Origin of the sequence: Streptomyces sp. NPDC005811, assembly GCF_040630405.1 — a bacterium.
In the GTDB taxonomy this organism is placed as follows: Bacteria; Actinomycetota; Actinomycetes; order Streptomycetales; family Streptomycetaceae; genus Streptomyces.
In genome coordinates this window covers 113,922-169,719 of the sequence record NZ_JBEXXK010000019.1, presented here as the reverse complement: position 1 = coordinate 169,719, position 55,798 = coordinate 113,922, and the positions used below count along the sequence as shown (strand labels likewise).

Annotated in this window: 54 protein-coding genes and 2 pseudogenes (2 of these 56 only partly in view); 35 read left to right on the top strand and 21 right to left on the bottom strand. The window is 71.8% G+C overall.

All coding sequences use genetic code 11. The features are described from left to right. A protein-coding gene (gene hemC, locus ABZ490_RS22020; protein ID WP_358992484.1) for a hydroxymethylbilane synthase crosses the window boundary here: on the top strand, positions 1-655 show its 3' portion. The gene continues 305 nt to the left of window position 1, outside the view; 655 of the gene's 960 nt are visible here — the last part of the coding sequence; its start codon lies off the left edge, out of view; it ends in the stop codon at positions 653-655. Further along, the gene (locus ABZ490_RS22015; RefSeq protein ID WP_358992482.1) at positions 652-2,361 is read left to right on the top strand and encodes a bifunctional uroporphyrinogen-III C-methyltransferase/uroporphyrinogen-III synthase; all 1,710 of its coding nucleotides are present in this window, start codon (positions 652-654) and stop codon (positions 2,359-2,361) included. The genes hemC and ABZ490_RS22015 overlap by 4 nt, the downstream gene beginning before the upstream one ends. Before the next feature lie 64 nt (positions 2,362-2,425). On the opposite strand, the gene ABZ490_RS22010 is transcribed toward ABZ490_RS22015, so the two are convergent. Continuing rightward, complete coding sequence (locus ABZ490_RS22010; RefSeq protein ID WP_358992480.1) at positions 2,426-4,633, bottom strand: peptidoglycan recognition protein; 2,208 nt, start codon at positions 4,631-4,633, stop codon at positions 2,426-2,428. Positions 4,634-4,852: 219 nt separating this feature from the next. Between ABZ490_RS22010 and hemB the strand changes: the two genes are divergently transcribed. Then, a complete protein-coding gene (gene hemB, locus ABZ490_RS22005) occupies positions 4,853-5,848 on the top strand; it encodes a porphobilinogen synthase (RefSeq protein ID WP_358992478.1) in 996 nt (331 codons plus the stop codon). A 361-nt stretch (positions 5,849-6,209) separates the two neighbouring features. Continuing rightward, positions 6,210-7,403 (top strand): PLP-dependent aminotransferase family protein, encoded by a 1,194-nt coding sequence (locus ABZ490_RS22000; protein WP_358992476.1) that lies wholly within the window; start codon positions 6,210-6,212, stop codon positions 7,401-7,403. Between the two features lie 12 nt (positions 7,404-7,415). Here ABZ490_RS22000 and ABZ490_RS21995 read toward each other — a convergent pair whose 3' ends face one another. Genes ABZ490_RS21995 through ABZ490_RS21985 form a run of 3 tightly spaced genes read right to left on the bottom strand, consistent with a single transcriptional unit; the run spans position 7,416 to position 9,216 of the window. Continuing rightward, positions 7,416-8,192 carry a DUF4253 domain-containing protein gene (locus ABZ490_RS21995; protein WP_358992474.1) on the bottom strand — a complete coding sequence of 259 codons (777 nt, stop codon included), beginning with the start codon at positions 8,190-8,192 and terminating at the stop codon, positions 7,416-7,418. A gap of 35 nt (positions 8,193-8,227) precedes the next feature. After that, entirely contained in the window at positions 8,228-8,413 is a 186-nt protein-coding gene (locus ABZ490_RS21990; RefSeq protein WP_358992472.1) for a DUF397 domain-containing protein, read from the bottom strand. Next, entirely contained in the window at positions 8,410-9,216 is an 807-nt protein-coding gene (locus tag ABZ490_RS21985; protein WP_358992470.1) for a helix-turn-helix transcriptional regulator, read from the bottom strand. Before ABZ490_RS21985 ends, ABZ490_RS21990 begins: the two co-directional genes overlap by 4 nt. A gap of 112 nt (positions 9,217-9,328) precedes the next feature. Between ABZ490_RS21985 and ABZ490_RS21980 the strand changes: the two genes are divergently transcribed. Further along, the gene (locus tag ABZ490_RS21980) at positions 9,329-9,745 is read left to right on the top strand and encodes an ATP-binding protein (RefSeq protein ID WP_358992468.1); all 417 of its coding nucleotides are present in this window, start codon (positions 9,329-9,331) and stop codon (positions 9,743-9,745) included. On the opposite strand, the gene ABZ490_RS21975 is transcribed toward ABZ490_RS21980, so the two are convergent. Together ABZ490_RS21975 and ABZ490_RS21970 are read right to left on the bottom strand one after the other, a co-directional pair. Then, entirely contained in the window at positions 9,742-10,527 is a 786-nt protein-coding gene (locus ABZ490_RS21975; protein WP_358992466.1) for a DUF2690 domain-containing protein, read from the bottom strand. The genes ABZ490_RS21980 and ABZ490_RS21975 overlap by 4 nt on opposite strands. Continuing rightward, a complete protein-coding gene (locus ABZ490_RS21970) occupies positions 10,524-11,291 on the bottom strand; it encodes a peptidoglycan-binding protein (RefSeq protein WP_358992463.1) in 768 nt (255 codons plus the stop codon). Before ABZ490_RS21970 ends, ABZ490_RS21975 begins: the two co-directional genes overlap by 4 nt. Before the next feature lie 284 nt (positions 11,292-11,575). Between ABZ490_RS21970 and ABZ490_RS21965 the strand changes: the two genes are divergently transcribed. After that, positions 11,576-12,016 carry a peptidoglycan-binding domain-containing protein gene (locus tag ABZ490_RS21965; RefSeq protein ID WP_358992461.1) on the top strand — a complete coding sequence of 147 codons (441 nt, stop codon included), beginning with the start codon at positions 11,576-11,578 and terminating at the stop codon, positions 12,014-12,016. Positions 12,017-12,098: 82 nt separating this feature from the next. Here the strand turns inward: ABZ490_RS21965 and argS are convergent, their stop codons facing one another. After that, complete coding sequence (gene argS, locus ABZ490_RS21960) at positions 12,099-13,862, bottom strand: arginine--tRNA ligase (protein WP_358992459.1); 1,764 nt, start codon at positions 13,860-13,862, stop codon at positions 12,099-12,101. A gap of 140 nt (positions 13,863-14,002) precedes the next feature. Here argS and lysS point away from each other — a divergent pair, with 140 nt between their 5' ends. Continuing rightward, on the top strand, positions 14,003-15,748 hold the full coding sequence (gene lysS / locus ABZ490_RS21955) for a lysine--tRNA ligase (protein ID WP_358992457.1): 1,746 nt from the start codon (positions 14,003-14,005) through the stop codon (positions 15,746-15,748). Between the two features lie 57 nt (positions 15,749-15,805). On the opposite strand, the gene ABZ490_RS21950 is transcribed toward lysS, so the two are convergent. The 3 genes from ABZ490_RS21950 to ABZ490_RS21940 form a co-directional block, all read right to left on the bottom strand. Next, positions 15,806-17,098 carry a DUF2637 domain-containing protein gene (locus tag ABZ490_RS21950; RefSeq protein ID WP_358992455.1) on the bottom strand — a complete coding sequence of 431 codons (1,293 nt, stop codon included), beginning with the start codon at positions 17,096-17,098 and terminating at the stop codon, positions 15,806-15,808. 74 nt (positions 17,099-17,172) lie between these two features. Continuing rightward, positions 17,173-18,150 (bottom strand): DUF3558 domain-containing protein, encoded by a 978-nt coding sequence (locus tag ABZ490_RS21945; RefSeq protein ID WP_358992453.1) that lies wholly within the window; start codon positions 18,148-18,150, stop codon positions 17,173-17,175. 118 nt (positions 18,151-18,268) lie between these two features. Beyond that, on the bottom strand, positions 18,269-19,120 hold the full coding sequence (locus ABZ490_RS21940) for a DUF3558 domain-containing protein (RefSeq protein ID WP_358992451.1): 852 nt from the start codon (positions 19,118-19,120) through the stop codon (positions 18,269-18,271). A gap of 225 nt (positions 19,121-19,345) precedes the next feature. Here ABZ490_RS21940 and ABZ490_RS21935 point away from each other — a divergent pair, with 225 nt between their 5' ends. Beyond that, positions 19,346-20,539, top strand: a complete 1,194-nt coding sequence (locus ABZ490_RS21935) for an RtcB family protein (RefSeq protein WP_358992449.1) — start codon at positions 19,346-19,348, stop codon at positions 20,537-20,539. Between the two features lie 6 nt (positions 20,540-20,545). Here the strand turns inward: ABZ490_RS21935 and ABZ490_RS21930 are convergent, their stop codons facing one another. Continuing rightward, positions 20,546-21,802 (bottom strand): tyrosine-protein phosphatase, encoded by a 1,257-nt coding sequence (locus ABZ490_RS21930; protein WP_358992447.1) that lies wholly within the window; start codon positions 21,800-21,802, stop codon positions 20,546-20,548. Positions 21,803-21,891: 89 nt separating this feature from the next. Between ABZ490_RS21930 and ABZ490_RS21925 the strand changes: the two genes are divergently transcribed. Together ABZ490_RS21925 and ABZ490_RS21920 are read left to right on the top strand one after the other, a co-directional pair. Continuing rightward, positions 21,892-22,176 carry a hypothetical protein gene (locus tag ABZ490_RS21925; RefSeq protein WP_358992445.1) on the top strand — a complete coding sequence of 95 codons (285 nt, stop codon included), beginning with the start codon at positions 21,892-21,894 and terminating at the stop codon, positions 22,174-22,176. Then, entirely contained in the window at positions 22,164-22,469 is a 306-nt protein-coding gene (locus ABZ490_RS21920; RefSeq protein WP_358992443.1) for a hypothetical protein, read from the top strand. The genes ABZ490_RS21925 and ABZ490_RS21920 overlap by 13 nt, the downstream gene beginning before the upstream one ends. A gap of 4 nt (positions 22,470-22,473) precedes the next feature. Here the strand turns inward: ABZ490_RS21920 and ABZ490_RS21915 are convergent, their stop codons facing one another. Continuing rightward, positions 22,474-22,599, bottom strand: a complete 126-nt coding sequence (locus ABZ490_RS21915; RefSeq protein ID WP_358992441.1) for a hypothetical protein — start codon at positions 22,597-22,599, stop codon at positions 22,474-22,476. After that, entirely contained in the window at positions 22,599-23,375 is a 777-nt protein-coding gene (locus ABZ490_RS21910; protein WP_358992439.1) for an SDR family NAD(P)-dependent oxidoreductase, read from the bottom strand. The genes ABZ490_RS21915 and ABZ490_RS21910 overlap by 1 nt, the downstream gene beginning before the upstream one ends. A gap of 89 nt (positions 23,376-23,464) precedes the next feature. Between ABZ490_RS21910 and ABZ490_RS21905 the strand changes: the two genes are divergently transcribed. Then, positions 23,465-23,902, top strand: a complete 438-nt coding sequence (locus ABZ490_RS21905; protein WP_358992437.1) for a nuclear transport factor 2 family protein — start codon at positions 23,465-23,467, stop codon at positions 23,900-23,902. A 36-nt stretch (positions 23,903-23,938) separates the two neighbouring features. On the opposite strand, the gene ABZ490_RS21900 is transcribed toward ABZ490_RS21905, so the two are convergent. Beyond that, the gene (locus tag ABZ490_RS21900; protein ID WP_358992435.1) at positions 23,939-24,274 is read right to left on the bottom strand and encodes a YnfA family protein; all 336 of its coding nucleotides are present in this window, start codon (positions 24,272-24,274) and stop codon (positions 23,939-23,941) included. Between the two features lie 111 nt (positions 24,275-24,385). Between ABZ490_RS21900 and ABZ490_RS21895 the strand changes: the two genes are divergently transcribed. From ABZ490_RS21895 to argG, 14 genes are all read left to right on the top strand, one after another. Then, positions 24,386-24,850, top strand: coding sequence for a hypothetical protein (locus ABZ490_RS21895; protein ID WP_358992433.1), 465 nt, complete (start codon positions 24,386-24,388; stop codon positions 24,848-24,850). Positions 24,851-24,925: 75 nt separating this feature from the next. Next, positions 24,926-25,399: a MarR family winged helix-turn-helix transcriptional regulator gene (locus tag ABZ490_RS21890; protein ID WP_358992431.1), complete on the top strand. Its 474-nt coding sequence runs from the start codon at positions 24,926-24,928 to the stop codon at positions 25,397-25,399. Between the two features lie 6 nt (positions 25,400-25,405). Next, the gene (locus tag ABZ490_RS21885; protein ID WP_358992429.1) at positions 25,406-26,506 is read left to right on the top strand and encodes a permease; all 1,101 of its coding nucleotides are present in this window, start codon (positions 25,406-25,408) and stop codon (positions 26,504-26,506) included. Further along, on the top strand, positions 26,503-27,249 hold the full coding sequence (locus tag ABZ490_RS21880) for a TIGR03943 family protein (protein WP_358992427.1): 747 nt from the start codon (positions 26,503-26,505) through the stop codon (positions 27,247-27,249). Before ABZ490_RS21885 ends, ABZ490_RS21880 begins: the two co-directional genes overlap by 4 nt. Before the next feature lie 129 nt (positions 27,250-27,378). Further along, the gene (locus ABZ490_RS21875; protein WP_358992425.1) at positions 27,379-28,467 is read left to right on the top strand and encodes an LLM class flavin-dependent oxidoreductase; all 1,089 of its coding nucleotides are present in this window, start codon (positions 27,379-27,381) and stop codon (positions 28,465-28,467) included. Then, positions 28,464-29,063 carry an FMN reductase gene (locus ABZ490_RS21870; RefSeq protein ID WP_358992423.1) on the top strand — a complete coding sequence of 200 codons (600 nt, stop codon included), beginning with the start codon at positions 28,464-28,466 and terminating at the stop codon, positions 29,061-29,063. The genes ABZ490_RS21875 and ABZ490_RS21870 overlap by 4 nt, the downstream gene beginning before the upstream one ends. A 105-nt stretch (positions 29,064-29,168) precedes the next feature. Next, the gene (locus ABZ490_RS21865) at positions 29,169-29,882 is read left to right on the top strand and encodes a response regulator transcription factor (RefSeq protein WP_358992529.1); all 714 of its coding nucleotides are present in this window, start codon (positions 29,169-29,171) and stop codon (positions 29,880-29,882) included. Next, positions 29,883-31,298, top strand: a complete 1,416-nt coding sequence (locus tag ABZ490_RS21860) for a HAMP domain-containing sensor histidine kinase (RefSeq protein WP_358992422.1) — start codon at positions 29,883-29,885, stop codon at positions 31,296-31,298. It begins immediately after the preceding gene. A 62-nt stretch (positions 31,299-31,360) separates the two neighbouring features. Beyond that, a complete protein-coding gene (locus tag ABZ490_RS21855; protein WP_358992420.1) occupies positions 31,361-32,626 on the top strand; it encodes an ArgE/DapE family deacylase in 1,266 nt (421 codons plus the stop codon). A gap of 48 nt (positions 32,627-32,674) precedes the next feature. Then, positions 32,675-33,898: an MFS transporter gene (locus ABZ490_RS21850; RefSeq protein WP_358992418.1), complete on the top strand. Its 1,224-nt coding sequence runs from the start codon at positions 32,675-32,677 to the stop codon at positions 33,896-33,898. Positions 33,899-34,024: 126 nt separating this feature from the next. Continuing rightward, positions 34,025-34,699 carry a hypothetical protein gene (locus ABZ490_RS21845; RefSeq protein ID WP_358992416.1) on the top strand — a complete coding sequence of 225 codons (675 nt, stop codon included), beginning with the start codon at positions 34,025-34,027 and terminating at the stop codon, positions 34,697-34,699. A gap of 141 nt (positions 34,700-34,840) precedes the next feature. Further along, positions 34,841-35,464, top strand: coding sequence for a sigma-70 family RNA polymerase sigma factor (locus ABZ490_RS21840; RefSeq protein ID WP_358992527.1), 624 nt, complete (start codon positions 34,841-34,843; stop codon positions 35,462-35,464). Positions 35,465-35,549: 85 nt separating this feature from the next. Then, positions 35,550-37,961, top strand: coding sequence for a SpoIIE family protein phosphatase (locus ABZ490_RS21835; protein ID WP_358992414.1), 2,412 nt, complete (start codon positions 35,550-35,552; stop codon positions 37,959-37,961). 90 nt (positions 37,962-38,051) lie between these two features. Beyond that, complete coding sequence (gene argG, locus ABZ490_RS21830) at positions 38,052-39,500, top strand: argininosuccinate synthase (RefSeq protein ID WP_358992412.1); 1,449 nt, start codon at positions 38,052-38,054, stop codon at positions 39,498-39,500. Positions 39,501-39,751: 251 nt separating this feature from the next. Here the strand turns inward: argG and ABZ490_RS21825 are convergent, their stop codons facing one another. After that, positions 39,752-40,549, bottom strand: a complete 798-nt coding sequence (locus tag ABZ490_RS21825) for an SAM-dependent methyltransferase (protein WP_358992410.1) — start codon at positions 40,547-40,549, stop codon at positions 39,752-39,754. A 78-nt stretch (positions 40,550-40,627) separates the two neighbouring features. Beyond that, complete coding sequence (locus tag ABZ490_RS21820) at positions 40,628-42,139, bottom strand: MFS transporter (RefSeq protein WP_358992408.1); 1,512 nt, start codon at positions 42,137-42,139, stop codon at positions 40,628-40,630. 237 nt (positions 42,140-42,376) lie between these two features. Between ABZ490_RS21820 and ABZ490_RS21815 the strand changes: the two genes are divergently transcribed. After that, on the top strand, positions 42,377-42,988 hold the full coding sequence (locus ABZ490_RS21815) for a TetR/AcrR family transcriptional regulator (RefSeq protein WP_358992525.1): 612 nt from the start codon (positions 42,377-42,379) through the stop codon (positions 42,986-42,988). A 188-nt stretch (positions 42,989-43,176) separates the two neighbouring features. Beyond that, positions 43,177-44,541 (top strand): NADP-specific glutamate dehydrogenase, encoded by a 1,365-nt coding sequence (gene gdhA / locus ABZ490_RS21810; protein ID WP_358992406.1) that lies wholly within the window; start codon positions 43,177-43,179, stop codon positions 44,539-44,541. 21 nt (positions 44,542-44,562) lie between these two features. Here gdhA and ABZ490_RS21805 read toward each other — a convergent pair whose 3' ends face one another. Next, positions 44,563-44,928 carry a DoxX family protein gene (locus ABZ490_RS21805; RefSeq protein WP_358992523.1) on the bottom strand — a complete coding sequence of 122 codons (366 nt, stop codon included), beginning with the start codon at positions 44,926-44,928 and terminating at the stop codon, positions 44,563-44,565. Positions 44,929-45,074: 146 nt separating this feature from the next. Here ABZ490_RS21805 and ABZ490_RS21800 point away from each other — a divergent pair, with 146 nt between their 5' ends. Further along, the gene (locus ABZ490_RS21800) at positions 45,075-45,965 is read left to right on the top strand and encodes a LysR substrate-binding domain-containing protein (protein WP_358992404.1); all 891 of its coding nucleotides are present in this window, start codon (positions 45,075-45,077) and stop codon (positions 45,963-45,965) included. Here ABZ490_RS21800 and ABZ490_RS21795 read toward each other — a convergent pair. After that, positions 45,962-46,732, bottom strand: a pseudogene (locus tag ABZ490_RS21795) (hypothetical protein); the annotation flags it as partial. The gene ABZ490_RS21800 and the pseudogene ABZ490_RS21795 overlap by 4 nt on opposite strands. Positions 46,733-46,903: 171 nt before the next feature. Continuing rightward, a pseudogene (locus ABZ490_RS21790) lies at positions 46,904-47,221 on the bottom strand (cellulose binding domain-containing protein); the annotation flags it as partial. A gap of 780 nt (positions 47,222-48,001) precedes the next feature. Here ABZ490_RS21790 and ABZ490_RS21785 point away from each other — a divergent pair. Next, positions 48,002-48,577 (top strand): CAP domain-containing protein, encoded by a 576-nt coding sequence (locus ABZ490_RS21785; RefSeq protein ID WP_358992402.1) that lies wholly within the window; start codon positions 48,002-48,004, stop codon positions 48,575-48,577. A gap of 29 nt (positions 48,578-48,606) precedes the next feature. On the opposite strand, the gene ABZ490_RS21780 is transcribed toward ABZ490_RS21785, so the two are convergent. Continuing rightward, positions 48,607-49,443 (bottom strand): oxidoreductase, encoded by an 837-nt coding sequence (locus ABZ490_RS21780; RefSeq protein ID WP_358992400.1) that lies wholly within the window; start codon positions 49,441-49,443, stop codon positions 48,607-48,609. 111 nt (positions 49,444-49,554) lie between these two features. Between ABZ490_RS21780 and ABZ490_RS21775 the strand changes: the two genes are divergently transcribed. Further along, entirely contained in the window at positions 49,555-50,229 is a 675-nt protein-coding gene (locus tag ABZ490_RS21775; protein ID WP_358992398.1) for a TetR family transcriptional regulator, read from the top strand. 101 nt (positions 50,230-50,330) lie between these two features. Here the strand turns inward: ABZ490_RS21775 and ABZ490_RS21770 are convergent, their stop codons facing one another. After that, the gene (locus tag ABZ490_RS21770) at positions 50,331-50,957 is read right to left on the bottom strand and encodes a hypothetical protein (protein WP_358992397.1); all 627 of its coding nucleotides are present in this window, start codon (positions 50,955-50,957) and stop codon (positions 50,331-50,333) included. A gap of 339 nt (positions 50,958-51,296) precedes the next feature. On the opposite strand from ABZ490_RS21770, the gene hemL reads away from it, so the two are divergent. From hemL to ABZ490_RS21745, 5 genes are all read left to right on the top strand, one after another. Beyond that, positions 51,297-52,616 (top strand): glutamate-1-semialdehyde 2,1-aminomutase, encoded by a 1,320-nt coding sequence (gene hemL / locus ABZ490_RS21765; RefSeq protein WP_358992395.1) that lies wholly within the window; start codon positions 51,297-51,299, stop codon positions 52,614-52,616. Continuing rightward, on the top strand, positions 52,613-53,323 hold the full coding sequence (locus tag ABZ490_RS21760; protein WP_358992393.1) for a histidine phosphatase family protein: 711 nt from the start codon (positions 52,613-52,615) through the stop codon (positions 53,321-53,323). The genes hemL and ABZ490_RS21760 overlap by 4 nt, the downstream gene beginning before the upstream one ends. Positions 53,324-53,469: 146 nt before the next feature. Then, a complete protein-coding gene (locus ABZ490_RS21755; RefSeq protein ID WP_358992391.1) occupies positions 53,470-54,759 on the top strand; it encodes a hypothetical protein in 1,290 nt (429 codons plus the stop codon). Between the two features lie 66 nt (positions 54,760-54,825). After that, positions 54,826-55,413, top strand: a complete 588-nt coding sequence (locus tag ABZ490_RS21750) for a TlpA disulfide reductase family protein (protein ID WP_358992389.1) — start codon at positions 54,826-54,828, stop codon at positions 55,411-55,413. A 1-nt stretch (position 55,414) separates the two neighbouring features. Continuing rightward, positions 55,415-55,798, top strand: partial view of a cytochrome c biogenesis protein CcdA gene (locus ABZ490_RS21745; RefSeq protein ID WP_358992387.1) — the 5' portion only. 390 nt of this gene lie beyond the right edge of the window; 384 of the gene's 774 nt are visible here — the first part of the coding sequence; its start codon is at positions 55,415-55,417; the stop codon falls past the right edge of the window.

Sequence of the window (55,798 nt, the reverse complement as noted above, 5' to 3'; positions counted from 1 at the left end):
CCGCGACGTGATCGTCGCCCGGGACGCGCTGAAGTTCACCGACCTGCCGCGCGGCTCGCGCATCGGCACGGGTTCGCCCCGCCGCATGGCGCAGCTCAACGCGTACGCCCGCACCCACGGGCTGGACATCGAGACGGTCCCGATCCGCGGCAACGTGGACACGCGGATCGGATACGTCAAGGGCGGCGAGCTGGACGCGGTGGTGCTGGCCGCGGCCGGCCTGAGCCGCATGGGCCGGATCGACGAGGTCACCGACTTCCTGTCGATAGACACCGTCCTGCCCGCCCCCGGCCAGGGAGCCCTGGCCATCGAATGTGCCGCGCACGACGCGGACCTGATCGCCGCGCTCGGCGCGCTCGACGACCCGTTCACCCGGGTCGCCGTGACGGCCGAACGGTCACTGCTCGCCGCCCTGGAGGCCGGTTGCAGCGCCCCTGTGGGCGCGCTGGCCGACCTTCTGGCCGACGGGCAGATTGTCAAGCAAATGCGCCTGCGGGCTGTCGTCGGGACCACCGACGGCACCCGTACGGTGCAGCTGTCCACCACCGGTCCCGTGCCCGAGACGCACGACGGGGCAATGGCGCTCGGTCGCGAACTCGCCGCCGAGATGCTCGCCCAGGGCGCGGCCGGTCTGATGGGGGAGCGAGCACAGTGAGCCCCACCGCCCTTCCTGCCGCCGCCGTTCCTGAGCACGGGCACGTCACCTTCCTGGGTGCCGGACCCGGGGATCCGGGACTGCTGACTCTGCGCGCCGTGGAGGCGCTGGCGAACGCGGACGTCCTCGTCGCCGAGCACGAGGTGCTCGACGTCGTACGGACGCACGCGCGGCCCGGCGTGTCCGTCGTGAACGCGGAAACCGGTCCCTCTTCGGACCCGCTTCCGGGCACGGGCACGCCTGTACCCACGCTTGTTGACGGCACGTCAGCAAGCATCGAGGTACCCGCTGTGCGGGATGCCTCACATCTTGTCATGGAGGCCGCACGGGGCGGCAGGCGGGTCGTCCGTGCGGTGTCCGGGGACCCCGGACTGGATACGTACGCGGCCGAGGAAATGCTCGCCTGCGCCGCCGCCGGGGTCCCGTTCGAGGTGGTCCCGGGCGTGGCGGCGGCCGTCGGCGTGCCCGCGTACGCCGGGGTGCCGCTGCGCGACGCGCAGGGCGCCGACGTCCGGTTCGTCGACGCGCGCACGGCCTCCGACCGCTGCTGGACGGAGGTCGGCGCCTCCGACGGGACGGTGGTCGTCTCGACGACGCTGGACTCGGTGGCGGCCGCGGCGGGCGAGCTGGTGTCCGCCGGCCGCAAGCCCGACACCCCGCTGACGGTCACGGTCGCCGGTACGACGACCCGCCAGCGCACCTGGTCGGCGACGCTCGGCACGATCGCGCAGACGCTGAAGCAGGCGAAGGTGCTGCCCTCGCCGGACGGCGGCCGCCCGGTGATAGCCGTGGTCGGTGAGCGTTCCGCCCCCGCCCAGCGCGCCCAGCTGGCCTGGTTCGAGTCCAAGCCGCTGTTCGGCTGGAAGGTCCTCGTGCCGCGCACGAAGGAGCAGGCGGCCTCGCTCTCCGACCAGCTGCGCTCCTACGGTGCGGTGCCGCACGAGGTCCCGACGATCGCCGTGGAGCCGCCGCGCACGCCGCAGCAGATGGAGCGGGCCGTCAAGGGCCTGGTCACCGGCCGCTACGAGTGGATCGCCTTCACCTCGGTCAACGCGGTCAAGGCCGTCCGGGAGAAGTTCGAGGAGTACGGCCTCGACGCCCGGGCCTTCGCGGGCATCAAGGTGGCCGCGGTGGGCGAGCAGACCGCCAAGGCGCTGATCGCCTTCGGGGTGAAGCCGGACCTGGTGCCGAGCGGTGAGCAGTCGGCGGCGGGCCTGCTGGAGGACTGGCCTCCCTACGACCCGGTCTTCGACCCGATCGACCGCGTGTTCCTGCCGCGTGCCGACATCGCCACGGAGACCCTGGTCGCCGGGCTGATCGAGCTGGGCTGGGAGGTCGACGACGTCACGGCCTACCGGACCGTGCGGGCCTCGCCGCCGCCGGCGGAGACCCGTGAGGCGATCAAGGGCGGCGGCTTCGACGCCGTGCTCTTCACGTCGTCCTCGACGGTACGGAACCTGGTGGGCATCGCCGGGAAGCCGCACAACGTGACGGTGATCGCCTGTATCGGCCCGGCGACGGCCAAGACGGCCGAGGAGCACGGGCTGCGGGTGGATGTCATGGCCCCGGAGCCCTCCGTGCACAAGCTCGCGGAAGCGCTGGCCGACTTCGGCCTGCGCCGCCGGACCGCGGCCCTGGAGGCCGGCGACCCGGTGACGCGACCGAGTGAGCGGCGCCCGGGCTCGCGGCGGCGACGGGCCACCTGAGCCCACAACGGCCGATGGCCTCACGATCATCTGTGATCGTGAGGCCATCGGCCGTTGTACGGGACTACTTGAGGTAGACCAGCCCGTCCGTGGTGACGGTCGGGCGGCCGCTCGTGCCCACCACCACGATCCTGACCGTGTGCTTGGCACTGCTCGACCAGGTCTTCGTCCAGATCGCCTGGCGGTAGAGGGTGGTGGCGGACTTCAGGTCGACCGTCGCGGTCCTCGTGCCGTCGACGTAGACGTACGCCTGCCCGGAGGTGGCCGCGCGGGAGACCACCCAGGCGGCGGAGCGGCCGGTGAAGGTCCAGGTCAGGGACGCGCCCTTGGAGCCGCTGGAGTACGACTTCCCACCGAGGTAGCTGGTGGACGAACGGCTGCTCCAGCTGCCGGACTTGGCCGCGGAGGTCTCCTGGAGGATCAGCGGGGTGACCGATGTCGACGCCGTGCGGTAGTTGCCGGCGTAGTCGTAGGCGCGCAGGGACCAGGTGGTCGCGGTGCCGGGCTTCGCCGTACGGCTGGAGCCGGTGACGGTCGGGCCGAAGGTCGCCGTGGCGGGCGCGAGGAGCCGCACCGAGCGCAGCGCCTTGTCGTCGGCGGCCTTCCAGCCCAGGGTGACCGGGACGGCGGTCGTGGTGACGGTGCCGGTGCGCAGGGAGAGCTTCGGGGCGGTGGTGAAGGTGGGTGCCGTGGTCTCGGCCACGACGGTCGGTGCGGCGGTCGTCGTCACCTTGCCGGACTGGTGCACCGCGCGTACGGCGAGCGTGTGGCTGCCCACCGGGAGGGTGGCGCTCGCGGAGGTGGCGGTGCCCGCGACGGTGGCCACGGCCTTGCCGTCGGCCAGCAGTTCGACCTTCGAGATCAGCGCGCCGGGCGTGGCCGTCGTCCACTGCACGGTGACGGCGCCCTTGGTGTAGTACGTCGAGCCCGACAGGGTCGCGCCGCCCGCCACCGAGGTGATCTTCAGGCCCTGCACCGGACCGGCCGCCCAGGCGCGGACGGTCGGCAGCTGGTCGTAGAGCAGACCGCCGGGGCACTGGGTGTTGTAGCCGTCACGGTGACCGGAGATCCGGTTGAAGGTGTACGGGCTGCCCGAGGTGAAGCTCTTGCCGAAGAAGTTCGTCTGGGTGGCGCCCGCCGTGAGCTGGACGGTCCCGGCCGGGTCGGCGCCGTACTGGCCGAGCTTCCAGGCCGCGAGGCGGGAGATCGACGTCAGCGCGGCGTCGGTGGCGGAGGTCTGGGTGTAGTCGCCGATGACGGCGACGGCCGCGGACTCACGGTTCCAGCCGTAGGTGTGGGCGCCGAGCACCGGCAGGTCCACCCCGCCCTTGCGGCCCTCGTACAGGGTGCCGCACTTGTCCACGAGGAAGTTGTAGCCGATGTCCTTCCAGCCGCTGACCTGCACGTGGTACGCGTAGATGCTGCGGATGATCGCCGGCGTCTGGTCGCAGGTGTAGTCGTTGGTGCCGTCCGTGTGGTGTACGAACATCACCTTGACGTCGTCGTTGTACTCCGGCGCGTCCGGGCTGATCGATTCGTCGGCGCCCCAGTCGGCACGGGAGAGGATCTTCGGTTCGGGGGCCGTGGACTTCGGGGCGGTGGGGGTCGTGGGGGTCGTGGTGGGGGTCGGGGAGGCGGATTCCGACGGGCTCGTGGACTCCGACGGACTCGCGGTTTCCGACGGGCTCGTGGACGTGGTGTCCGTGGGAGAGGCCGAGGCCGTCTCGGAGGCGCTCTCGCCGGGGCTCGGGTCCAGGACGTACCCGGCGGGTTCCGTGCCGGTCTCCGTCTCGGCGTCGGTCGCGATCCCGGGGTCGACCAGGTCGACCCGCAGCCCCTTGGGCAGCGCGGCCGTGCCGCCGTCCTTGCCGACGACCTGGACCTGGACGCCGTCGGACGGGCCGACCCAGACCGGCTCCGAGGTGCCGCGCACCTTCGGGCCGGGCCGGTCCAGCGGGTCCGCGTCCAGCTCCAGGTCGTGCCAGGCGCTCCACTCGCCGGTGGCGACGGCGCGGGTGCGTACCTGCGCGGTGCCGGCCAGCCGCCGGCTGCCGCCGGTCCAGGTGACGCCGAGCAGGGAGAACTCCTCGGTGTCCGTGCGCGGCAGTTCCCGGCGCCCGGCCGAGGCCCCCTCGAGCGCGAGGCCGTAGACCTTCACCGGCCGCTTGTGCCGGGTGCCGTGGCCGTCGGGCGGGCCGGCGACGGCGTACGTCACCACACCCCCGCTGCCCAGCAGCACCGCACCGAGCGTCAGCCACGCTCTCCTGCGCATGCTCAGCGGTCTGTACGCACGAGTCCCACCCCGGCGTCCACGTCGACTCACGACGAAACCCCACCCCTATGTCACAAAAACGGTCACTTAAGGCGCAACCACTTGACAGTTGGCCCATACACTGAGCGTCGGGTGGCCGAAAAACGTCACACCTGGGACCGCGCCGGGTCCGACTCGGCGTCGGCAAAGGCAGGGCCGGGACGGGCGTAGCGTGGACGCATGACGACGTACGGATCCTTCCCCGGTTCGCGGCCGCGGCGGCTGCGGACCACCCCCGTCATGCGGCGCATGGTCGCCGAGACCCGGCTGCACCCGGCCGACTTCATCCTTCCCGCGTTCGTGCGGGAGGGCGTGAGTGAGCCGGTGCCGATCCAGGCGATGCCGGGCGTGGTCCAGCACACCCGGGACAGCCTGAAGAAGGCCGCGCTGGAGGCCGTGGAGGCCGGGGTCTCGGGGATCATGCTCTTCGGTGTGCCGGAGGAGTCGAAGAAGGACGCCCTGGGGACGCCGGGGACCGACCCGGACGGGATCCTCCAGGTCGCCCTGCGGGACGTGCGGGCCGAGGTCGGCGACGACCTGCTCGTGATGTCCGACCTGTGCCTGGACGAGACCACCGACCACGGGCACTGCGGGGTGCTCGACGACCAGGGGCGCGTCGACAACGACGCCACGCTGGAGCGGTACGCGGAGATGGCCCAGGTGCAGGCCGACGCGGGGGCGCACGTGGTGGGGCCGAGCGGGATGATGGACGGCCAGATCGGGGTCGTCCGTGACGCGCTCGACCAGATCGGGCGGGAGGACGTCGCGATCCTCGCCTACACCGCCAAGTATTCGTCCGCGTTCTACGGGCCGTTCCGCGAGGCCGTCGGCTCGTCGCTGAAGGGCGACCGCAAGACCTACCAGCAGGACCCGGCGAACTTCCGTGAGTCGATGCGGGAACTGGCGCTCGACCTGGAGGAGGGCGCGGACATGGTGATGGTCAAGCCGGCCGGTCCCTACCTCGACATCCTGGCGCGGGTCGCGGACGCGGTGGACGTGCCGGTGGCGGCCTATCAGATCTCCGGCGAGTACTCGATGATCGAGGCCGCCGCGGAGAAGGGGTGGGTCGATCGGGACCGGGCGATCTTCGAGACGCTGACCGGGATCAAGCGGGCGGGGGCGCGGAACATCCTCACGTATTGGGCCACTGAGGCGGCGCAGAAGCTTCGCGGGTAGTGCCGGTCGGGTCGTCGGATCGGTGCGGCGCCGTTGTGGCTTGTCGCGCAGTTCCCCGCGCCCCTGCGGTGCTGGACGGGCCCTCGTCCCGTAGGCCCTGGCCGTCGTTGCAGGCGGTCAGGGTCAGCGCGGCCGTCGCGGTGAGGGCGGCGGCGAGGAGACGGATACGGAGTTCAGGCATGGGGCAAGCCTGGGTCGTATGGCCTCCGGTCCTCCACACTTGCCGGGCAACTCGGGACGCCGATCCGGTCCCATAGCGGCTGACCTGCGGAAACGACGTCTCTTCGGGACGGGCTGTGGGACGCGGTCCGGATGCCGGAAAGTCGGGTGTAGGCGGCACGTACCTCTCTAGGGTGCGGGCATGACACTCGCACCCGTCTCACCGCCGGCCCTGGCCGCCCGAGCCCGGTCCACCGGGGGCTCGCCCGTCCGGGACATCCTCGCCGTCACCGCCCGCCCCGAGATGATCAACTTCGCGGGCGGGCTGCCCGCCCCGGAACTCTTCGACCGGGACGGTGTGGCCGCCGCCTTCCGGCACGTCCTGGAGGAGACCCCCGCGCAGGCCCTCCAGTACGCCACCACCGAGGGCGAGCCCGCGCTCCGCGAGGCGCTCGCGGCCCGGACCTCGGCACGGGGCCTCGCGACCTCCGCCGACGACGTCCTCGTCACCACCGGCAGCCAGCAGGCCCTCTCCCTCCTCGCCACGGCCCTCCTCGACCCCGGCGACACGGTCCTCGTCGAGTCCCCCTGCTACCTCGCCGCCCTCCAGGTCTTCACCCTCGCCGGGGCCCGGATCGTCGCCGTGCCGGGGGACGCGGAGGGACCCGACCCCGAGGCCCTCGCGGAACTCGTGGTGCGGGAGCGGCCCAAACTGCTCTACACCGTCCCCACCTTCCAGAACCCCACCGGCCGCACCCTGCCCGCCGGCCGCCGCGCCGCGCTCGCCTCCGTCGCCGCCCGCCACGGCCTGTGGATCGTCGAGGACGACCCCTACGGCGAACTCCGCTACGACGGTGAGCGCGTCCCCTGGATCGCGGCCCACCCCGACGCCCTCGACCGCACGGTGCTGCTCGGCTCCTTCTCCAAGGTCATGGCCCCCGGCCTGCGGCTGGGCTGGCTGCGCGGACCCGCCGGGCTGCGCCGGGCCTGCGTCGTCGCCAAGCAGGCGGCCGACCTGCACACCCCCACCGTCAACCAGCTCGCCGCGGCCCGCTATCTGGCCGTCAACGACCTCGACGCGCATGTGGCGAAGGTGGCCGCCGTCTACCGCGAGCGGCGGGACGCCATGCTGGCCGGGCTCGGGGACGCGCTGCCGGACGGCTCGGTGTGGAACCGGCCCGAGGGCGGCATGTTCCTCTGGGCCCGGCTGCCGGAGCCGTACGACACCACCGCCCTGCTGCCCCAGGTGGTCCGCCAGGACGTGGCGTACGTCCCCGGCGCCCCCTTCTACGCGGGCGAACCCGACCACGCCACCCTCCGCCTCTGCTTCGTGACCCAGACGCCGGAGGAGATCGGGGAGGGGCTGCGCAGGCTGGGGAAGGGGCTCAGGGGGTGAGGAGCGGGCTTCTCAGTCCCACCAGAAGTGCCAGGCGCGTTCGCCGATGAGCTTCTCGGCGTACGACGACAACGTGTCTTCGTCGCCCGGCAGGACGGCGTAGGAGCAGAAGGCGAAGTGTTCGGCGGCGATCGCCTCCGCCTCGGCGAGGCCGGTGGGCGGGGCCGCGACCGAGAGCGCGATGCGGTCGTAGCCGAGGGCGACGACGCGTATGCCGAAGCGGTCCTCCCAGGAGCGAAGGACGGCGCTGAACCGGGCCACGTCCTCCTCCTGGTTCACCGGGCCCGTCCAGCCGAGCGCCGTCGGGATGTCCGCGCTGCGGCGGGCGGCCACCAGGGCGAGATGCGGTTCCTTGAAGCCGGGGTCGCCCTCCGACAGCACGTCGGCGATCTCGGTGGCGCGCGCGTCGGGATCGGCGGTGAGCGTGCGGGGCGCGGCGAGACCCGGCCACTCCCCGTCCTCCTCGGCCGCCACCTCGGCCCAGTACCCGGCGAGTATCTCCTCGACGTCGTGGTCCCCGGGGTATGACATCTCCCCGGGCACCAACTCCCAGTCCTCCGGCCCGCCCTGACCGCTGCCCAGGTCCACGAGGACGGGCAGCAGTCCGGCCCGCGCGGCGGGACGCCCCAGGGCCTTCCACGAACCGGACGCCGCCTGCTGCTCGGCGTGCCACAGCACGACCTCGCCCGTCGTCGCGTCGATCAGCCGCCCCGGCGGCAGTTGAAGCCCCAGCGAACGGCCGCTCGGATCGGAGGCCAGCTTGGGCAGCGGGTTGGGAAGAGTCGCCATGCCGGTGACTGTAAGGGCAGCCACTGACAACGGGGTTATGCGAGGGCGGTGGTGAAGGCTGCCCAGGCGGCGGGGGTGATGTGGAAGGTGGGGCCGCTGTCGGGGGTGTGCTTGGAGTCGCGGATGTGGACGGCGGTGGGGATGAGGGCGACTTCGAGGCACTGTCCGCCCTCGTCGCCGCTGTAGCTCGACTTGAACCACTTCAGTGCATCGGCGCTCATCGCTCTCCTAGCAGGCGGTCGAGCAGGCCCAGCGAATCCTGGGTGGTCAGGGCCTGTGTTCGCAGCATCGCATACTTGCGCGCCAGGATGGACACCTCATCTCCGTCGGAAACCCACTGGCTGCCGCGTTGACCCTCGGCGTAGGCGAGGTGCTGGTGATCGGGGGTTTCGAGCAGAGTGAAGGGGCCATTTAGTCCTGCGTTGCATGGACTCCTCATCGGCAGGAACTGCAAGGACACGCATGGCAGTTCAGCAAGCTCACGCAGATACCGAAGTTGCGCGCTCCGATCCCCGATCTCCATGTACAGCACCGGCTCCCACACCACGAAGCTCAGCGTCGGCGGGCTCTTCCGATGCAGGATCTCCTGGCGGTTCAACCGCAGGGCCGTGTACGTCTCGATCTCGTCCTCGTCATACGCCGGAACCCTGTTGCGCAGGACGGCCCGGACGTACCCCTCGTTCTGGAGGAGGCCCGGGAGGACCACGGTGTCGTACCAGGACAGCGCGATCGCCTCCCGCTCATGCTCCATGTACAGCTCTGCCCACAGGGGGAACTGGTCGATCTCGGGAAGGTTGGCCACGCCCGCCGCCAACATGCCCTTCGTGTCCAGGGTTTCGTCCAACAGAGCCGCCAAGTCGGGCTTCAGCGCGCGTCTGCCCTGCTCGATCGACGCGATGGTCTCCTCATCGACGCGGACGAGCCCTGCGAGGCCGATCTGAGTGAGGCCCGCCTCGCGCCGGGCCGTGCCGAGCTGCTTGCCCAGCATCTTCATGGTGGAGAGGTTCTTCTTGCGCTGGCTCATGGTGCTGCCATCCCCCCGCGTGCCCGTTCCCGACCCAGTGGCAACCCGTACAAAAAATCTGTACGGGTTCACTGGGTGATCAACGATAGTCACTCTCCGCAACTCTCGTCCCGTGAACGAGACGATCCAACTCCCGCCGCTGCGCGAGAGGTTCTTCCGCCGGGAACGGCGCTCCGTGCCCGCCGCGCGGCTCTTCGCGACGGAGACCCTCGCCGGGTGGGGGCTCGCCGGCACCGAGCGGGCCGACGACGTGCTGCTCTGTGTCAGCGAGCTGGTGACCAACGCGCTGCTGCACGGCGTGCCGCCCGGCCGTCAGTTCCTGCTGTTCCTGCGGTACGACGGGCGGGTGATCCGCGTCGAGGTGCACGACAGCGGGGCCGGGGTGCCGCATGTCATCGAGGACGGAGACGAGGACGAGGACGAGGGCGGCCGGGGGCTGCTGCTGGTCTCGGCGCTCAGCGACCAGTGGGGAGTGCGGGAGCGGGAGCTGGGCAAGGCCGTGTGGTGCGAGTTCGTGCGCTCACGCTAGTCCACCTTCGCCTTGAAGCACTCCCTGCCGGTGCCCGACGAGGGCAGGAAGCAGGCCCGCACGACGGCTGCCGGGCGGGTCACCGTCATCAGCGTGTAGACGTACGTGTCCGCCTGCACCTGGTTCCGTACCCGGGCCACGCGGCCCCGCACCTCGACCCGGTCGCCGATCCGCGCGCCCCACATCCGGGCCCAGCTCGTCCCGCACACCCTGCTGTACCGCAGCTGCACCGACGCCCCCGTGGCGGTGACGTGCTCGGCCAGGGTCTCGGGCTGGTCGCCGCACTTCATGGTCACCGGGTCCGCGCCCTCGCAGGAGGTGTCCCGGCAGTACGGGCCCGCCGCGGACGGGGACGCCGACGGGCGGGCCGCCTCGCTGCGTTGCGGCAGCAGGAGCAGGGATACCGCGATCACTCCGAACACCAGGGCGGACACCGACGCGAGAACCGCCAGGGCCGTCGTGCCGCGGGGGCCGGCGGGCGCGGGCGCGGGGGACGCAGGCGGAGGTGCGGGGGTCGTCGGTGCGGGCGGATCGGGCGGGCCGTTCTGCGCCAGCTCCCGCAGCGCCAGACAGCGGGCGTCGGGCTCGTCGGCCAGTCGGCACAGCTCCCGTACGGCCGGGCGCGGGGGCAGGGTCCGGCCGTTGAGATAGCGCTCCCAGGACGACTTGCTGAACGTGGTCCGCTCCGCGAGACCCGCCAGGCTCAGGCCCGTGCGCTCCTTCAACTCCCTCAGTGCGGCGGCCAGTCGGGCGGCCTCCGGAGACGGCCCCGGCCCGCTCATCCGCGCAGGGCCTTCCAGGTGTGCGGGCCGACCATGCCGTCCACGTCCAGGCCCGCCCGCTGCTGGAGCGCCTTCACCGCCCGCTGGGTCAGCGGGCCGAACATCCCGTCGATGCCGCCGGGTGAGATGCCCGCCCGGCGCAGCAGACACTGTGCCTCGGCCACATCACGACCGGCGCTGCCGTAGGCGAGTTCGGCGTCCTTGGTACGGCTGATGCCCGCGTACCACTGCCCGTCGATCCGTTCGACGCGGCAGTTGTAGACCGGCGTGGGGGAGGAGGACGCGGAGGCAGGGGCGGCCGCCGGTGCGGTACCCCCGCCGGTGTCGGCATCGGCGTCGAACCGGAGGACCAGCAGGACGGCCGAGGAGACGGCCAGCACCAGCGCCACCCCGCCCGCGACGAGCGCGACCCGCAGCGAACGCCCGGGAGCGGCAGCGGGTCCGGGGGTGTGTTCCGCTCCGGGGGCCGTCTCCGCCGTCGAGGCCGCCCCGCGTCGCTCGCCCCACGCGTCCGTCGCGACCTCGTGCAGCGCCAGCAGCCGGACGGGATCCGTGCCGGAGAGCCGGGCGAGCGCCTCCACCGCCTCGCGCGGCGGCAGCGAACGGCCGACCAGATACCGCTCCCAGGACTTCTCGCTGTACCCCGTCTTCGCGGCGAGCTGCCGGGTGCTCAGCCCGGTGTGCTCCTTCAGCCGTCGCATACGCGTCACCAATTGGCGGACGCGTGGATCGAGTTCGGCGGACAGCGCAGTGCGGCGCGCCATGTTCCCCCCCAGATGCGGTCATGGACCGTGGTCAGCGGCCCCCCGCTCCTGACGCATTGTGCATGAGCATGGCCACTCCTGCCACGGCCGTCCCGCCGCTCCGTCCCACGGGTCGACGTTCCCGCAGGCCAAGGGGGGTGAGGTCCCGTCAGACCGTCACTTCGCCGACAGCCGTGGCGGAGCCGGCCGGGCGGGCCGCACGGTGGTGACGGCACCCGGCCCGCCGGACAGACGGACGGACGGATCGGGTGCCGATCCACCACCCGAAAGTGAAAGAGGAACGCATGCGACCGAACGTTCTGGCCCGGACCCTCGTCGGAATCACCGCCGTCGCCGGCCTCGCCGCCGGATCCCTGGCGACCGCGGGCACCAGCTACGCCGCGCCGGTCTCGCAGCCCGCGGTGAGCGCGCAGGCCGCCACCCTGGCCTCCTACGAGAACTTCGGCCTCACCACCGCCGAGGCCAAGAACGTGCAGAACTTCCTGGCGGACTACTGGAGCTACACCGACGACATCGACGGCAAGCTCGGCACCAACAGCTGGAAGGCGTTCCAGCGCTGCCTCAAGAAGTACTGGGGCTACACCGGTGACATCGACGGCGACCCCGGCACCAACACGATCAAGGCGCTCCAGCGTCTGCTGAAGGACGACTACGGCTACACCGGTGACATCGACGGCATCGCCGGCTCGGGCACCCGCGCCGCGTTCAAGCGCTTCGCCGCCTGACAGCCGTACAACGGCCTGTGTCCGGTCCCGCGGGGGAGGACCGGACACAGGCCGTTCTGTATGAATCCCGCGGGGCGGACGCTCAGAGCTTCTCGGGCGTCCGGATGCCCAGCAGGGCCATGCCCTGGTGCAGGGTGCGGGCCGTCAGGTCGCACAGGAGGAGGCGGTTCTCCGCCACCTCCTTCGGCGGCTGCGGCTTGATCACCGGGCACTTGTCGTAGAACGACGTGAACAGCGACGCCAGCTGGTACAGGTAAGCCGCCACCTTGTGCGGGGCGTACTCCGCCGCCGCCTCGAAGACCAGGTCGCCGAACGCGTCCAGGTGCAGGCCCAGCGCCCGCTCCGCCGCGTGCAGCTCCAGCTCCGGGTGCGCGAGGGGCCGTACGTCTCCCGCCTTGCGGAGGATCGACTGGATACGGGCGTACGCGTACTGGAGGTAGACGGAGGTGTCGCCGTTCAGCGAGACCATCTGGTCCAGGTCGAACTTGTAGTCGCGGTTGGCCGACGTCGACAGGTCCGCGTACTTCACGGCGCCGATGCCGACCTGGGCGGCCCGCTCCCGGATCTCGTCCTCGGTCAGGTCCTGCGCCTTCTCCCGGACGACCTCGGCGGCCCGCTGCACCGCCTCGTCCAGCAGGTCCTCCAGCCGTACGGTCTCGCCCTCACGCGTCTTGAACGGCTTGCCGTCCGCGCCCAGCACCGTGCCGTAGCCCATGTTGTGCGCGGTGACGTCGTCGGTGAGCCAGCCCGCCCGGCGCGCCGTCTCGAAGACCATCTTGAAGTGCAGCGACTGCCGCACGTCCACGACGTAGATCAGCGAGGTGGCGTGCAGGTCGGTGACCCGGTCGCGGATCGCGGTGAGGTCGGAGGCCGCGTAGCCGAAGCCGCCGTCGGCCTTCTGCACGATCAGCGGGACCGGCTGGTCGTCCTTGCCCCGGATGTCGTCGAAGAAGACCACGAGCGCGCCCTCGGAACGGACCGCGACGCCCATCTCCTCCAGCAGCCGCGCCGTCTCGGGCATGCCGTCGTTGTACGCCGACTCGCCGACGATCTCCTCGTCACGGATCTCCATGTCGAGCTTCTCGAAGACCGAGGAGAAGTAGACCTTCGACTCGTCCACGAACCGCTGCCAGAAGTCCAGGGTCTCCTTGTCGCCGGACTGGAGGGCCACGACCCTCTTGCGCGCCCGCTCCTTGAAGTCCTCGTCGGCGTCGAACACCGCACGCGAGGCCTTGTAGACCCGGTTCAGGTTCGACATGGCCTGCTCGCCGTCCGTGTCGGTCTCCACGGACAGCGCGTCCGGGTTCTCGATCAGGTACTGGATGAGCATGCCGAACTGGGTGCCCCAGTCGCCGATATGGTGCCGGCCGATCGTCCGCTCGCCGGTGAAGTCGAGCATGGCGCGCAGGGCGTCGCCGATGACCGCCGAGCGCAGATGACCGACGTGCATCTCCTTGGCCACGTTCGGCTGGGCGTAGTCGATGACCGTGATGCCCGGGTCCGCCTTGGCCGCCACGCCGAGCCGGTCGCCGTCCGCGTACCGCGCGGCCAGGTTCTGGGTGATCGCCCGGTCCGCGAGCGTGATGTTGAGGAAGCCGGGGCCGGAGACCTCGACGTCCTGGATCAGCTCCGCGCCGGTGGCGATGTGGGAGACGACCTGCGTCGCCAGCTCCCGCGGGTTCGCCTTCGCCTTCTTGGCGAGGGCCAGGATCCCGTTGGCCTGGAAGTCGGCCCGGTCGCTTCGTCGCAGCAGCGGGTCGACTCCGTCGGCTTCCGGGAGGGCGGAGGCGAGGGCGGAGGCGAGACGCTGGTTGACGAGATCCGTGAGCGACGTGACCGAGGTCATGGAGTGGGAGCCGTTCTCCTCGTGGGATTGATAGACGTGCCCAGTATCCCATGGGGGGTAAAGCCGTTTTCCCGGTCGGGACACGGTCTGTGACAATGGAGCGTCACCCGTTCAGTAAAGAACGTTCAGCAAAGAAGGACGTGCCGATCGTGGCTCAGAGCACCGAGACCACCGACTGGGTCTCCCGTTTCGCGGACGAGGTCATCGAGGAGTCGGAGCGTCGGGCCCCCGGCAAACCTGTCGTCGTCGCCTCCGGACTGTCGCCCTCGGGACCCATCCACCTGGGCAACCTCCGCGAGGTCATGACCCCGCACCTGGTCGCCGACGAGATCCGGCGCCGCGGCCACCAGGTCCGCCACCTGATCTCCTGGGACGACTACGACCGCTTCCGCAAGGTGCCGAACGGCATCGACGGGGTCGACGAGTCCTGGGCCGGGCACATCGGCAAGCCGCTGACCTCGGTGCCCGCACCGGCCGGGTCCGCGTACCCGAACTGGGCCGAGCACTTCAAGGCCGCGATGGTCGCCTCGCTCGATGAGCTGGGCGTCGAGTTCGACGGGATCAGCCAGACCGCGCAGTACACGGCCGGCGTGTACCGGGACCAGGTCCTGCACGCCGTCGCGCACCGGGCCGGGATCGACGAGATCCTCGACCAGTACCGCACGAAGAAGGCCCCCGCCAAGCAGTCGCAGAAGCCGGTCGACGAGGCCGAGCTGGAGGCCGCCGAGGGCTCCGGCGCGGCGAGCGAGGACGACGGCAGCTCCGGCGCCGGGTCCGTCGGGTACTTCCCGTACAAGCCGTACTGCGGCAACTGCGAGAAGGACCTGACGACCGTCACCGCGTACGACGACGACTCCACCGAGCTGACCTACTCCTGCACCGCCTGCGGCTTCTCCGAGACCGTCCGGCTGAACGAGTTCAACCGCGGCAAGCTCGTCTGGAAGGTCGACTGGCCCATGCGCTGGGCCTACGAGGGCGTCATCTTCGAGCCCTCCGGCGTCGACCACTCCTCGCCCGGATCCTCCTTCCAGGTCGGCGGCCAGATCGTCGGCATCTTCGGCGGCAAGCAGCCCATCGGGCCGATGTACGCCTTCGTCGGCATCACCGGCATGGCCAAGATGTCCTCCTCGCGGGGCGGCGTGCCCACCCCCGCCGACGCGCTGAAGATCATGGAGCCGCAGCTCCTGCGCTGGCTCTACGCCCGCCGCCGCCCCAACCAGTCCTTCAAGATCGCCTTCGACCAGGAGATCCAGCGCCTCTACGACGAGTGGGACAAGCTCGACGCCAAGGTCGCCGACGGCTCCGCCCTCCCCGCGGACGTGGCCGCCCACTCCCGTGCGGTGGGGACCGCCGGCCGTGAGCTGCCGAGGACCGTGCGCGCCCTGCCGTACCGGACGCTCGCCTCCGTCGCCGACATCACCGCCGGACACGAGGACCAGGCGCTGCGGATCCTGAGCGAACTCGACCCCTCCGACCCGCTCACCGCCCTCGACGAGGCCCGCCCGCGCTACGACAAGGCCGAGGCCTGGATCAACACGCACGTCCCCGCCGACCAGCGGACCGTCGTACGCGAGCAGCCCGACGCCGAACTGCTGAAGTCCCTCGACGAGGCGTCCCAGCAGTCCCTGCGGCTGCTGCTCGACGGACTCGCCGAGCACTGGTCGCTCGACGGACTGACCCACCTCGTCTACGGCGTCCCGAAGGTCCAGGCCGGATTCCCGGCCGACGCCACGCCCAAGGAACTGCCGCCGGAGATCAAGACCGCCCAGCGGACGTTCTTCGCGCTGCTCTACCACCTGCTCGTCGGCCGCGACACCGGTCCGCGCCTGCCCACGCTGCTGCTCGCGGTGGGGCAGGAGCGGGTGCGGGGCCTGCTCGGCGAGTGACGCCATGAGGAAAGCGCCCGGTGCCGTGGGGCACCGGGCGCTTTCTCGTGTGGGCTCCTAGGCGATGTGCTCGTCCGCCATCTCCGCGTTGAGACGGTTGGAGAAGCGATTCACCATGCGCTTGGCCTCGGCCTCGGGGATCGTGATGTTGTAGATCGCCTCGACGTCGACGATGAACCCCTTGGGGGTCGGCGCCCCGTTGCCGCCCTTGATCGACTCGCGGAAGACCTGGTAGTACGCGTCCTCGTCCGGCTCGTAGCCGCCGCCCTCGCCCAGCTCGCGGGTGCGGCCGCCGGAGCCCACCGGGATCGGGAACGTGCCGGTCTCCTCCGGGGTCGGCTCCTGGCCGGGGGCCGGGGGCTCCTCCTCGTACTGCTCGCGGTACTCCGTGGCCTGCTGCTCCTGCTCGTACCACTGGGCGTACTGCTCGGAAGGGTCGTAGGTGGGGTCGTAGCCGCCGTGGTACTCGACCTCTTGCGGAGGTGTCTGGAACCAGGGGCTCTGTTCGGGGGCGGGCTCGGGCTCGGGGGCGTAGGCCTGTTGCCTGGGCGCCTGGTCGGCGACGCGCTGTGCGCGCTGCTCGCCGGGCAGTGCCGCCGCCGCTGCGAGGGGGGCCGCCGGCAGTTCCTGGTGCTGTGGGGCCGGCGGGAGCACCGCCGGTTCTATGCCGGCCGCCGCCAGGCCCGCGGGGGCCGTCTCCGCGAGGGGGACGCCGTAGCGGGCCAGACGCAGGGGCATCAGGGACTCCACCGGGGCCTTGCGGCGCCAGGCGCGGCCGAAGCGGGAGCGCAGGCGGGCCTGGTAGACGAGACGTTCCTGCTCCAGCTTGATCACCTGGTCGTAGGAACGCAGCTCCCAGAGCTTCATCCGCCGCCAGAGGAGGAACGTGGGCACCGGCGAGAGCAGCCAGCGCGTGATGCGGACGCCCTCCATGTGCTTGTCCGCGGTGATGTCCGCGATCCGGCCGATCGCGTGCCGGGCGGCCTCGACCGAGACCACGAACAGGATCGGGATCACCGCGTGCATGCCCGTGCCCAGCGGGTCCGGCCAGGCGGCCGCGCCGTTGAAGGCGATCGTGGCCGCCGTCAGCAGCCACGCCGTCTGCCGCAGCAGCGGGAAGGGGATCCGGATCCAGGTCAGCAGCAGATCCAGGGCGAGCAGGACGCAGATACCCGCGTCGATGCCGATCGGGAACACGTACGAGAAGTTCCCGAATCCTTTTTGCAGGGCCAGCTCGCGTACGGCCGCGTACGAGCCGGCGAAGCCGATGCCGGCGATGATCACTGCGCCGGTCACGACCACGCCTATGAGAACGCGGTGCATCCGAGTCAGCTGGATTGGCGCGGACACCTACTCCCCTCCCCTTGCGTGTTGTTGCGCGCAACAGGGTGGCACATGTGTACGGCGGACGCGTGTCCGGTCCGTCAGCTCTTCGTGGACGACGCCTTGGAGGTGGTCTTGGAGGTGGTCTTGGACGCCGTCTCCTTGGCGGCCGCCGAAGCGGACTTCGTCGCCGTCGGCTTCGGGGTGGCGGACCCGGACCTCGACGCCGACGCGGAGGGCGACGGGCTCGTCGTCGCGGCCGAACCGCCGCTGCTGCCCTGGCCGTTGGCGGACCTGACCGCCGCGACGACCTCCTGGGCGGCCTTCTTCGCGGACGCCGTCAGGGTGTCGGCGCCGGGCGTCTTCTCGCCGGCCAGACCGGCGCCGTTGTAGTCGAGCGTGATGACGACGTTCTCGACCCGGGCCACGACCGTCTGCTGCTTGAAGGCGCCTTCCTTCTTCTTCAGGTCGTAGCGCACCACCGTCGCCTGGTCGCCCGTGCCGGTGACGGTCTCCGTCTTGGCGTTCTTGGCGTCCGCCACCGTCTGGGCGGCTTTGACCTGCTTCGCGTAGTACGTCTGCGCCTGCGACTCGGCGTCACCGGTCGCCGCGTCCGACTCGAACCGCAGCAGGGACACATTGAGCCAGCGGAACTGCGAACCCTTCACCCCGTTGTTGTCCAGGCTCGACCAGGAGCAGCTGGCGCGGGCACCGGTGTCGGAGGAGTCGCCCTCCTTGCCGGAGGACGTGCCCTTCGGAACCAGGTCCGTCAGCGTCTTCTTCGACAGCACCTTGCAGGCGCCCGGCAGCGCCGTGTACGCGGCCGCCTCGACGGTGGGGGCGGTGCTCGCGGCGGTGTCGCCCGAGCCGCCCGTGCCCTGCGCGCCGTTCGCCGCGGGGGCGGTGCCGCCGGCCGAGTCCGAGTCCGAGCCGGAGTCCGAGGAGCACGCCGCCGCGAACACCATCACCGGCACCGCGAGCGCGGCGGCCAGGACGCGGTTCAGGCCTCCCGTGCGGGTGGCGCGCTGGTCAAACTGGTCGTCTCGCTGGGCTCGTCGCTGCATGGTTCCTTCACTCATGACGCTCGTGGTTCCTGCGGTCGGATCGGGTCCGAGGGGCCACGGTACGCGGTGAGACAGCTGTGCGGTTCCGCTTCACCCGCTTTGCGGACCCGCGCGAGGTGGACGCCGAAGGCCGTTATCCGGCCAGGGAGTCGGCGAGCTGAGAAGCCAGTTTCCGGGCCTTGTCCTGCATTTCCTTGCTGTCCGGGACGGTTCCGACCGTCGCCGGCTGCTCCTCGTACTCGATGGTCACGATGACGTTGGACGTGCGGAACGCCACAGTGACCGTGCGCTGTTTGACCGTGGAACCCGAGCTGCTGAGCGCGTCGTCGACGAACGCCTCGTCACCGAGGTCGTCCAGCAGGCGGGGCTGGAGGTCGGTGGGGGTGGAGGAGGGGGAGGCGCCGGTCGAGCCGGAGGCGGAGGGGGACGCGGAGGAGGCGGCGGAACCGGAGGAGGAGGGCGAAGCGGAGGAAGGTGACGAGGTGGACGAAGGGCTGGACGAAGGGGTGTTCGTGCCGGAATCGGAGGCCGCGGGCTCCGGGATGTCGGCGGCGGCCACCTTGCGCGCGAACAACTCCTGGGCCTCGTCGTCGTCGCTGACGGAGTTGTCGTAGGAGACGACGCGTTCGAGGTCGACGAAGAGATGGTCCGTGGCGTCCGCCGACTGCACCTTCCAGCGGCAGCCGACCTTGCGGTCCGTGTCGAACGTCAGGGTCGCCTCGCCCTCGTAGGCGGTCTCGCGCTGCTGCTCGTCGGTGAGTTCCTTGATGCCGGGCAGCAGGGAGTCGAGCGTGGTGCGGCCGACGGCGCTGCACGCCTCGGGGAGGGTCGTGTACTTGCCGGGCTGTGCGGTGGCCGAGGCGGTGCCGGCCTCGCCGGGGTTGGAGTCGTCCGTGGAACCGCCCTTGTCCGAACTGCCGGTGCAGCCGGCCAGCAGTGCCGCGAGGAGTGCGGCGATGCCGGATACGTAGGCCTTCCGGTGCACGGTCGGCTCCTCTCGACGGTTCGCGTGGTGATCGGGTGGCGATCGGGTGGCGATCTTGGTCCAGTGTCCCCGCTGCTTAATCGCTTGCCGGACGGGGGCGGCCCCGGCAGACAATGTGTATCGCACGCAACACCGTGGACGCCGGTCCGATGTCCTATTCGTTGATCTTGGCGCCGGTTTTGCGACTTGGGACTTCTGCTGTATATCCGGGGGATTGAGGACGATATGTCGTACGTGGAGATGCCGGGCGCGAAGGTGCCGATCCGTATGTGGACCGACCCGGCGTCGGTGGAGGACGTGGCACTCCAGCAGCTGCGCAACGTCGCCACCCTGCCGTGGATCAAGGGCCTGGCCGTGATGCCGGACGTCCACTACGGCAAGGGCGCGACGGTCGGGTCGGTCATCGCGATGCAGGGCGCGGTCTGCCCGGCGGCGGTCGGCGTGGACATCGGCTGCGGAATGTCCGCGGTGAAGACCTCCCTGACGGCGAACGACCTGCCGGGCGACCTGTCCCGCCTGCGCTCGAAGATCGAGCAGGCGATTCCGGTGGGCCGGGGGATGCACGACGACCCCGTCGACCCGGGCGGACTGCACGGCTTCGGGACCGGGGGGTGGGACGACTTCTGGGGGCGGTTCGACGGGGTGGCGGACGCGGTGAAGTTCCGGCGGGAGCGGGCTTCGAAGCAGATGGGAACGCTCGGATCCGGAAATCATTTCATCGAAGTGTGTACTGATACGACCGGATCCGTCTGGCTGATGCTGCACTCCGGTTCCCGGAACATCGGCAAGGAACTGGCCGAGCATCACATCGGGGTGGCGCAGAAGCTCCCGCACAACCAGGGGCTGATCGACCGCGATCTGGCGGTCTTCGTCTCCGACACCCCGCAGATGGCCGCGTACCAGAACGACCTCTACTGGGCCCAGGAGTACGCCAAGTTCAACCGGTCGCTCATGATGGCCCTCTTCAAGGACGTTCTCCGCAAGGAGTTCAGGAAGGCCAGGGTCACCTTCGAGCCCGAGGTGAGCTGCCACCACAACTACGTAAGCCGCGAACGCTACGAGGGCATGGATCTGCTCGTCACCCGCAAGGGAGCGATCAGCGCTCGAGCCGGCGAATACGGGATCATCCCCGGTTCCATGGGCACCGGTTCCTACATCGTGAAGGGTCTCGGGAACGAGAAGGCCTTCAACTCCGCCTCGCACGGCGCGGGGCGGCGTATGAGCCGCAACGCGGCCAAGCGCCGCTTCTCGACGAAGGACCTGGAGGAGCAGACACGGGGCGTGGAGTGCCGTAAGGACTCCGGCGTCGTGGACGAGATCCCGGGCGCCTACAAGTCGATCGACCAGGTCATCGACCAGCAGCGGGACCTGGTCGAGGTCGTGGCGAAGCTGAAGCAGGTCGTCTGCGTCAAGGGCTGAGGTGACTCACCGGAGCCGTTTCTCCAGGAGGGTCACCGCGTACGGGCTGCCCGGTCCGTCGGTCTTTTCGCGTTGTTCGCCTACCACCGTGTAGCCCGCCGTCTCGTAGTACGTGCGCAGGCGGGGGTTGGAGGAGAGGCAGTCCAGGCGGGCGTAGGGGCGGTTCGCTGCGGCTATGCGGGATTCGGCGTGGGTCAGGAGGGCGCGGCCCGTTGCGGGGGGTGCCGTGTACGGGGTCGTCATCAGGCGGTGGATGTAGCCGGCGTCGGGTGGGCGGGGGCCCCAGGCCGCGGGGTCGGACCACCAGAGTTCGTAGGCGCCGGTCACGGACGTGTCCGTGTGGGAGAGCCAGATCTCGCCTGACTCCATGCGGTCGCGGAAGTGGGTCTCGTTCTTCTCGCCCGGCTTCCACTGGTCGATGCCGTGGGCGAGTTGCCAGAGCGCGGCCGTGTCGCGGAGGCGGACCAGGAGGGGGGCCTCGGCCGGGGTCGCCCTGCGGAAGGTCGGGGGTGGCCAGGTGGTGGCGACGGGTTCCAGGAGGTGGGCGCGGAGGGTGGCGGTGAGGCGGGTCGCGTTCAGGCCCAGGGCCTCGGTCACGTAGGACTCCACCGAGCCGTGGCGGCTCCGCAGGCCGGTGAGGAACAGGCGCATCGCCGCGGCGGGTGCGCGGCCGAAGGCCGGCCAGGCCGGGGAGCGGCCCTCGTTGCGGGCGCGCCAGTCGGACAGCAGGGCCTCGGTGGCCAGTTCGGTCAGGGTGAAGTCGAAGACGATCGTCGCGTCGGGGACGCCCAGGAGGGCCAGGACCAGGGCCGCGAGCTGGCCCGTGCGGTCCTTGCCGGAGGCGCAGTGGAAGGCGAGGGGGGCGTCCGCGCGGGCGATCAGTTCCAGTGCCGCCGCCAGTTCCTTCGTGCCGTCCTCCGCCACCTCCAGGTAGCGCTCGGCGAGGTAGGTGCCCGGGTCCACGTCCGGGGTCTGTGCCGCCTGGTCGTAGGGGCGGTGTTCGATGCTGAGGTTGTGGCAGGTGAAGGAGGGGTCCGTCGGGACCCGGCCCCGTGCGTCGGCCTCCCAGGGGTGGCGGAGGTCGATCACCGTGCCCACGGAGAGGGACAGGAAGCGGTGCCAGTCCGGGGTGTCCCTCGTCAGCTTGCCCAGGGAGTCCGCGCGGTAGAGGCGGCCGGGGCGGACCCGGAGGCCGTCGGCGGTGCGGTAGCCGCCCAGGTCGCGGAAGTTGTGCAGCTTGTCGAACGCGAGGTGTCTGTCCACGGCGCGACCTTATGCGGAGGTCCGGAACCGGGTGGGGGCGAACTGGTGTCTTAGGTTGGCCAGTTCGGGTCGTGACACGGGGGTGTCGGATGCAGCGGATGCGTGGGTCGGTGGCGGTGGCGGGGGGCGTGCTCGTCCTGGGGGCTCTGCTCGCCGGATGTTCGCAGGGGTACCAGGACGAGCGGGGGAAGGGGGACGCTCCCGTCGCCGGGAAGGCGGGGGACGACACCCCGGCCGAGGTGTTCAACATGCCGGACGGGTTCGGCAACCTCGCCACCAAGTGTGTGGGGCACGGGTTCCGGGCGTATGTGACGACGAACGCGACCGGGCCGTCCAATGTGCAGATCGTCGAGGACGAGACGTGCGGGGGCTGAGGGCCGCGGGGGCGGTGGCCGTGCTCGTGCTCGCGCTCGGCGGGTGCTCGCAGCAGTACTACGACGAGCGGGGGAAGGCCGACGCCCCCGTCGCGGGGAAGGCGGGCGAGGACTCCGCCGCCGAGGTCTACAACTTCCCCGACGGGTTCGGGAACCTCGCCACCAAGTGCGTGGGGAAGGGCAAGCGGGCGTACGCGACGACGAAGTTCGTGCAGCAGCAGGACGAGGATGATGTGGTCATCATTCCGGCCAATGCCGTCATCGTCGACGATTCGGGCTGTCAGGCGCCCTGAGCCGTCACTTCGCGTGCCGTACCGCGTAGATCATGACGAACGCCACGAGGTGGATGCCGAAGAGGAAGTAGCCGAGCCACCACCACATCTGGCGTTCGTCGTGCGGCCCCTGCGGGTCCTTCGCCGCCATCACAGCTCCCGGTGGACCTTGGTGTTCGAGGCCTGGGCGCGGGGGCGCAGCACCAGGAGGTCGACGTTGACGTGGCTGGGTCGGCTCACCGTCCAGGCGATGGTCTCGGCGACGTCGTCGGCGGTGAGCGGGTCGGCGACGCCCTCGTAGACCTTGGCGGCCTTGTCCTCGTCGCCGCCGAAGCGGGTGAGGGCGAACTCGTCGGTCCTGACCATGCCGGGGGCGATCTCGATGACGCGGACCGGCCGGCCGACGATCTCCAGGCGGAGGGTCTCGGCGAGGACGTGGGTGCCGTGCTTGGCGGCGACATAGCCGGCGCCGCCCTCGTAGGTGCCGTGGCCGGCGGTGGAGGAGACGACGACGATCGTGCCGTCGCCGCTCGCGTCCAGCTTGGGCAGCAGGGCCTGGGTGAGGTTGAGGGTGCCGATGACGTTCGTCTCGTACATCGAGCGCCAGTCGGCGGGGTCGCCGGTGGCCACCGGGTCGGCGCCGAGCGCCCCGCCCGCGTTGTTGATCAGGACGCCGACGGTGGTGAAGGCGGTCGCGAACTCGTCGACGGCCGCGCGGTCCGTGACGTCCAGCGGGTACGCGGTCGCCGAGCCGCCCGCCGCGACGATCTCCTCGGCCAGCGCCTCGATGCGGTCCTTGCGGCGGGCGGTGAGGACGACGCGGTAGCCGGCGGCGGCGAGTCGGCGGGCCGTGGCGGCGCCGATTCCGCTGCTCGCACCGGTGACGACGGCGATGCGGGAGGCGGCGGACGGGGCGGCGGTGGCCATGGGACTGCTCCTCGGACGTGGTCGGGTGCCTGCCCGCCAGGATAGGTGCGAAAATCGGGGTGGGTGATCCTCTGTCCGGGAGGTGGACCATGGGACAGGCGCGAGAGGTCATGGACCGGCTCACCGAGGCGCTGACCACGAAGACGGACCCGAAGGTGATCGGTGAGCTCTTCGCGGCGGACGCCGTCGCCGTCACGCCCGACGGCGGGGAGCTGCGCGGCCGGGACAGCATCGTCGAGTACTGGCGTCAGATGACGGACATGGTGCCCGAGGCGCGCTACGAGCCGGTGCACGCGTACGAGGTCGGTGACACGGCCATCGACGAGGGGTTCTTCGCCGGGCGCAACACGGGGCCGATCCAGTTGCCGACCGGGGAGTCGCTGCCCGCGACGGACAAGGAGGTCAGGATCCGCGGGGTGGACTTCGCGAAGGTCGACGCGCAGGGCCGGATCGTCGACTACCGGCTCTACTTCGACGAGATGGAGTTCCTGGGGCAGCTGGGGCTGCTGCCCGAGGACATGCCGTAGGTGACATGCGGTAGGGGACCTGCCGTGGGCGATCTCCTACTGGCCGCGCGGGGCCCACATGATCACGGCCATGCCCGCGAGGCAGATCAGCGCGCCCGTGACGTCCCAGCGGTCGGGGCGGAAGCCGTCGGCGACCATGCCCCACAGGATCGAGCCGGCGACGAAGATCCCGCCGTACGCGGCGAGGATGCGACCGAAGTGGGCGTCGGGCTGGAAGGTGGCGACGAAGCCGTAGGCGCCGAGGGCGAGGACCCCGCCGGTGGCCCAGAGCCAGCCGCGGTGCTCGCGCACGCCCTGCCAGACCAGCCAGGCGCCGCCGATCTCGAAGAGCGCGGCGAGGACGAAGAGGGCGGCGGAGCGCAGCACGGACATGCCGTTCAGCCTCGCACGCGTGCCTGCTTCACCTGTTGAGGGGCGCCTCACCTGCCGCTCGCCGTGGGATACATCCCACCGGTAGGAACCGGCCGAGGGAGCAGTGGTGCTATGCGCAGGATGCGGGGGCTCGCCGTGTGGGGGGCCATGGGGGTGCTGGCGGTGGGCTCGCCCGCGGTGGCGCGGGACGCGGCGGAGGCCGATCTGTCGTACCACGGGTTCGCGGTGCTGCACGGCGGGCGGGTCGACGTACGGCTGACGCCGCGCAACCACGGTCCGGCGGACGTGGCCGACGCGACGGTGCGGCTGCGCTGGTCGGTGCCGCTGGCGCGGGCCCAGCGGATGCCGGACGGGTGTGCGCGGACCGGGGAGCGGTCGGTGGTGTGCCGTACGGGCGCGCTGGCGGCGGACACCCTGGGGGAGCGGATCGAGCTGGGGGTACGGCTGCGGGGCCGGCCGGCGGAGGCGACGCTGGACGTGGACACGGTGTGGGCGGGCGGGGCGGTGGACCGCAACCGGGCCAACGACCGGCAGCAGGTGCTGGTGCTGGACACCGGGGACGCCTACTACTTCTGAGGGCTGTCTCCCTCCGGGGGCCGTGAGGCCCCTGAGTACGATCTCGGCAGGCGGCGCTGACGAAGGGGTTGGGCGATGTCCGGGAACGTGCGGTCGGGTCTGCTGGACGAGCTGTCCGTGGTCTCCCGCCGGTACGTGGCGTCGTACGCCCTGTTCAACCAGGCGCTGGCGGACCGGCTCGGGCTGCATCCGACCGATCTGCAGTGTCTGAACCTGCTGACGCTGGAGCCGGAACCGGTGACGGCGGGCCGGGTGGCCGAGCTGACCGGGCTGACCACGGGGTCGGCGACGCGGCTGGTGGACCGGCTGGAGCGGGCGGGGTACGTGGTCCGGGAGCGCGACGCGGTCGACCGGCGGCGGGTGCTGGTGGCGCCGGTGCCGGAGCGGATCGCGGAGTTCGGGCGGGTGTGGGAGCGGCTGGGCGGGGACCGTACGCCCCTGTTCGCGGATCTGGCGGATGCGGAGCTGGCCGTGATCGTGCGGCACATGCGGCGGACGGTGGAGTTCCACGGGGAGCGGATCGCACGACTGCGGGAAGGCCGGGTGTAGGGGGACATGCGGGACACGGGCATACGGGGCTCCGGCATACCGGACTTCCGGGACTCCGAGACGCTGGAGTTCGGCGTGGTGCAGGCCCGCCGGCAGGCCGAGGCCGCTGAGGTCGCTGAAGTGGTTGAGGCGGGGTCCGCGCGGGGGCCGGGGCTGCCCCGGCACTGGCTTCTGCTGCTGCTGGGCGCGGCGGTGCTGCCGGGGGTGGTGCTGGTGGTCGTGGGCCGGTCGCTGGAGGAGCCGGCCGTGCAGGCGTGGCGGACGGTGTGTCTGGCGGTGACCGTGCAGGCGCTGCCGTTCCTGTTGCTGGGGACGGCGCTGTCGGGGGCGATCAACGCGTTCGTGCCGGCGAGCGTGTTCAGCCGGCTGCTGCCGAAGCGGCCCGCGCTGGCGGTGCCGGTGGCGGGTGCGGCGGGGGTGGTGCTGCCGGGGTGCGAGTGTGCTTCGGTGCCGGTGGCGAACAGTCTGATCGGGCGGGGGGTGAATCCGGCGGCGGCGTTCGCGTTCCTGCTGTCCGCGCCCGCGATCAATCCGGTGGTGCTGACGGCGACGGCGGTGGCGTTCCCGGGCAGCCCGGAGATGGTGCTGGCCCGGCTGCTGGCCTCGCTGGTGACGGCGGCCGTGATGGGCTGGCTGTGGCTCTGGCTGGGGCGCGAGGAGTGGCTGCGGCCGGCCGTACGGCACACCGGGCACCGGGAGGGGCACAGCCGCTGGGAGGAGTTCCGGCAGGGTTTCCAGCACGACTTCCTGCATGCGGGGGGCTTCCTGGTGGTCGGGGCGATGGCGGCGGCGACGTTCAACGTGGCGGTGCCGCGGTCGGTGCTGGAGGTGTTCTCGGGGTCGCCGTGGCTGTCGGTGCTGTTCCTGGCGGCGCTGGCGATCCTGCTGGCGGTGTGCAGTGAGGCGGACGCGTTCGTGGCGGCCTCGCTGAGCGGGTTCTCGCCGGTGGCGCGGCTGGCGTTCATGGTGGTCGGGCCGATGGTCGACCTGAAGCTGATCGCGTTGCAGGCGGGGACGTTCGGGCGGGCCTTCGCGGTCCGGTTCTCCTCGGCGACGGTGGTCGTCGCGGTGGTGTGCAGCGCGGTCGTGGGAGGGGTCCTGCTGTGAAGCGGTTCATGCGGGTGGCGTTGCTGGTGCTGGGCGGGCTGGGGCTGTTGCAGACCGCGCTGTTCACGGACGAGTACCTGCGGTTCGTGAAGCCGGGGATGCGGTGGCTGCTGGTCGTGTCGGGTGTGGTGCTGGTGGGGCTCGGGGTCCTGGAGGCGCTGGCCGCGCGCGGGCGGCGGACCGATCGGGGACATCACGCGGGCCATGGGGAGCACGAGGGTCACGGCCATGACCACTCCGGTGTCCCGCGCGTCGCCTGGCTGCTGTTCCTGCCGGTGCTGAGCCTGCTGTTCTACGCGCCGCCCGCGCTCGGTTCGTACACGGCCGCGCGGGAGCCTGCCAAGGTGGTCGAGGTGGAGGACGACGGGTTCGATCCGCTGCCCGCGACCTCGCCGCTGCCGATCACGCTGACCGGGTTCACCCAGCGGGTGCAGCAGGACCGCAGCCGGGCGATCAAGGGGCGCGCGGTGCAGCTGACGGGGTTCGCCTCGCCGGCCGGCGGGGGCGGCTGGTACCTGACGCGGATCCTCATCAGCTGCTGCGCGGCGGACGCCACCACGCTGAAGGTGCGGGTGTACGGCGGCACGACGCCGAAGGCGGACACCTGGGTGACGGTCACCGGGACCTGGCACCCGGGCGGCAGGCTGGGCACCTCGTCGGCGGCGGTGGCCCTGGACGCGACCGGCCTGAAGAAGGTGCGCAAGCCGTCGAACGCGTACATGGACGCGCTTCCCCTGGGCTGACACCGGGTCTCTCCGGGGCGGGATTCGCGGCGGGATCCGGGGCGGGATCCGGGGCCGGGAATAGCCGCGGGCGGGGGACCGTTCAAGGGCTATAGTTGAACGGTCAACAACTTTGGAGGGTGAGCGACCATGCAGTTCGGGATCTTCACGGTGGGCGATGTGACGCCGGACCCGACGACCGGCCGTACGCCGACCGAGCGGGAGCGGATCAAGGCCATGGTCGCGATCGCGCTGAAGGCGGAGGAGGTGGGGCTCGACGTCTTCGCGACCGGTGAGCACCACAACCCGCCGTTCGTGCCCTCGTCGCCGACCACCATGCTCGGGTACGTCGCCGCGCAGACGGAGAAGCTGATCCTCTCCACCTCCACCACCCTCATCACCACCAACGACCCGGTGAAGATCGCCGAGGACTTCGCGATGCTCCAGCACCTGGCCGACGGCCGGGTGGACCTGATGATGGGCCGCGGCAACACCGGTCCCGTCTACCCCTGGTTCGGGCAGGACATCCGCCAGGGCATCAACCTCGCCGTCGAGAACTACGCCCTGCTGCGCCGGCTGTGGCGGGAGGACGTCGTGGACTGGGAGGGCAAGTTCCGCAGCCCGCTCCAGGGGTTCACCTCCACGCCGAGGCCGCTGGACGACGTCCCGCCGTTCGTCTGGCACGGCTCCATCCGGTCCCCGGAGATCGCCGAGCAGGCCGCCTACTACGGTGACGGCTTCTTCCACAACAACATCTTCTGGCCCGCCGACCACACCAAGCGCATGGTCGAGCTGTACCGGTCCCGGTACGCCCACTACGGGCACGGCACGCCCGAGCAGGCCATCGTGGGCCTGGGCGGCCAGGTGTTCATGCGGAAGAACTCGCAGGACGCGGTGCGCGAGTTCCGGCCGTACTTCGACAACGCGCCGGTCTACGGGCACGGGCCGTCCCTGGAGGACTTCACCGAGCAGACCCCGCTGACCGTCGGCACCCCCGAGCAGGTCATCGAGAAGACCCTCGCCTTCCGCGAGTACGCCGGTGACTACCAGCGCCAGCTGTTCCTGCTCGACCACGCCGGACTGCCGCTGAAGACCGTCCTGGAGCAGCTCGACCTGCTCGGCGAGGAGGTCGTGCCGGTGCTGCGCAAGGAATTCGCCGCCGGGCGCCCGGCCGAGGTGCCGGACGCGCCCACCCACCGGTCGCTGCTCGCGGCCGCACGGAAGGAGACCGTGGCATGAAGCTCGTCGTCGTCTCGGCGGGACTGAGCGTCCCCTCGTCGACCCGGCTGCTGGCCGACCGGCTCGCCGGTGCGGTCGGGGCGAAGTCCCCCGTGGACATCGAGGTCGTGGAGCTGCGCGACCTCGCGGTGGAGATCGCGCACCACTTCACCAACGGGTTCCCCGGACGGAAGCTCGCCGGCGCCCTGGACGCGGTCGGGGCCGCCGACGGACTGATCGTCGTCACACCGGTGTTCTCCGCGTCGTACAGCGGACTGTTCAAGTCGTTCTTCGACGTGCTGGACCCGGACGCGCTGACCGGGAAGCCGGTGCTGATCGCCGCGACCGGCGGCTCCGCCCGGCACTCGCTGGTCCTGGAGCACGCCCTGCGGCCGCTCTTCTCCTACCTGCGGGCCGTTGTCGTCCCGACCGCCGTCTACGCCGCCTCGGAGGACTGGGGCGCGGAGGGGCTGCCGGAGCGGATCGAGCGGGCCGCGGGCGAGCTGGCGGCGCTGATGGGCGGGCTGTCGGCGGTGCGGGAGAGCAAGCCGGTGAAGGACGCCTTCGACGTCGTACCGTTCGCCGACCAGCTCGCCGCGCTGCGGCCCACGGGATGAGGTTGCCTCCGGCTGAGTGAGAGGGCAGTAAGAAGCCCGGCGGAAGGAAGATCATCAGGTCGTCCGACCCGGAAAGCTTGGCAGACTGGCTCCGTGCCTCCCACCCTGCTGCTCGCCGAAGACGACCGCGCCATCCGCCACGCCCTGGAACGCGCCCTGGCCCTGGAGGGGTACCAGGTCACCGCGGTCGCCGACGGGGTCGAGGCGCTGGCCCACGCCCACAAGTCGCCGCCGGACGTGCTCGTCCTCGACGTGATGATGCCCGGGATCGACGGACTCCAGGTCTGCCGGGTGCTGCGCGCCGAGGGCGACCGCACGCCGATCCTGATGCTGACCGCGCTGGTGGAGACCGCCGACCGGATCGCCGGGCTCGACGCGGGCGCCGACGACTACGTCGTCAAGCCGTTCGACGTCGAGGAGGTCTTCGCCCGGCTGCGGGCCCTGCTGCGGCGTACCAACCCCGGCGGTGTCCCCGTCCCGGCGGAGACCGCTGCCGCCGCCCCCCGGCAGACGCCCGAGCGCTACCTGGAGGCGGCCGGGCTGCGCATGGACCCGCAGGCGCGGCGGGCCTGGCGCGGCGAGCGCGAGCTGGAGCTCACCCGCACCGAGTTCGAGCTGCTGGAACTCCTCGTGCGCAACGCCGGGATCGTCCTCGACCACTCCACGATCTACGACCGGATCTGGGGCTACGACTTCGGTCCCGGCTCCAAGAACCTCGCGGTCTACGTCGGCTACCTCCGCCGCAAGCTCGACCACCCGGCCGCCTCCCCGCTGATCCACACCGTGCGCGGCGTCGGATACGTGCTCCGGGAGGACTGAGTGGGCCGGCTGCGGCGGCTGCTGGGCGGGCCGCGGCCCAAGCTGGTGTCGTTGCGGACCACGTTCGCCGTGTCCTTCGCGGCGGTGACCGCCGCCGTGACCGTGCTGGTGGGCGTGCTGTCGTACTCGGCGGCGGCCCGGCTGGTGCGGGTCGACCAGGAGTCGGTGTTCGACGAGGTCGTCCAGGATCTGCGGGACGAGGTGCGCGGGCACAAGATGGCGCCCGAGGACTTCTTCTCGGCGGCGCCGGGGCACGACATCGTGCGGCCCGCGCGCACGAACGTGCAGGTGCTCGGGGCCGACGGGACGGTCGTGGACAGCGGCAGCCCGCGGCTGCCCGTGGTGGCCGCCGACCGGACGGTCGCGGCGGCCCCGGCGGCCGGGCGGATGGCCGAGCACAAGGACGTCGACGTCGGCAGCGACGTCTACCGGGTCGCGACCGTCGCGCTCGGCGGCGGGCGCGGCGCGGTGCAGGTGGCGCAGGAGTTCAGCGACACCGAGGACCTGCTGCGGGCGCTCCAGCAGCGCACCCTGATCCTGATGACCGCCGTCGTGCTGGCCGCGGGTCTGTTCGGCTGGTGGCTGGCCCGGCGCATCACCCACCGTCTCGTCATCCTCACCACCGCCGCCGAGGACGTCGCCCGGACCCGGCGGCTCGGGGTGCAGGTGCCGGTCACCGGCCACGACGAGGTGGGCCGGCTCGGCCGGGCCTTCGACCGGATGCTGGGCCGGCTCGCCCAGTCGGAGGAGGACCAGCGGAGGCTGGTGCAGGACGCGGGGCACGAGCTGCGCACCCCGCTGACCTCGCTGCGGACGAACATCTCGCTGCTGCGGCGGATCGACGAGCTGCCGCCCGCCATGCGCGAGGACCTGGTCGCCGACCTCACCCAGGAGGCCCGTGAGCTGACCGACCTGGTCAACGAGCTCGTCGACCTCGCCGCCGGGCAGGCCGACAACGAGCCCCCGCAGAAACTGGACCTCGCCGACATCGCCGAGGAGGTCGCGGTGCTCGCCCGGCGCCGCACCGGACGGGTGATCCAGGTCCGGGCGAGCGGCGACACCACGACCGACGGCCGGCCCGGCATGCTCCAGCGGGCCGTGTCCAACCTCGTGGAGAACGCCACCAAGTTCGACCGCGAGGGCGTGGCGCCCGTCGAGATCTCCGTCACCGGACCCGCCCGGCCCGGTGTCGTCCGCGTCGAGGTCCTCGACCGCGGGCCGGGCGTCGCCGTCGAGGACCTGACCCGCGTCTTCGACCGCTTCTACCGCGCCGCCGACGCCCGCGCCCTGCCCGGCTCCGGCCTCGGTCTGTCGATCGTGCGGGAGGTCGCCCTCTCCCACGGCGGCACCCCGTTCGCCCACCGCCGCGCGGGCGGCGGCTCGGTGATCGGGTTCACGGTGGGCGGGGGGTTGTGACGAGGGCGGTCGGCGTACGACGCTCACCTCGTCGGGGCCGGTTGTGAGGAGGGGCGGACGGGTTGCTGAGTGACCAGGAGAAGGCCGTGCTGGCGGCGGTCGACGAGGCGGACGCCGTAGGGACGCTGCGGGAGCTGATCGCGGTGCCGAGCGTCACCGGGAGCGCCGCCGAGTCCGAGCTCCAGCACCTTCTGGCGGGGCGGCTGGAGCGGCTGGGGCTGGACGTCGACCTGTGGTCCATGGACCTGCCGGAGCTGTGCGCGCACCCGGACTTCCCCGGGATGGAGGTGCCGCGCGAGGAGGCCTGGGGGCTCGTCGGCCACACGGCCGGCGGCGGGGACGGGCCGACGCTGATCCTCCAGGGGCATGTGGACGTCGTACCGCCCGGTGACCCGGCCGCCTGGGACGGGGATCCGTTCGTGCCCCGGCTGACCGGTGGGCTCGTGCACGGGCGCGGGGCGTGCGACATGAAGGCCGGGCTCGCGGCGCAGCTCGCCGCGCTGGCGGCGGTCCGGGCGGCCGGGGTGCGGCTGCGCGGGCGGGTCGCCGTGCACTTCGTCGTCGGCGAGGAGGACGGCGGGATCGGCGCCTTCGGGACCCTCCGGCGGGGGTACGGCGGGGACGCGTGCGTGATCGCCGAGCCGACCGGCGGGACCGTGATCACCGCGAACGCGGGCGCCCTGACCTTCCGGCTCACCGTGCCAGGCCGGGCCGCCCACGCCAGCTCGCGCGAGGCCGGGGTGAGCGCGATCGACGCCTATCTGCCGCTGCACCGGGCGCTCGCCCGGCTGGAGGGCGACCGCAACCGCGACCCCGATCCGCTGCTCGCCGAGTACCCGATCCCGTACTCCCTCTCCGTCGGCACCCTGCGCTCCGGCGACTGGGCGAGCAGCGTGCCCGACACGCTCGTCGCCGAGGGGCGGCTCGGGGTGCGGCTCGGGGAGGACCCGGCCCTCGCGCGGGCGGCGCTGGAGCGGTGCGTGGCCGAGGCGTGCGCGGACGACCCCTGGCTGCGGGAGCATCCCGCGACCGTGACCTGGCCGGGCGGGCAGTTCGCCAGTGGGCGGCTGGCGGCCGGGCATCCGCTGCGGGACGCCGTCGCCGAGGCGTACGCCGACGCCACCGGCGCGGCCCGGCCCCGGGAGCGCGGGGCGACGTACGGCAGCGATCTGCGCCACTACACCGGCGCCGGGATCCCGACCCTCCAGTTCGGGCCGGGGGACATCGGCGTCGCGCACAGCGCCCGGGAGCACGTGTCCGTGCGGGAGGTGACCGACGCGGCGCGGACCTTCGCGCTGACCGTGCTGCGGACGGTGGGGGTGGGATGAGGGGTGAGGTGACGGGCGGCGCCGGCGCGCCGCCGGGGAGGGGGCCCCGTGAGAGTGCTGGCGTTCGCCGTCGTGCTGCGGCACGCGCGGCTGCGGCGGGTGTGGTGCGGGCAGGTGGCGAGCGCCGTCGGGGACGGGATCACCCTGGTCGCGCTGCCCGGTGCGCTCCTCGCCGCGCACACGAAGACCGACCTCGGCCTCGTGCTCGGCGCGCAGAGCCTCGCGCTGGTGGGGGCCGCGCTGCTGGGCGGGGTGCTGGCGGACCGGCTGCGGCGGTCGTGGGTGATGGCCGGGGCGGACGTGGTCCGGCTGGTCACGGCGGTGTGCTTCGCGCTCGGAGCGGCCCGGGCGCCGCTCGCCGTGCCCGTGCTGCTGGCCCTGGTGACCGGGTTCGCCGCCGGGGTGTTCACCCCCGCCTTCGGGGCGCTGATCCCCGACCTGGTGCCGGAGGAGGACCTGCCGAAGGCGAACGCCCTGCGCTCGATCACCGTGCGCACCGGCCAGGTCGCCGGACCCGCGCTCGGCGGGCTGCTGCTCGCGGTCGGCTCGGCGGACCTGGCGTTCTGGGCGGACGCCGGGACGTTCGCGGCGAGCGTCGGCACGCTCGTCGGGGTGGGTGACGTCCGGCGCGCGGGCCCGGCGGGCGGGGGTGTGCTGCGCCAGGCCCGGGAGGGCTTCGCCGCCGTGCGGGAGCGGCCCTGGGTGCTGACGGTCATCGTGCAGGGCACCCTCCAGCTGCTGCTGGTGATGGCCCCGGCTGCGGTGCTGCTGCCGATCATCCTCCAGGAGCGGGGCGAGTTCACCGCGTACGGGCCGCTGGTCGCGCTCCAGGCGGCCGGCTCGGTCGTGGGCGGGATGGCGATCGCCGCCTGGACCCCGCGCCGCCCCGGTACGGTCGCCGTCCTCGCGCTGGGCCTGCTCGCCGCGCAGCTCGGCTGTCTGCTGGCCGGGGCGCCGCTGGTGCTGCTGGGCGCCTCGGTGGCCGTCACCGGCTTCGGGTACGCCGTCTTCAACGTCTGCTGGGCGAGCGCCCTGCACCGCTCGATCCCCTCCGGCATGCTCGGCCGGGTCTTCGCGATCGACACCCTCGGCACCTACGGCCTCCAGCCCGCCGGTCTCGCCCTGACCCCGCTCGCCGCGACCGCCTTCGGCAACGGGCCCGTGCTGTGGGTGGGCCTGGTCGCGCTGACGGTGACCACGGTCGTGCCGCTGTTCCAGCGCCAGGTGCGGGCCTTCGCGGACGCCCCGCCGCTGCCGGCGCCGTACACCTGAGGACGCGATCGGGAACCCCGGACGGCCGGTTTCCCTCCTCCGGGGTGTCGGCGGCGGTGAGCGCGAGCCCGCGGATGTGCGTACCTCCGACCGACGGGCCCTGTTCGGATGCGAGGATGAGGCGCGATGACTGCCGGGTGGTGTACGCGTACGCTGCGTGCCGCGATGTTCGCGGCCGTCTGCGTGCTGCTCGCCGCCCTGGGCCACGTCCTGATGTCCGGCGAGCACGTGCCCGCCTGGGCGCTGGCCGCCGGGGCGGCCGTGACCGGCGCGACGGGCTGGTGCCTGGCGGGCCGGGAGCGGGGGCCGGTGTCGGTGGTCGCGGTCGTGGTGGCCGCGCAGACCCTGCTGCACTGGGCGTTCGAGTACGCCCAGACGGCGGGTGCGCGACCGTCGGCCGCGGGAGCCGCCGGTGTGGGCATGTCCATGCCCATGGAGGCCGGCGGCATGGACATGGCGCACATGGCCGGCATGGGCCACATGAGTCACACCGACGGCGCCGGCCGCGGTGTGCTGGAGGGCCTCGCCGGCTCCTCCTCGTCCGGGATGTTCGCCGCCCACCTGCTGGCCGCGCTGCTGTGCGGGCTCTGGCTGGCCCACGGTGAGCGGGCCGCGTTCCGGGTGCTGCGGGCGGTGGCCGGCCGGCTCGCGGCGCCGCTGCGGCTGCTCCTCGCCCTGCCCCTCGTACCCGAACGCCCGCGCGTCCGGCCGCGGCGCCGCCGCAGCGAGCGGGTGCCGCGGCTCCTCCTCGTCCACGCGATCACTTCTCGGGGTCCGCCCGCGGGGGCCGCTGCCGTCTGACGGCAGCCGGTGACCCGGGCCGCCCCTGTGCGCCCCGGGCTTCGGCCGTACGTGCGCGCAGGCGCCGTGGGGCCGTCTCCCCGTATCCGGACCGGGCCCAGGTCCCGGCGTCCGGACGACCGAGAAGGACACCCGCAGGTGATCACCTCTGTCTCCCCTGTCTCCTCTGTCTCCCCTGTCTCCCCGTCCCGTCCCGAGTCCTCCCGTGACGACTCGATCACCGCGTGGGCGCTCGCCGCGCGCGGTGGCGACCCGGCCGCCGTCGAGCGGTTCGTGCGCGCGCTGCACCGGGACGTCCTGCGGTACGTCGCCCACCTGTGCGGCGATCCCCAGGCTGTGGACGACCTCGCCCAGGACACCTTCCTGCGGGCGCTCGGCAGTCTGCACCGGTTCGAGGGCCGTTCCTCGGCGCGCTCCTGGCTGCTGTCCATCGCCCGCCGCGCGGTGACCGACAGCTACCGGTACGCCGCCGCCCGGCCGCGCCCGGCCGACGTAGCCGACTGGCAGCTCGCCGTGGAGTCGGCCCAGCCGCGCGGGCTGCCCGGGTTCGACGACGGGATCGTGCTGCTCGACCTGCTGGCCGCGCTGCCGGACGAGCGGCGGGAGGCGTTCGTCCTCACCCAGCTGCTCGGACTGCCGTACGCGGAGGCGGCCGAGGTCAGCGACTGCCCGGTGGGCACGGTCCGCTCCCGGGTGGCCCGGGCGCGCGCCTCACTGGCCGACCTGCTGGACGAGGCGGAGGAGCGCACACCCGTGGCCGCCTGAACGGTGGTACGAATGGGTAATAGTGACCAATAGTGCGACATGTAAGCCAGGAAGCGCGTCACGCAGGAGAGCGAGATGAGCGGCCATGGAGGCACTCAGCGCGCGGGTCACCCTCGACGAACGCGGCACCGTGACCGGGTGGAACGACGGGGCCGAGCGGCTTCTCGGTTACCCGGCGGAGGAGATCGTGGGCCGGCCGGCGGTGCTGCTGCTGGCCGAGCGGCCGGTTCCTCCCGAGTTCCCCCCGGCGGCCGGGCCGCCCCGGTGGCACGGCACGCTCGCTCTCCGGCACCGGTCGGGACGCCGCCTGGCGGTCAGGGTCCTGGCGCATCACCGTACGGCGGAGGACGGCAGCCGCGACTGGCTGCTGGTCTCCGCCGTGGCCGGGACCCCGCGGCCCGGCGACGACGCCCTGATGCGGCGGGGCCTGATGCAGTCCCCGTCCTGTGCCACCTCGGTGTACGACACCGACCTGCGCTACCGCCGCTCCAGCCGGGCCGCGCAACGGGCCCTCGGCCTCGCCGAGGAGGAGCTGCGCGGGCTGCGGATGACGGACGTGATCCCGACCGAGGCGTCGGAGCAGGTGGAGCGGCGGATGCGGCTCGCCCTGGAGACGGGCGAGCCGCAGTACGTCGAGAACCACGCCCGTGCGCCCGGCGAGTCCCGTGAGCACGCCTGGGCGGTCCAGCTCTACCGGGTGGAGGACCCGGACGACGGCCGGGTGCTCGGGGTGGCGGCCACCGGGCACGACGTGACCGAGCAGTACTGGGCCCGCAAGCGTCTCCAGCTGATCGCCGCGGCCAGCTCGCGGATCGGCAGCACCCTCGATGTGACGCGGACGGCGCAGGAGCTGGCGGACGTGGCCGTGCCGGACCTCGCCGACTTCCTCAGCGTGGATCTGCTGACCTCCTTCGAGGAGGGCGGCGAAGGCGCCGGCGGGGAGGGCGCCGGAGCCGGTGACGGGGTGTCGCTGGCGCTGCGGCGGGTCGCCCACCAGTCCGTGCTGCCGGGCGTCCCCGAGGCGGTCCTCGCGCCGGGCGAGGTGGACGAATACCCGGAGGGCTCGCCGCCGGTGGAGAGTCTGCGCTCGGGCCGGGGCCTGTACCGCCGGGTGTTCCCGGCCGCGCTGCCCGCCTGGGTCGCCGACGATCCGCTGCGCATCGCCCGGATCCGCGACTTCGGCTTCCACTCCGTGATGGCCGTGCCGCTGTCGGCGCGGGGCGCGACCCTCGGGGTGGTCGTCCTCGCCCGGCACCGGCGTCCCGACCCCTTCGAGGAGGACGACCTGGTGCTCGCCGAGGAGCTGGCCGCCCGGGCGGCGGTCTGCATCGACAACGCCCGGCGCTACACCCGCGCCCGGGGCACGGCGGTCACCCTCCAGCGCAGTCTGCTGCCGCAGCGGCTGCCCGAGCAGTCGGCGGTGGAGGTCGCCTCCCGCTATCTGCCGGCCGGCGCCCGGGCCGGGGTGGGCGGCGACTGGTTCGACGTGATCCCGCTGTCCGGGGCGCGGGTGGCCCTGGTCGTGGGGGACGTGGTGGGCCACGGCATCCACGCCTCGGCGACCATGGGGCGGCTGCGGACGGCCGTACGGACCCTCGCCGACATCGATCTGCCGCCGGACGAACTCCTGACCCACCTCGACGACCTGGTGGCCCGGCTGGCCACCGAGGCGGAGGCCGCCGAGCACGGGGAGACCGCCGGGGACGTGGGCGCGACCTGCCTCTACGCCGTCTACGACCCCGTGTCCCGGCGGTGCGCGCTCGCCCGGGCCGGGCATCCGCCGCCCGCGCTGGTCAGCCCGGACGGCGGGGTGGAACTGCTCGACCTGCCCGCCGGGCCGCCGCTGGGGCTGGGCGGGCTCCCCTTCGAGTCGGTCGAGTTCGACCTGCCCGAGGGCAGCGTGCTCGCCCTCTACACCGACGGGCTGCTCGACTCCCGCACCCGCCGCTCCGGCGACGGCGACGGCGGTGACGACGACGGTGTCTCCCGGCTGTGCCGGAGCCTCGCCCGGCCCGCCGCCTCGCTGGACGTCCTGTGCGACACGGTCCTCGGTGGGATGCTCCCGCAGCGGCCCGCCGACGACGTGGCGCTGCTCGTCGCCCGGACCCGGGGTCTCGACGCCTCCCGGGTCGCGATCTGGGACGTGGAGCCGGACCCGGCCGCCGTCGCCGAGACCCGCAAGAACGTGATCGCGCGACTGGAGGCGTGGGGGCTGACCGACGCGGCCTTCGTCACCGAGCTGATCGTCAGCGAGCTGGTCACCAACGCCATCCGGCACGCCGAACCGCCGGTCCAGCTCCGTCTGATCCATGACCGGGCCCTGATCTGCGAGGTCTCCGACGCCAGCGGCACCGCCCCGCACATGCGGCGGGCCCGCACCTACGACGAGGGCGGCCGGGGCCTGCTGCTGGTCGCCCAGCTCACCGAACGCTGGGGCACCCGCCCGGGCACGCGGGGCGGCAAGACGATCTGGGCGGAGCAGAACATCGATCGGTGACGCCGCGCGGGACGACCGGCCGACTGTGACCCCCCTCACAGCCGCCCGGGCGACTTTGCATGGTCATGCGTCATCATGCATACTCTTCCTATGTCCAAGGTCCTCACCTCCCTTCCGGTCGGCGAGCGCGTCGGCATCGCCTTCTCCGGCGGACTCGACACGTCGGTCGCCGTCGCGTGGATGCGCGACAAGGGCGCCGTCCCCTGCACCTACACCGCCGACATCGGCCAGTACGACGAGCCCGACATCGCCTCGGTGCCCGGCCGCGCGCACACCTACGGCGCCGAGATCGCGCGTCTGGTCGACTGCCGTGCCGCGCTGGTCGAGGAGGGCCTGGCGGCGCTCGCCTGCGGCGCGTTCCACATCCGCTCCGGCGGGCGGGCGTACTTCAACACCACCCCGCTCGGCCGCGCGGTCACCGGCACCCTCCTGGTGCGCGCCATGCTCGAGGACGACGTCCAGATCTGGGGCGACGGCTCGACCTTCAAGGGCAACGACATCGAGCGGTTCTACCGCTACGGTTTGCTCGCCAACCCGCACCTGCGGATCTACAAGCCGTGGCTGGACGCCGACTTCGTGACGGAGCTCGGCGGCCGCAAGGAGATGTCCGAGTGGCTGCTCGCCCACGGACTGCCCTACCGGGACAGCACCGAGAAGGCGTACTCCACCGACGCCAACATCTGGGGCGCCACCCACGAGGCGAAGACGCTGGAGCACCTGGACACGGGGATCGAGACCGTCGACCCCATCATGGGCGTCCGGTTCTGGGACCCGTCGGTCGAGATCGCCCCCGAGGACGTCACGGTCGGCTTCGACCAGGGCCGCCCGGTCACCATCAACGGCAAGGAGTTCGCCTCCGCGGTCGACCTGGTGATGGAGGCCAACGCCATCGGCGGCCGGCACGGCCTCGGCATGTCCGACCAGATCGAGAACCGGATCATCGAGGCCAAGAGCCGCGGCATCTACGAGGCGCCCGGCATGGCCCTGCTGCACGCCGCGTACGAGCGGCTGGTCAACGCGATCCACAACGAGGACACCGTCGCCCAGTACCACAACGAGGGCCGTCGTCTCGGCCGGCTGATGTACGAGGGCCGCTGGCTGGACCCGCAGGCGCTGATGGTCCGTGAGTCGCTCCAGCGCTGGGTCGGCGCCGCCGTCACCGGCGAGGTCACCCTGCGGCTGCGGCGCGGCGAGGACTACTCGATCCTCGACACCACCGGCCCGGCCTTCAGCTACCACCCGGACAAGCTGTCCATGGAGCGCACCGAGGACTCCGCGTTCGGCCCGGTGGACCGGATCGGCCAGCTCACCATGCGCAACCTCGACATCGCCGACTCCCGCGCCAAGCTGGAGCAGTACGTCGGCCTCGGGCTGCTCGGCAGCACGGCCACCCCGGCGCTCGGCGCCGCCCAGGCCGCCGCGACCGGTCTGATCGGCACCCTCCCCGAGGGCGGCGCCGAGGCGATCGCGTCCCGCGGCGAGGTCTCCGAGGAGGACGCCCTCCTGGACCGCGCGGCCATGGAATCCGGCACGGACTGATCCGCCGCGGTCAGACGGAAGAAGGGCCGGCCGGGTGCGTCACGCACCCGGCCGGCCCTTCGCCGTTCACCCCGGGCGGAGTCCGGCCTGATCCTTTGGTGGTCGTGACCTGCTCGCCGCCCTCGACGTACGTCACCACGCCGGACCAGCGGCGATCGGCGCCCCGGCCCTCCGTCATGGCGACGGACAGGGCCACCTGGCGCGGCTCGTGCGTCTCCCGGCCGAAGCGCCGGGCCGTGCGCTGCCCGGCCTCAGGCGTCCTTGCGCGCCACGCCGCCGTAGAAGCCGATGGGGGGCAGGGCGGGGTCGACCGGCTCGGTGGGGCGCCAGTCCGGGACCAGGACCAGGCCCGGCTCCAGCAGCGTCCAGTCGCGGAAGAACTCCAGGACCCGGGCGTGCCTGCGGGGGTTCATGCTGGCGGTGGCGCTGTTGTAGATCTTCACCGCGTCCGTGCGGCCGCCCTCGTCGAAGACGTCGACCGTGGCGTGGGAGAGGATCAGGTACGAGCCCGTCGGCAGCGCGTCGAGCAGGGTCGCCAGGATCGCGTCCGGGTCCTCCGCCTCCGTGACGAAGTGCAGGATCGCCACCAGCATCAGCGCCACGGGCCGGTCGAGGTCGATCACCTTGCGGACGTCGGGGTGGTCGAGGACGGCCAGGGGGTCGCGCAGGTCGCCGAGGACGACGGAGGTGTTCTCGTCGTCGTCGTCCAGCAGGCTCCGGGAGTGGGCGCCGACGATCGGGTCGTTGTCGACGTAGGCGATCCGGGTCTCCGGGGCCACGGCGCGCGCGATCTGGTGCACGTTGGGCTCGGTCGGCAGGCCGGTGCCGATGTCGAGGATCTGCCGGATGCCGCCCTCCTCGACCACGTGCCGCACGGCGCGCTGCATGAAGCTCCGGTTGGCCCGCACGGCCGCCCGCACCTCGGGGGCCGCCTTGATGAACTGCTCCGCGGCCTCCTGGTCGACCTCGTAGTTGTCCTTCCCGCCGAGGAAGTAGTCGTACATCCGGGCCGGGTGGGGCTTGCTCGTGTCGATCTTGGGAGAGGTCATGCTGCCTGGCTCCGTCCGAAACCATGGTGAGTGACTGTCAGATCATCATTTTGGCACGGGTGTTGTGGGTCCCGGCGCTCACATGTGGACCGCGGGCGCCGCGTCCGGGTCGTGGGCCGGGGCTCCCCGGCGGTAGAGGAGGACGCTGATCAGCGCGCCGGCGGCGAAGAAGGCGGCCGACCACCCGTAGGCGGTGGAGTAGGCCTCCAGGCCGGCGTGGGCGAGGACGGTGGGATCCCTGGGGTCGCGGCCGGCGAGGTAGTCCGCGGCGGCGCTGGTGGAGAGGGTGTTGAGCAGGGCCGTGCCGAGCGAACCGCCGACCTGCTGCATGGTGTTGACGGCGGCGGAGGCGACACCGGCGTCCTCGGCGCGCACCCCGTCCGTGGCCAGGGCCATCGCCGGGGCCATGATCAGGCCGAAGCCCAGGCCCGCGAGGACGAGCGGCGGCAGGATGTCGGTGGCGTAGCCGCTCGCGAGGTCGAGGCCGGTCAGCCAGACCATGGCCGCGGCGGCCAGGCCCATGCCCAGCGGCACGACCGGCTTGGGGCCGACGCGGGGGATCAGCAGGGTCGAGGCGAGTGTGGAGGCGATCATGAGGCCGCCGACCATGGGCAGGAAGGCCAGCCCGGTCTCGACGGGGGTGTAGCCGAGGCTCTGCTGAAGGTAGTAGGTGAGGAAGAGGAAGACGCCGAACATGCCGGCGCCGATGATCAGCACCGAGACGAAGGACGCGCCGCGGTTGCGGTCGAGCAGGACGCGCAGCGGCAGCAGGGGGTGCGCGGAGCGGGTCTGCCACCAGGTGAACGCGGCGAGCAGGATCCCGCCCGCGACCAGGAACCCCCAGGTCGCCGGGGAGCCCCAGTCGTGGGTCTCGGCGTTGGAGAAGCCGTAGACCAGGCAGAACAGTCCGCTGGAGACGAGCAGGGCGCCCGGCACGTCGATGGTGGCGGACCGGTCGCGGCTGGCGCGCTGGAGCAGCAGGGCCCCGCCGGCGAAGGCGACGGCGGCGAAGACGAGGTTGACGTACAGGGTCCAGCGCCAGTCGAGGTGCTCGGTCAGCAGGCCGCCGAGCAGCAGGCCCACGGCGCCGCCCGCGCCGGCGATGGCGCCGTACACGCCGAAGGCCTTCGCGCGTTCCCTGGCGTCGGTGAAGGTCGTGGTGAGCAGGGACAGGGCGGCCGGGGCGAGCAGCGCGCCGAACAGGCCCTGGACGGCGCGGGCGACGATGAGCATCTCGAAGCCGTTGGCGGCCCCGCCGAGGGCGGAGGCGCCCGCGAAGCCGACCAGGCCGACCAGGAAGGTCGTCTTGCGGCCGAAGAGGTCGGCGATACGGCCGCCGAGCAGGAGCAGGCTGCCGAAGGCGAGCGCGTAGGCGGTGACCACCCACTGCCGGTCCCCGTCCGAGAACCCGAGGTCCCGCTGGGCGGAGGGAAGGGCGATGTTCACGATCGTGCCGTCCAGCACGACCATCAGCTGGGCCAGGCCGATGACGGCGAGGATCCACCAGCGGTGCGGGTGCGGGGCGTCGGCCGACGGGAGCCGGGACACGGTGGCGGGGCCGACGGGGACGTCGGCGGAGGTTCGGGACATGGCGGGGCTCCGGCGTGAGGAGGAGTTCCTGAGGACTTCCTGCTGATTTCCTGCTGATTTTCTGACGGGTGTCAGATTGCTCTGACGACTGTCAGATTAGCCTCCGTCTGACAGGTGTCAAGTAATGTGGGGGGTGAAGCCCGGGCACGCCGGGCCCGGCGGTGAGGAGGGCGAACGGTGGGAGCACGAGCCGCATCGGTGCGGAGGCCGGGGCGCCCCGGCACGGACACGCCGGCGGTGCCCGAGGAGGAGAGCATCCTCCAGCGCGGCCTGGAGGCCTTCGCCGAACTCGGCTACGACCACGCCTCCGCCCGCGAGCTGGCCCGCCGCCTCGGCGTCAGCCACAACTTCATCAACGACCGCTACGGCTCCAAGGCCGCGTTCTGGCGGGCGGTCGTCGACCGCGCCCTCGGCGCCCAGCTGGCCCTGATGCCCGCGGCGGACCCCGAGGCCGACGACGCGGAGCAGCTACGGCAGATCATCACCGGCTTCTACCGGAGCGCGGTGGACACCCCGCTGGTCGGCCGGATCTTCGTGGAGGAACTCGCCCGCGACACCGAGCGGCTGGACCACCTGTACGAGCGGTACATCGCGCCGACCCTGCGCACCCTGACCCCGAGCATCGAACGGCTCGTCGCCGCCGGCCGGATGGCGCCCGTCCCGCTGGACGTCCTCTTCTTCGCCGTCGTCCCGCCCGTCTCCGGAATGGTCGAGGTCCCCCTCGCCCGCCGCCTGGGCCGCCCGGAACCCGCCTCCCCGCAGCAACTCCTGGCCACGGCCGAGACCTTGGCGGACCTCGTGGTCAGCGGACTCCTGGCCCGCCGCGGAACGTCGGCGGAGTCGCCGTAGCCGGGGCACTCCGGGCGGCGTCGTACCGCCCATCCGGAGGAAAACGGTGAGCTCCTGCGGAGTCCGTGCCGCGGCTGTCGGCCCGGGAGCGGGACGCTCGTCGTCGGTGGTGGTCCGACGGTTCGCTGAGTACCCGCCGTGCGCTCCGCCGTACATCCCCGTGCAACGCCGTACAAGGAGGTACGCCCATGACCGTCCAGCACGCACCGGCCGAGGACCTGCGCCTGACCGCAGGGGTCCATGCCGCCGTCCTGGCGCGGGATCCCGCCCAGTCCGAGTTCCACCAGGCCGTACGCGAGGTGCTGGAGTCCCTGGAACCGGTCCTCGCCCGCCGGCCCGAGTACACCCGCCACCGGATCCTGGAGCGGCTGTGCGAGCCGGAGCGCCAGCTCGTCTTCCGTGTGCCGTGGGTGGACGACGAGGGCCGGATCCAGGTCAACCGGGGCTTCCGGGTGGAGTTCAACAGCGCCCTCGGCCCGTACAAGGGCGGTCTGCGCTTCCACCCGTCCGTGAACCTCGGGATCGTGAAGTTCCTCGGCTTCGAGCAGATCTTCAAGAACGCCCTGACCGGTCTGCCCATCGGCGGCGGCAAGGGCGGCGCCGACTTCGACCCCAAGGGCCGCTCCGACGGCGAGATCATGCGGTTCTGCCAGTCGTTCATGACCGAGCTCCACCGCCACCTCGGCGAGCACACCGACGTGCCCGCCGGTGACATCGGGGTCGGCACGCGCGAGATCGGCTATCTCTTCGGCCAGTACAAGCGCATCACCAACCGCTACGAGTCCGGGGTGCTCACCGGCAAGGGCCTGAACTGGGGCGGCTCCCACGTCCGCACCGAGGCCACGGGGTACGGCACCGTCTACTTCGTCTCCGAGATGCTCGCCGCCCGCGGCCAGGACCTCGACGGGAGGCGGGTCGTCGTCTCCGGCTCCGGCAACGTCGCGATCTACGCGGCCCGCAAGGCGCACGAGCTCGGCGCGAAGGTCGTCGCCCTGTCCGACTCCGGCGGTTACGTGGTGGACGAGGAGGGCCTCGACCTCGACGTGATCAAGGACATCAAGGAGGTCCGCCGGGCCCGGATCAAGGAGTACGCCGAGGCCGTGCCCCGGGCCCGCTACATCGAGGGCGGTTCCGTCTGGGACGTGCCGTGCACGGTCGCGCTGCCCTGCGCCACGCAGAACGAACTCGACGAGACCGCGGCCCGCACCCTGCTCGCCGGCGGGGTCGTGGCCGTCGCCGAGGGCGCCAACATGCCCACCACCCCCGGCGCCGTACGGCTCTTCCAGGAGGCGGGCGTGGCCTTCGGCCCGGGCAAGGCGGTCAACGCCGGCGGGGTCGCCACCTCGGCCCTGGAGATGGCGCAGAACGCCGGCCGCGACTCCTGGACCTTCGAGGACACCGACCGCCGCCTCGCCGCCATCATGGCCACCATCCACACCACCTGCCGTACGACCGCCGAGGAGTACGGCACCCCCGGCAACTACGTCGTCGGCGCCAACATCGCGGGCTTCCTCAAGGTGGCCGACACCATGCTGGACCTCGGGGTGATCTGAGACCCGTGCCGCCTCCCCGGGTCACCACCCGGTGGCCGGCCAGACGGCCAGGGTCACGGCCGCCGCGGCGAGGAGCGCGACATTGAGTGTGATCCGGCGGTCCTCGCCGGTCAGATGGACGGCGAGGGCACCGATCTGAAGGAGGACGAAACCGAGGGCGGCGGCCGGCGCCAGCCAGGGAGCGACGCCGGTCAGCGGCGGCAGGAGCAGTCCGGCGGCGCCGAGCGTCTCGACCGTCCCCAGCGCCCTCACGACGGGCAACGGCACGCGGTCGACCCAGGCCATCATCGGGCGCAGCCGGTCGCGGTCGCGGACCACCTTCAGGGCGCCCGCGTAGAGATAGAAGACGGCGAGGAGCCCCGCGACGATCCAGTAGACGGTGTTCATGGCGATCTGGCCGGACAGACCGGACGGACCGGACGGGCTGGTCAGGCCGGAGAGGGCAAGCGGGGCAGTCAGGGCAGTCAGGGCGGTCATGCCACGAGTGCACCGCCCGTGCCCCGCCGGTGTCCAAGACCCGTCCCGCGGCGCCGATGCCCCCTGGGTATCGTTGCCGCGTGGAGCTGCGGACCTTGCGCTACTTCGTGGCGGTCGCCGAGGAACTCCACTTCGGCCGGGCCGCCACCCGACTGCACATGAGCCAGCCGCCGCTGAGCCGGGCGATCAAGCGGCTGGAGGCCGAGGCCGGGGCCCTGCTGTTCCACCGCTCGCCCGCCGGCGTGACGCTCACCCCGGTGGGCGCGGTGCTGCTCGACGAGGCGCGGGCCCTGCTCGACCACGCCGACCGCGTCCGGGTACGCGTGAGCGCGGCGGCAGGCGTCGCGACCCTCACCGTCGGCATCCTGGGGGACGGCACCGACCCGGGAGTCACCAGGCTGGCCGCCGCCTACCGCCGGCGCCACCCCGGTGTCGACATCCGCGTCCGCGACACGGATCTGACCGATCCGACGTGCGGGCTGCGCGCCGGGCTGGTCGACATCGCCCTGACCCGGGCGCCGTTCGACGAGACCGCCCTGACGGTGCGTGAGCTGAGGGCCGATCCGGTCGGGGTGGTCCTGCGCGCCGACGATCCGCTGGCCCGCCGCGACCGGCTGCGGCTGGACGACCTGGGCGAGCGCCGCTGGTTCCGGTTCCCGCACGGGACCGACCCCCTCTGGCAGTCGTACTGGAACGGCGGCAGGCCGCGCGAGGGACCGGTGGTGCGGGCCGTCCAGGAGTGCCTTCAGGCCGTGCTGTGGAACGGCACGGTCGGCCTGGCCCCGCTGGGACACGACCTGCCGGCGGAGCTGGCCGTGGTCCCGCTGGCCGACATGGCGCCGAGCCGCGTGGTCGCGGTGTGGAACGCAGGGGACACCAACCCGTTGATCCGGTCCTTCGCCGAGACCGCGACAGCCGCGTACGCCCACCGGCCGAACGGCTCCTAGAAGCCGTAGCGGTTCTTCACATGGCGCCAGAAGTCCCGCAGCATCCACTGGTCGAACGGGGTGATCTCGGTGGCGCTGCCGGCGTTCATGATGAAGTTCCGGACACCGGTCGGCGTCCAGTCGTAGAAGTCGTCCAGGCCGAAGGTGTGGCCGACCTCGTGCAGGTAGATGTGCATGTCCTCCTGGCCCAGGGCGCCCACGAAGTACTCCTGGCCGACACGCTGGCCCCAGTCACCGCCGGCGCCGCCCTCGAAGCCCTTGGTGAGCCACAGCGACTCGTCGTAGTGCTCGGCCTCCTTGCCGGGGCACCGGGAGTAGTCGCCGTCCTGGTGGAAGAAGCGCCCGCAGTCGGGCGAGCACTGGGGAGCGCCCGAGTCGTCGAGCACACCGGCGTAGACCTTCACGGAGTCGTCGGACCACTGCAGGGTGGACCGGTTCTTGACCGCCCAGCCGACGACGTCGACCTTCACCTCGGGGTACGGCCAGGCCTGGTAGCCCTTGCCGTCCTCGGCCATCGCGTGCGTCCACCGGTTGAACTGCGTCTGGAGGGCGCTGTGGATCCGGTCGCGGGTGGTGGCGGTCACCGGGGTGTCGGAGTCCCAGCGGACGCAGTAGCGGAGGGTGCCGCGGGAGGCGATGAGCTGGTCCCAGCCGTAGTTCTTGAAGCCGTACAGGTCGGAGTACGTCGTCTCGACGTGGTTCCAGACCTCGTCCAGCGGCTTCGCCAGGGCGGCGGGCGGGTTCCACGCGTCGTCGGCGGCGGCCTGCGGGGTGGTGGAGGCGGTGGGGGACGCGGAGGCGGTGGGTGTGGTGCTCGTCGGCGTCTTCGAAGGGGCCGTCGTCGGCGTCGCCGCGGGGCTCGTGGACTCGCTGAACGTCGGCGTCACATCGGTGGAGGCGCCGGGGGACACCGTGCCGACGGTGTCGCACTTCTTCCCGTTCAGCTTGAACGACGTGGGCGCCGGGTTGCTCCCCGACCACGACGCCAGGAAGCCGGTGCTCACCGAACGGCCCGCGGCCAGGGTGCCGTTCGAGGCGGTGTCGGTGACGGTCACCTTCCTCCCGGACTGCTTCCACACCCCGTTCCAGCCCCGTGCGACCTTCTGGCCCGCGCCGAAGGTGAACGCGATCTTCCAACTGCTGAGCGGCACGCTCCGGTTGTTGGTGACGGCGACCGTTCCCTCGAAGCCGTCGCCCCACTGCGAGGTGACCTTGTACGTCACGCCGCACGCGGAGGACGCTCCGCTCGCCAGCATCGGCACCGCGGCGACACCCCCGGCCACCAGGAGACCGGCGACGGCGACGGGGACAGGTCTCAGGAAGCGTCTGCGCAGACGACGGCTGCCGGCGGATCGCGAACCCATGGGTGACTCCTGGGAAGTGCGGTGAAAGGGAACTGCCGCTGAGTCGCCGTCGGCCGCCGTGAGGTTGCCGCGACGTCGCAAACTCCACTCGGCGTGATGTGCCTCACGCCTGAATTGTTCGCGGTGGCGTCGATTGGCCGATTGGTGATCGTGACAATTGGCCCCCTTTCGCGCATCAGCCGTTTTCGGCGCCAATTCGGCTGAATGTCCTTGCCGGTGATCGCGGTCGGGGGAGAACGCTTTCCGCCTGGTCACGGCTGGGTCTCGGGCCCCCGGCAGGGCGTGGGGGCGGCTGGATCCGTACGCCCTCGCGCTCCGGAGGAGGTGCCCGGCGGTCGCGCACACGTTCGTTGCCGGGCCCGCTCGGTGATCCCCATAATGGCCGGGCTCGCCGGGGCCGGGCCCGTTCCGGGGAGAGGCAAAAGGATTTGCTGCCGAATATCGGACCACTGAATGAGGCCGGGTATGACCAAGCACCGCCAGAAACCGAAACGCCGCAGGACAACCGCGATATCCGTGGTCGCCGTCGCCGCCGTGGGTATTCCCTCGGTCGCCATGGCCAGTGGCGGCGGAATGTCGGGAGGCTGGCGTGCCGTCTCGTTCCCGTGGTGGGGGTGGGGTACGTCGCGTCCGGCGGCCGGGACGACCTCCTCGCCGTCGCCGGTCATATCCGTGACACCGTCCGCCACGCGCGCCTCCGCCACGGCCACTCCGGCGGGCACCCCGAGCGCCACCCCCTCCGGCGCCACGGCGAGCGCGTCCCCGTCGGCGACCGCCGAGCCGACCGTCACGCCGGCCGCCACCCCGTCCGAGGAGCCGGCCTCGGCCACGCCCGCGCCGAAGGCCACGAGTTCCGCCGCCTACCCGGACTCCGGTGCCACCGCTCGCGTACTTTCCCTGGTCAACGCCGAACGGGACAAGGCGGGTTGCTCGCCCCTGACCGAGAACGCCAAGCTCACCAAGGCCGCCCAGGACCACAGTCAGGACATGGCCGACCATCAGAACATGTCGCACACCGGATCCGACGGCTCCTCCATGAGCGACCGGCTCTCCCGCGTCGGATACACGTTCAGCTCGGCGGGCGAGAACGTCGCCGCCGGGTACGGCACTCCCGAGAGCGTCATGGACGGCTGGATGAACAGCCCCGGCCACAAGGCCAACATCCTCAACTGCGGCTTCAAGGAAATCGGCGTCGGACTGGCACAGCCGGGCAACTACTGGACCCAGGACTTCGGCTCGGCGGCGTAAAACGACGTACGTGTGCATGTGCAATGACGTCATGCCGGAACGCCCGAGGCACGCTTGATCAGTGCGTCGAACGCCCGGTCGGAGAGGGCCTTGCTGAGGAAGACCAGGGGCTTGGCTCCGAAGCCCGCCCGGTAGCGGGTCTTCGGGCGGCGGGCGGTGGCGGCCCTGGTGACGGTCCTGGCGATGACCGAAGGCGGCGACGTCATGCGGGCGCCGGGCCGGGAGCTGTTCTCCAGGGACCTGGCCATCGCTTCGGCCTGCTCCCCGTAGGGGCCGTGGCCCGAGGTCCGGCGGAGCTTGTCGGCGGCGATGCCTCCCCACTCGGTCCGTATGGAGCCGGGCTCGACGACGCTCACGTGGATACCGAAGGGCCGGGTCTCCATGCGCAGGGCGTCGCTGAGGGCCTCCACGGCGTACTTGCTGGCGTGGTACCAGGCGCCCAGCGGGGTGGTGAACTTCCCGCCCATCGAGCTGATGTTGACGATGGTCCCGCGCTGCTGGGCGCGCATGTGCGGTACGACGAGCTGGGTGAGGCGGGCCAGGCCGAAGACGTTGACCTCGATCTGGGCGCGGGCCTCGTCCAGGGGGACGTCCTCGAGGGCGCCGTAGGAGCCGTAACCGGCGTTGTTGACCAGGACGTCGATGCGGCCTTCGGCGCCGATGACGCGCTCGACCGCCGCCTTGACCGAGGTGTCGTCCGTGATGTCGAGGGGCAGCACGTGGACGCCGAAGTCGGCCAGGCCGGCCATGCGGTCCACTCGGCGGGCGGCGCCGTAGACGGTGTATCCGGCCTCTTTGAGTCGGCGGGCGATGGCTTCGCCGATACCGGACGAGGCGCCGGTGACCAGGGCAACCTTGCTGGACATGATCGAGGACCTCACTGGGTGTCGTGATTAAAGACCTGCGGTCTCTTGCACTTCGAACGTAAGAGACCGAGGGTCTGATGTCAAGAGACCGATGGTGCGTAATATGGCGCCATGACTTTCCAGCGCGCACGCAGCCAGGAACAGCGAGAGGTCCGGCGCCAGGTGATCCTGGACACCGCGGCCGCCATGCTGGACGAGATGCCGGCCACGGCCATCAGCCTCAACGAGCTGAGCCGCCGCGTCGGCCTGGCCAAGTCCAATGTGCTGCGGTACTTCGAGTCCCGCGAGGCGGTCCTGCTCGACCTCCTCGACCTCTCGGCCCGCGCATGGCTCGCCGAAATCACCGCGCACCTGCCCGCCCGGATCGACGCCGGAGCCGGTCCGCGGGAGCGCGCCGAGAGCCTCGCCGACGCCCTGGCCGCGTCCCTCGCCGATCACCGGGTGCTGTGCGACCTGATCAGCGCCCAGGCCGCGGTGCTGGAGCACAACATCTCCACCGAGGTCGCCCTGCGCTACAAGCACGCCGCTCTGGACAGCCTCACCGGCTTCGCCGACCTGATCCGCCGCCTGCTCCCCGAGCTGGGCGAGGACGCCGCCGCCCAGGCCGCGTACACCACCACCGTGCTCATCGGCGCCCTATGGGTGCACGCCCACCCCGCCCCCGCCGTACAGGCCGCCTACGACACCGACCCCACCCTGGCGGCCCTGCGCCTGGACTTCACCGAGGCCTTCGGACAGTCACTCGCCGTCTTCCTCACCGGCCAGCTCGCGCGCGCCGGGCACTGACCCCTGACAGCGATGCCGTGCGGCGTACGGATGACGTCACGCCTTCGTGCGTGCGGACGCGGAGGCGTCGAGGCGCTCTCCGCGTACCGCGGCGAAAAAGGTCAGGGCCACACCAGGCAGTAAGGCTGATGCCCCGCCTCGTGCAGGCGGTGGGAGAAGTCCTGCCACTCGTGCAGCAGCTGGTAGACGTTGAACGCGTCCCGAGGGCCGCCGCGGTCCGGGACCGTGGACCAGATGAAGGCGGCCGCGCCCACCGCCTCCTCGCCGATGTCGCGGAGCGGGTCGACGACCGTCATGGGGAGCTTCACGACCGCGTAGTCGGGGTGCAGGACGACCAGCTCCAGCGGGGGGACCTTGTGCAGGGGGACGCCCTCGATGCCCGTGAGGACCATCGCGGCCATCGTCTCCGGCTTGATCTTGGTGAACATGCCGTTCATGCCGAGCTCGTCGCCGCCGAGCTCCTCGGGGCGCATCGAGATCGGGACACGGGCCGCCGTCGCGCCGTCCGGCGCGCCGAAGTACTTGTACGTCACCCCCACCCGACCACCATTCCTGCTCCCGGCTCCATTCGCCACATCTTCGTCCTTGCCCGGGTTCATGCCCTGGCCCTGACGTGCCTCGTCGCGTCCCTCGCCCGCTTCCTCCAGGTCGCGCCGGTGCCTTCCCCGCCGGGCACGCCGAGGACCCAGGTCGTCAGTCCCCTCGCCCAGTCCGCCACCGCGATGCATATCTCCACCCGACTGCTTTTCTAGGACGCGTGGCCCCGGCCGCGCAACCCGATCATCGTGTCAGTGACCTCCCCCACGGCCGCCCGCCGAAACGTGCGTTGAAACACCTGTCCGCAGGATCTTCGCAGCCCTCGACACACGGTCATGATGAGCTACGTCTATCAGCCTCAGTCCGTCTCATATCAGGCTCAGTCCGTCTCAGTTTCTCAGATGACGGCCGGTGGGGGAGGGGGGCTGTGCCTTCCCGCCCCGCGGCCCCGCACACCCGCTGGCCTACCCTGGGGAGTCACTGGCAACCGGAGTCCAGCAAGTCGGAGAAGGTCGGAGAAGCCGCAGGTCATGAGCGAACTGCCCTATTCATACGATGCGCCCGTCTCGCAGGCGCTGTTCGACCGAGCGGCCGCCGTCACCCCGGGCGGTGTGAACTCGCCGGTCCGCGCCTTCCGCGCCGTGGGCGGAACGCCCCGCTTCATGGTGTCCGGCCATGGTCCGTATCTGACCGACGCCGACGGCCGGGAGTACGTCGACCTGGTCTGCTCCTGGGGCCCCATGATCCTCGGGCACTCCCACCCCGAGGTGATCGCCGCCGTGCGGGAGGCCGTCTCGCGCGGTACCTCCTTCGGTACGCCCGGTGAGGGTGAGGTCGCCCTCGGTGAGGAGATGGTCGCGCGGATCGAGCCCCTGGAGCAGGTGCGGCTCGTCAGCAGCGGCACCGAGGCCACCATGTCCGCGATCCGCCTCGCCCGCGGGTTCACCCGGCGGACCAAGGTGATCAAGTTCGCCGGCTGCTACCACGGGCACGTCGACTCGCTGCTCGCCGCGGCCGGGTCCGGGGTCGCCACCTTCGCCCTCCCGGACACCCCGGGGGTGACCGGCGCCCAGGCCGGCGACACCATCGTGCTGCCGTACAACGACCTGGAGGCCGTGCAGGAGGCCTTCCACCGGCACCCCGGTGAGATCGCCTGTGTGATCACCGAGGCCTCCCCGGGCAACATGGGCGTCGTCCCGCCGCTGCCCGGCTTCAACCAGGGGCTCAAGGACGCCTGCCGGGCCAACGGCGCGCTCTTCATCTCCGACGAGGTGATGACCGGGTTCCGCACCAGCCGCGCCGGGTGGTACGGCATCGACGGGGTCAAGCCCGATCTCATGACCTTCGGCAAGGTGATGGGCGGGGGGTTCCCCGCCGCCGCCTTCGGGGGGCGCGCCGACGTGATGGCGCACCTCGCGCCCGCCGGGCCCGTCTACCAGGCCGGCACCCTCTCCGGGAACCCGGTCGCCACCGCCGCCGGCCTCGCCCAGCTCCGCCTCCTCGACGACGCGGCGTACGCGAAGGTCGACGCCGCCTCCGAGCGGATCCAGGCGCTCGTCTCCGAGGCGCTCACCAAGGAGGGCGTCGCGCACACGCTGCAGAGCGCCTCCAACATGTTCTCGGTGTTCTTCACCGACCGGCCGGTGCGCACCTACGAGGACGCCAAGGCGCAGGAGTCCTTCCGGTTCACCGCCTTCTTCCACTCGCTGCTGGCGAACGGCGTCTATCTGCCGCCCTCGTCCTTCGAGTCCTGGTTCGTTTCCACGGCCCACGACGACCGGGCCATCCAGCGGATCGCCGACGCCCTCCCGGCGGCGGCCCGAGCGGCTGCGGAGGCCACAGCGGCATGAGCACCGAGCAGAACCGGAACAACGGCGACCTGACCGTCGTCCACCTGATGCGGCACGGCGAGGTCGACAACCCGGACGGGATCCTCTACGGCCGGCTGGCCGGCTACCACCTCTCCGAGCTCGGCCGGCAGATGGCCGACCGGGTCGCCGAGCACCTCGCCTCCCGCGATGTGACGTACGTCGTCGCCTCGCCGCTGGAGCGGGCGCAGGAGACGGCGACCCCCATCGCCAAGGCGCACGGGCTCGACCTCGCCACCGACGGGCGGCTCATCGAGGCGGACAACGTCTTCCAGGGCAAGACCTTCGGCGTCGGTGACGGCGCGCTGAAGAAGCCGGACAACTGGAAGCACCTCGTCAACCCGTTCAAGCCGTCCTGGGGCGAGCCGTACGTCGACCAGGTCGTCCGGATGAAGGGCGCGCTGGACGCCGCCAAGGACGCGGCGCGCGGCCATGAGGCGGTGCTGGTCAGTCATCAGCTGCCGATCTGGATCGTGCGGTCCTACGTCGAGCGGCGCCGGCTGTGGCACGACCCGCGCAAGCGGCAGTGCACGCTCGCCTCGCTGACGACCTTCACCTACCGGGGTGACCGGATCGTCTCGGTCGGCTACAGCGAGCCCGCCATCGACCTCGTACCGGCCCATCTGCGGGCCGGTGCCAAGCCGGTGAAGGGGGCGGCGCCGGGGCAGGGCAAGGCCTTCGGCGCATAGCACCGCCCCGCGCGACGCATTCCGGCCCCATCTGGGTGCTTCCTGAGCGTGGGCTGTTACCGAATCCGGACGTATGAGCGGAACCCGCTCGTTCGTCGTGTCCTCTGAATGGGTGACCACCAGAGGACGCGACGAACGGGATTGCCATGCGCGCCATCACCCGAAGGGGAGCACTCGGACTCGGTGCCGGGGCCGCCGCCGCTGCCGGACTCGTCGGATGCGGAAGCCTGACCAGTGACGAGCCCTCCCCCGCGGGCGGTTCCGGGAAGCACGGCTCCGGCACGAAGGGCTCGCCCAAGCCGACCGCCACCGCCAAGCCGATCGGCGACGGCTCCACCGCCTTCACCGGCAAGCAGCCCCACCAGCCCGTCAAGCCGGTGCCGCTGGAGCCCGGCCAGGAGCCGCCGCAGTTCGTCATCTTCTCCTGGGACGGCGCCGGCGAGGTCGGCAACGGTCTGTTCCCGCGCTTCCTGGACCTCGCCAAGGAGCACGGCGCGTCCATGACCTTCTTCCTCTCCGGGCTGTATCTGCTGCCCGAGTCGAAGAAGCGGCTCTACGACCCGCCGAACAACCCCGTCGGCGCCTCCGACATCGGCTATCTCACCGACGAGCACGTCAAGATGACCCTCACCAACGTCCGCCGGGCGTGGCTCGAGGGGCACGAGATAGGCACCCACTTCAACGGGCACTTCTGCGGCGGCTCCGGCTCGGTCGGCAACTGGACGCCCGCGCAGTGGCGCAGCGAGATCGACCAGGCGAAGAAGTTCGTGAAGGAGTGGCGGACCAACACCGGCTGGACCGATCTGGCCGCGCTGCCCTTCGACTACGACAAGGAACTCGTCGGCGGCCGCACCCCCTGCCTCCTCGGCCAGGACAACCTGCTGCCCACCGCCAAGGCCCTCGGCTGGCGCTACGACGCCTCCTCGCCGGGCGGGCGCCAGGTGTGGCCGCAGAAGAGGCAGGGGCTCTGGGACCTGCCGCTGCAGCAGATACCTTTCCCCGGCCGCAGCTTCGAGGTCCTCTCGATGGACTACAACATGCTCGCCAACCAGTCGGTCAACTCGACCAACGCGCCCAGCTACAACTACCCGGGCTGGCGCAAGCAGTCCGCCCAGGCGTACATCCAGGGATTCCGGCGGGCGTACGAGTCCAACCGCGCCCCCTTCTTCGTCGGCAACCACTTCGAGCACTGGAACGGCGGCATCTACATGGACGCCGTCGAGGAGGCGTTCAAGCACATCGCCGCCGAGAAGGAGAGCGGCGCCGACGTCCGGCTCGTCTCCTTCCGCCAGTTCGTGGACTGGATCGACGTACAGAAGCCGGAGGTGCTGGACAAGCTGCGCACCCTGGACGTCGGCCAGCAGCCGGCCGGGGGCTGGAAGGCCTTCATGGCGGACTCCACGAGCTCACCCAGCCCCTCCGGATCCGCCGCCTGAAATGCGGTTTTCGGCCCGCAAGGGGGGTGCGCAAGATCCCCGGAACGGGCATGCGAAACTTTTCACATGAGTGCCACCCGCACGCTTTCGTCCCTCGCCGTCGCCGCCGCGGCGACCCTGCTGCTGTCCGCCTGCGCCGCCGGAGGGGTCTCCGGCGGTGGCGGTGACACCAAATTCATCATGGGCAAGGACGGCATCTCCACCGTCGCGCAGGGCAAGCGCGACGCGGCGCCCGCGCTGTCCGGCAAGACCATCGACGACCAGCAGCTCGCACTCTCCTCGTACCAGGGCAAGGTCGTCGTCCTGAACGTGTGGGGATCCTGGTGCGCGCCCTGTCGTGCCGAGGCCCCCAACTTCCAGAAGGTCTCCGAGGACCTGGCCGCCCAGGGCGTGCAGTTCGTCGGCATCAACGTCGCCGACCCCAAGGTCCAGAGCGCCCGCGCCTTCGAGAAGGGCTTCGGGGTCACCTACCCCAGCCTGTACGACCCGAGCAGCAAGCTGATGCTCCGGTTCAAGAAGGGCACGCTCAACCCGCAGGCCATCCCCTCCACGCTGGTCATCGACCGCGAGGGGAGGATCGCCGCGCGGTCGCTGGCCGCGCTCAGCGAGGACAAGCTGCGCAAGATGATCGCCCCGGTCCTCGCGGAGAAGTGACGTGAGCGCGCTCACCACCCTCGCCGAGGTCACCGGTCCGAACCAGACGGTCCTGAGCGGCGCCCTGATCCTGGCCCTGCCCATCGCCCTGCTCGGCGGGCTCGTCTCCTTCTTCTCGCCCTGCGTCCTGCCGCTCGTCCCCGGCTACCTCTCCTATGTCACCGGGGTGACCGGCACGGACCTGGCCGAGGCCCGGCGCGGGCGGATGGTCGCCGGCGCCTCCCTGTTCGTCCTCGGCTTCACCGCCGTGTTCGTGTCCAGCGGTGCCCTGTTCGGCTACTTCGGCCAGACGCTCCAGGAGAACCAGGGCGTCCTGTCCAAGGTGCTGGGCGTCCTCATGATCGTCATGGGCGTCTTCTTCATGGGTCTGATGCCCTGGATGACC

Coding starts and splice junctions, on each gene's coding strand:
- ABZ490_RS21825 (WP_358992410.1), bottom strand. CDS start 40,549: ATGACCTCTCCCAAGATCGACACGAGCAAGCCCCACCCGGCCCGGATG.
- ABZ490_RS21905 (WP_358992437.1), top strand. CDS start 23,465: ATGGGACAGGCGCGAGAGGTCATGGACCGGCTCACCGAGGCGCTGACC.
- ABZ490_RS21835 (WP_358992414.1), top strand. CDS start 35,550: ATGGAGGCACTCAGCGCGCGGGTCACCCTCGACGAACGCGGCACCGTG.
- ABZ490_RS21820 (WP_358992408.1), bottom strand. CDS start 42,139: ATGTCCCGAACCTCCGCCGACGTCCCCGTCGGCCCCGCCACCGTGTCC.
- ABZ490_RS21800 (WP_358992404.1), top strand. CDS start 45,075: ATGCCCCCTGGGTATCGTTGCCGCGTGGAGCTGCGGACCTTGCGCTAC.
- ABZ490_RS21845 (WP_358992416.1), top strand. CDS start 34,025: ATGACTGCCGGGTGGTGTACGCGTACGCTGCGTGCCGCGATGTTCGCG.
- argS (WP_358992459.1), bottom strand. CDS start 13,862: ATGACCTCGGTCACGTCGCTCACGGATCTCGTCAACCAGCGTCTCGCC.
- ABZ490_RS21985 (WP_358992470.1), bottom strand. CDS start 9,216: ATGAGCCAGCGCAAGAAGAACCTCTCCACCATGAAGATGCTGGGCAAG.
- ABZ490_RS21995 (WP_358992474.1), bottom strand. CDS start 8,192: ATGGCGACTCTTCCCAACCCGCTGCCCAAGCTGGCCTCCGATCCGAGC.
- ABZ490_RS22000 (WP_358992476.1), top strand. CDS start 6,210: ATGACACTCGCACCCGTCTCACCGCCGGCCCTGGCCGCCCGAGCCCGG.
- ABZ490_RS21975 (WP_358992466.1), bottom strand. CDS start 10,527: ATGAGCGGGCCGGGGCCGTCTCCGGAGGCCGCCCGACTGGCCGCCGCA.
- ABZ490_RS21895 (WP_358992433.1), top strand. CDS start 24,386: ATGCGCAGGATGCGGGGGCTCGCCGTGTGGGGGGCCATGGGGGTGCTG.
- ABZ490_RS21780 (WP_358992400.1), bottom strand. CDS start 49,443: ATGTCCAGCAAGGTTGCCCTGGTCACCGGCGCCTCGTCCGGTATCGGC.
- ABZ490_RS21750 (WP_358992389.1), top strand. CDS start 54,826: ATGAGTGCCACCCGCACGCTTTCGTCCCTCGCCGTCGCCGCCGCGGCG.
- argG (WP_358992412.1), top strand. CDS start 38,052: ATGTCCAAGGTCCTCACCTCCCTTCCGGTCGGCGAGCGCGTCGGCATC.
- ABZ490_RS21805 (WP_358992523.1), bottom strand. CDS start 44,928: ATGAACACCGTCTACTGGATCGTCGCGGGGCTCCTCGCCGTCTTCTAT.
- ABZ490_RS21755 (WP_358992391.1), top strand. CDS start 53,470: ATGCGCGCCATCACCCGAAGGGGAGCACTCGGACTCGGTGCCGGGGCC.
- hemB (WP_358992478.1), top strand. CDS start 4,853: ATGACGACGTACGGATCCTTCCCCGGTTCGCGGCCGCGGCGGCTGCGG.
- ABZ490_RS21900 (WP_358992435.1), bottom strand. CDS start 24,274: ATGTCCGTGCTGCGCTCCGCCGCCCTCTTCGTCCTCGCCGCGCTCTTC.
- ABZ490_RS21925 (WP_358992445.1), top strand. CDS start 21,892: ATGCAGCGGATGCGTGGGTCGGTGGCGGTGGCGGGGGGCGTGCTCGTC.
- ABZ490_RS21990 (WP_358992472.1), bottom strand. CDS start 8,413: ATGAGCGCCGATGCACTGAAGTGGTTCAAGTCGAGCTACAGCGGCGAC.
- ABZ490_RS21775 (WP_358992398.1), top strand. CDS start 49,555: ATGACTTTCCAGCGCGCACGCAGCCAGGAACAGCGAGAGGTCCGGCGC.
- ABZ490_RS21760 (WP_358992393.1), top strand. CDS start 52,613: ATGAGCACCGAGCAGAACCGGAACAACGGCGACCTGACCGTCGTCCAC.
- ABZ490_RS21970 (WP_358992463.1), bottom strand. CDS start 11,291: ATGGCGCGCCGCACTGCGCTGTCCGCCGAACTCGATCCACGCGTCCGC.
- ABZ490_RS21870 (WP_358992423.1), top strand. CDS start 28,464: ATGAAGCTCGTCGTCGTCTCGGCGGGACTGAGCGTCCCCTCGTCGACC.
- ABZ490_RS21945 (WP_358992453.1), bottom strand. CDS start 18,150: ATGAGTGAAGGAACCATGCAGCGACGAGCCCAGCGAGACGACCAGTTT.
- ABZ490_RS21965 (WP_358992461.1), top strand. CDS start 11,576: ATGCGACCGAACGTTCTGGCCCGGACCCTCGTCGGAATCACCGCCGTC.
- ABZ490_RS21875 (WP_358992425.1), top strand. CDS start 27,379: ATGCAGTTCGGGATCTTCACGGTGGGCGATGTGACGCCGGACCCGACG.
- ABZ490_RS21915 (WP_358992441.1), bottom strand. CDS start 22,599: ATGGCGGCGAAGGACCCGCAGGGGCCGCACGACGAACGCCAGATGTGG.
- ABZ490_RS22010 (WP_358992480.1), bottom strand. CDS start 4,633: ATGCGCAGGAGAGCGTGGCTGACGCTCGGTGCGGTGCTGCTGGGCAGC.
- ABZ490_RS21770 (WP_358992397.1), bottom strand. CDS start 50,957: ATGCATCGCGGTGGCGGACTGGGCGAGGGGACTGACGACCTGGGTCCT.
- ABZ490_RS21890 (WP_358992431.1), top strand. CDS start 24,926: ATGTCCGGGAACGTGCGGTCGGGTCTGCTGGACGAGCTGTCCGTGGTC.
- ABZ490_RS21935 (WP_358992449.1), top strand. CDS start 19,346: ATGTCGTACGTGGAGATGCCGGGCGCGAAGGTGCCGATCCGTATGTGG.
- gdhA (WP_358992406.1), top strand. CDS start 43,177: ATGACCGTCCAGCACGCACCGGCCGAGGACCTGCGCCTGACCGCAGGG.
- ABZ490_RS21910 (WP_358992439.1), bottom strand. CDS start 23,375: ATGGCCACCGCCGCCCCGTCCGCCGCCTCCCGCATCGCCGTCGTCACC.
- hemL (WP_358992395.1), top strand. CDS start 51,297: ATGAGCGAACTGCCCTATTCATACGATGCGCCCGTCTCGCAGGCGCTG.
- ABZ490_RS21885 (WP_358992429.1), top strand. CDS start 25,406: ATGCGGGACACGGGCATACGGGGCTCCGGCATACCGGACTTCCGGGAC.